Origin of the sequence: Panacagrimonas perspica (genome assembly GCF_004364935.1) — a bacterium.
GTDB lineage: Bacteria > Pseudomonadota > Gammaproteobacteria > Nevskiales > Nevskiaceae > Panacagrimonas > Panacagrimonas perspica.
Genome location: NZ_SOBT01000008.1, coordinates 2,112,185 through 2,169,855 on the forward strand (window position 1 = coordinate 2,112,185; position 57,671 = coordinate 2,169,855).

Consider the following 57,671-nt stretch of genomic DNA (forward strand, 5'->3'; position numbering starts at 1 on the left):
ATCGATCCCACCGGCCTGCTGCTGTTCGCATTCGATGGAACCGGCAACAACGATCCGCCTCTGAGCAAGCGTGATATCTCGAATGTCGTGAAGTTTCGCGATGCGTATCTCGGCGATCCTGGGGAGTTGAGCGTAAGGAGCGTCGATGGCGCGGAGAGCGAGCAGCACTATTTCTACATCAGCGGCGCGGGCACCACCGACGCCCGAACCGGGATCAGCGGCGACGCCTACTACGACGCCCTGACCGGCAGTTCGATGATCGATCGCGTCGCCGCGCTCGCAGACGACTTCTTCGATCACATGGCCTGGCTGTATCTCAACCATCAGAAATCGGTGCAGCTGAATGTCGACACCATCGGTTTCAGCCGCGGAGCCGCCCAGGCGCGCGTGTTCACCAATCTTCTGACCGCTTTCCTCAACGGTGAAGACGAGTTCGTTCTCGACCACAGCAGCGGACGCCGTTACGACTTCAGCTTCGGAGATCCCGATTTTGCCCGCAAGTACATGCAGGACAGCTGTATCGATGTGAATCTGCGTTTCATGGCCCTGTTCGACACCGTCCCCCACTACAGCGCCAACCAGTTCCATCTCGAAGCCGCCGGGATCAGCCAGGACGACGATCTACGCCAGCTTGATCTTGGCGTCGGAGCGGCGGACGATCCCAACGCGATGCAATACGTCGCTCACGCCGTCGCAGCGAACGAAGACCGCCAGGGATTTCACGCGATCTCGATCCACCCTCACCCGTTGAAGGGAAATACGGAGTCTCGAATGGAGATGGGTTTCATCGGGGCGCATGCGGATATCGGAGGCGGGTATTCCGAAGGCGATCTGCCGGATGTGGCATTGATGTGGATGGTTAAGAGGGCGGAGGTGGCGGGAGTTTCTATTGATTCGGGCACTACTGGCGTTCTCCACAACAATCGCTGGGATCGGGTTACGGTCCCCGTGCTGCACGACAGCAAAGACGCGCGACTATTTTTTCGCGACGGACGAAATTTCAAATACATGAATGACGTCGACGAGATCCCCCAGCGACGCTGGTACGATAATTTCGAAGATCTCGACGCCTATGGGATGGACTACGAGACGTCGCTAAGAGGATTCTGGGGAGAACAGTACAAATCGGGGCCGTATCCGACTCGCGGAACCGAAGACCATGAAGGTAACAATACCTTGGTCGGCCTAGTAAACGGCCCCGCATATCGGCAATGGCTCATCGAAAATTACGGCATCGACGTGGTCATTAATGAGACCGGTCTAAACAGGGATCGACGTCCTCCGCAGGCACGACGATGATCAGATCATCCGGATTATTGGCAATGATGATTGGATCTTTCTTCCTTTCCAGTTGCGGCCGCTTCGTTTACGGCGTCGATATTTTGAATTACGGAGACAGCGGAATTCTTCTACTCAAAATCGGAGACATGGAAGCCACCGGGCTTCATCAGGCGTTTTCCGAGTTGGGCGTGTCAGTTCCGATAATCGCTGGTCGCTTTCCGAGCATCCCCTCGAAGTACCGTGATCCAGCATCCTATTTCGGGCGCTTCAACGAACGCCACGCAACGCTCCCCGACGATGTTGTTATCGGCTGGCAGTTGGCAGACCTAAAGAACTGTAAAGCGGAACGTCGGGTGAGTGCGGACTCCCTGGCTCAGCGGAGCATCAAGAGCGCGAGCGTGTACGCGGCGAAAGAGTATGTATTCAAGGACGATTGCTCGTGGCACCCACGTCCAGACAAGGTTTATCAACAGAAGCTCGACCTCCGTCCCATCAAGAACAGCGACGCCTACAAACGAACCGGCGACCGCTACAAGGACGTCGCCGGGAGCCGCTACACCCTCAACATCACACTGATCTTCATCGAGGACCAGGTGAAAGTGGAAGTTGATAACGGGGCTACGAATCCCTGGCTTTAGGGATCGCTTCGCCCACGTTTAGGCGCTCGAGGTGAGCGCATTGGGGGATATCTGCGCAGGACGTCGCGGGCCGCCGATCGTCCCCGGACGTTGAACTCCCGAAACCCGGCCCCATCGACTTACAGACCTGCTCAGACACCGACGCGCCCCCGCGTCCCCACACCGATGACCGATCCCACCCGCGTCAGCTGCCCCCAATGCGCCGCCGTGAATCGCGTGCCTTCCGCACGGCTGGCCGATGCGCCGATCTGTGGCCGCTGCAAGGTTCCGCTGTTCGGCGCAGCTCCCATCGAACTCGACCAGGCGGCGTTCGGCCGCTTTCTCGCCGACAACGACCTGCCGGTGCTGGTGGATTTCTGGGCGCCCTGGTGCGGGCCCTGCATGCAGATGGCGCCGACGTTCCACGCGGCGGCGGGCAAGCTCGAACCGAACATGCGGCTGGTCAAGCTCAACACGGAAGCAAACCCGCAGCTCGCCGCGCAGCTCAACATCCGCAGCATCCCGACGCTGGCCGTGTTCGCGAACGGTCGCGAGGTCAGCCGGCAGTCGGGCGCGTTGCCGGGGGCGCAGCTGCTGCAGTTCGCGGCGCAGTCCGTCGCGAAGGCGAATACCGGCTACGCCTGAAGCCGTAGCCGTCTGCTTTTTTGTTGTTCGACGCCTTGCTGATTGACGATCAGGCGGGCGGCATCGGCGGCGGCGCACTGCCGGCGAACAGGCGCTTGATGCCGTCTTCGCCCAACTGCAGCACGAGCGTGGACGTGACCACGCAGCGCGTCTTCTCGATCTTCCACGTTCCGGTCTGCCCGCGAACATACTCGTCGTCGTAGTACGCGCCGAGCTGCGTCAGCGTGTGGTCCTTGGTGTTGATCAACTGGTAGTGCAGGCCCCAGTGGCCCTTGGCGCGGTCGTGCGACAGATGCTCGATCTGCGGATTCACGCCGTGGTGCATCTCCACCATGTGCGGATGGCAGCCAATGGCCGTGAAGATCTCGACCAGCGCATCGGCGCGATCGAACGTGCCGATGACGCCGAAGTCGATGTGCACCGGCCCGTCGACGAAACAGGCGCGCATGCCCTTGGGGTCCTTGGCATCGCAGGCGGCCAGGTAGCGCGACTTCAGTTCGCGGATCGCCTCGCGGTCCTCGACGAACTGCAGGCGGTCGGCGACAGAAAGCGGCGTGGTCATGCTCGTCTCCCCTCTTCTTCTCTTGATCGGTCGTGTTGCGCAGGCCTGCATGCTGGCTCCGCGCGCGGACTCCGGCCTACCTCAAACAGGGGACGCTCGCCGCAGGGGCCGCCCGTAGCGTCTGCCGGATAGCGGGAGGAGCCGCGTGCCGGCCGAAGAAGCCATGCCACCAGAACAAGAACCGAAGGGAATCGACGCCGTCGTTTCCGGCCGCACCTGGGACGAGTTCTGCGACTCGCTCAAGCGCGCCGGCCGCCAGGTGCTGCGCGACGAGGCCCCGGCCACCGAGCTGGATCGTGCGGAGGGCTGGCGCTACCTGACGCGCCTGCTGCGCATCGGCCTGGAGATGCATCTCGAGTTCGCCGATCCGGACTTTCCCGGCTTCTTCGCGCCCTCGCACGAGACCGGGAAGATCGGCGCGGACAACCCGGACAATCTCTACCTGATGGCCCGCATCGCGGGCCGCAACGCGTACGTGATTCGCGGCCGGCGCGGCACCGTGCCCTACCTGAGCTTCGGCACGCAGAAGGGCGGATACGAAACCGACGGGCGCATGGAGCAGACCGGCTTCCTGGACGCGCGCGACCTGCGCTGCGAACCCGACGGCAGCTTCGAGATCCACCTGTCGCAGCACCCGCAGCCCGGCAACTGGCTGCGGATCGAAGACGCGAGCAACGCGGTGATCGTGCGCCAGACCTTTCTCGACCGGCGCAGCGAGACCGCGGCGCAGATGAGCATCGCGCGTGCAGGCGACGCGCTGCTGCGTCCGCAGCCGCTGGACGCCGAACGCCTCGCGCGCGGCCTCACGCGGGCCGCGGGCTTCGTCGAAGGCACGGCGACGCTGTTCGCCAACTGGGCGCAGAGCTACCTGCCGAATGTGAATGCCCTGCCCGCTGCCGACCAGGCGCTGTGCCAGCGCGTCGGTGGTGACCCGAACATCCACTACTACCACTCGGCCTGGGACGTGCAGCCGGATCAGATGCTGGTGATCCGCCTGCCGCGCATTCCCGATTGCCGCTTCTGGAATCTGCAGATCAACAACTGGTGGATGGAGTCGCTGGACTACCGCCATCACCGCATCCACCACAACCAGCACAGCGCCACGCCCGATGGCGACGGTGGCGTGACCTTGGTGCTCGCGCATCGCGACCCGGGCCACGGCAACTGGCTGGAAACCGCCGGCCACACGCGCGGGACGATGTGCCTGCGCTGGGTCGGCGCCCAGGAGCACGTGGACCCGGTGCTCGACCTGCGCGCATTCACGACGGAGCCGCTTCGATGAGCACGCCCCACTTTGTTCCCGACGAGTTGATGGCCGAGGCGCGCACTGCGTCGGGTGGTCTGTACGACTTCGGCGACGCCAGCTTCCTGCCGGCGCTTGAGGTGTTGTGCAAGGCGCTCGACGACGAGGCGCAGCTGTCGGAGACCGGCCGCTACGTGTTCCGGCTCAAGCTGGTCGGTCAGCTGACGACGCGCCTGCGCGTGGAAGAGGACCTGCGCCTGCATCCCGAGATCGCAGACGAGGCCGTCGCGCCGCCGCTGGTCATCGTCGGCCTGCCGCGCACCGGCACCACCAAGCTGCACCGCCTGCTGTCGCGCGACCCGCGCTTCTGGTGGATGGCGTTCTGGGAATCGCAGTTTCCGCTGCCCTTCCCCGGCGAGGCGCTGGCGAAGCCCGAGGCGCGCATCGCCGAAGGCCACAAGCTGGTGGACATGATGACCACCGCGATGCCCAAGCTGATGGCCATCCATCCGATGGCGGCCGAGGAAGCGGACGAGGAAGTGATGCTGATGGAGCACTCGATGCTCTCGGCCTTCGACGCCTACGCCAACATTCCCTCGTACAGCGAGTGGCTGTCGCGGCAGGACCAGGCGCCGGCCTATCGTTTCCTGAAGCGCATGCTGCAGCACCTGCAGTGGCAGAAGCGGGCGCGCGGCATCGACGGCAAGCGCTGGGTGCTCAAGGCGCCGCATCACCTGCAGCGCATGGACGTGCTGCTCGACGTCTTTCCCGGCGCGCAGGTCATCCAGACCCATCGCGACCCGCTGCGCAGCATTCCTTCCATCGCGAGCTTCATCGACACGCTGTGGCGCATCTACAGCGACACGGCCGACCCGGTCGAGGCTGGCCTCACCTGGAGCGAGCGCATGCGCCGCGGCCTGGACCAGACGATGCGTGTGCGCGAGACCGCCGCCGCGCAGTTCCTCGACGTGCAGTTCCACGACACCGTGAAGCAGCCGCTGGACGTGGTGCGCCGCATCTACGCCTTCATCGGCTGGGAGCTGACGCCGGACGTCCTCGGCCGCATGCGCGCGTGGCTGGTCGAGGACGAGAAGAGCCACAGCGCTACGCACGAATACACGCCCGAGCAGTTCGGCTTGAGCGACGCCCAGATCGAACGCGACTTCGCGCGCTACCGCGCACGTCACATCACCGCCTAGGACCTCTCCCATGTTGCTCAAGAACAAGATCGTCATCGTCTCCGGCATCGGCCCGGGCCTGGGCGTGAAGCTCGCGATCGAAGCCGCGCGCGAGGGCGCGGCCGGTGTCGTGTGTGCCGCCCGCAGCGCCGAGAAGCTCGACGATGCGGAGCGCCGCATCGTCGAAATCACCGACCGCTGCGGCGTGCTCAAGTGCGTCACCGACATCACCGATCGCGCGGCCTGCGAGCGGCTGGTGGCGCAGACGATCGAGCGCTTCGGCCGCATCGATGCGCTGATCAACAGCGCGTTCGTACACGGCGAGATGGACTACGCGTCCACGGCCAACCTCGACGACTGGCACGGCCCGCTGAACACCAACCTGCTCGGCACGCTCAAGCTCACGCAGTCGGTGCTGCCACAGATGAAGGCGCAGAAGAGCGGCGCGATCGTGATGGTCAACACCATGGCCGTGCGCCAGGTGCCGCCGCTGGGCGAGGCCGGTTACGCCGCGTCCAAGGCCGCGCTGGCCGTCAGCACGAAGTACCTGGCCAAGGAACTCGGCCCGCATCGCATCCGCGTGAACACCGTGCACATGGGCTGGATGTGGGGCGCCCCGGTGCAGGGTTACGTCGCCTGGCAGGCGGGTCAGCTCGGCATTCCGGAAGCCGAGCTCAAGGCGCAGATCGCAACGGGCATTCCGCTGGGCGATATTCCGACCGACGACGAGTGCGCGCGTGCGGCGCTGTTCATGGCGTCGGACTACGCCAGTGCCGTGACCGGTGCTGCGCTGGATGTGAATGGCGGAGCGTGGATGCCCTGATCCGGCACCCATTCGTACCCCGGACGAAGTCCGGGATGCCGCTCGAAGCAGGAAGGGTCATGCGTCGACGGAGAATCCCGGACTTCGTCCGGGCTACGGTTTTCGCCGGGAGCGGCGCGTCTTCCTATTCGCTCCAGAGCGCCTCGACCTTCGGGTCGAGCACGTGGATCAAACGGTTGAGCAGTGACTTCAGCGCAGCCGCCTCGCCCGCTCCCAACTGATCGATGATCTGCGACTCCACCGCCTTGGCCGCGGAGATGAGGCGCAGTGCACAGGCGCTGCCGGTCGGCGTGAGCTGGCAGGCACCAGTGGCGTCGACCTGCACCAGTCCGCGTGAATGCAGCGCATCGAGCGCCGCGCCACGGCTCTCGTCCGAAATGCCCTGGAGACCTTTCTCGATCTCGTCGTTCTCGAGGCGCTGCTTGAGCGTCAACGTCGACAGCAGGTAGAACTCCTCGTCGCTGAGCTTCTCCTCGGCCAGCAGCGGACGCACGCGCGCGAAGAACTGCAGGTGCCCACGGCCGAGCAGGTAGCCGAGAAAGCCTTCGTTGAAGCTGCCTTCCAGCCAGGCATTGCGCGGTGCGCTGTCGCTGGCCTCGCGACGCGTGGCGTGCGCATAGCGGCCCGCATGGAACACCAGCGGCGCCGTCTCCGCGCGATCGAAGGCCAGCACTTCGCCGACAAAGATCACGTGGTCGCCGCCCTGGTACTGGAACGCGGTGCGGCACTGGAAGCGCGCGCTGCATCCGCGCAGCAGCGGCACGTCACCGACACCCGCCTCCACCTCGACACCCGCGAACTTGTCTTCGCCACGGCGCGCGAAACGTCCCGACAGCGCTTCCTGGTCGGTAGCGAGCACGTGCACGGCCCAGTGCGTCGCGGCGCGGAAGATCGACAGGCTGTTGGAGGTCTCGGCCAGGCTCCACAGCACCAGCGGCGGGCTCAGCGAAACCGAGTTGAAACTGTTGACCGTGAGCCCGACGGGCGCACCCGCGCCGTCGCGCGAGGTGATGATCGTGACGCCGGTGGCGAAGCTGCCGAGCGCCTTGCGGAACCCGGCTGCGTCGAACTGCGGCGCCGCTTCGCTCACAAGTTGTACTTGACGGTGAAGGTCACGTAGTCGCGGTCGGACACCGGGTTCTGCTTGACGATGCTGCCGCGGATGCCCTTGTGCGGATTGCCGAAGAAGAAGTTGTAGCCCAGCGAGAACTCCAGGTTCTGCAGGTACTGCAGGCCGCCGGTCAGCGTCAGCCGCCGGTCGCCTTCACCGAACAGGGGACCGAAGTCGCCGTTGGTCGACGGGTTGCCGTTCACGGCATGCGCCCAGGCCACGGAGTTCTTCAGATCCCAGCCCGCCATGATGTTGCGGCCGGTCAGCAGTGCGAGCGACTGGTAGCCCCAGGCCTTGCGATCGTTGAAGAGCTGGTCGCCGCCGCGGACCGGCGTGACGCCATTCTGCTGCGACATGCGCTCGACTTCGCCGACGTAGAGGTACTTCACCTCGTTGACGAACGCGAGTTCGTCGTACCAGAGGAAGCGCGGGTTGGAGACGTACAGCGCGGAGAGCTGGCCCGAGTAGACCTTGGCCGGAACGAAGATCGGGCTGAGCACGCCGGAGATGATCGACTGCACCGACACGTCGATGCCGTCGCGATAGATGAATTCGCCACCGATGTTGAACGGCTCGAGCACCGTCGAGAAGCTGCCGGCGATCATCTCGATGTCGTCGAAGTACTTCACGTTGTACGTCACCGGCACGTACTGGTTGATCACCGAGGTGGTGATCGGCAGGCCGGCCACGCTGCCGATGTAGGCGAAGCCGGTGTTGAGCTGCACCGTCGGGTTGTGGCTGTGATAGCGCAGGTAGTACGCGCCGACGCTGGTCACCGAGGTCACCTGGTAGCGCAGGCCGCCGCCGAACTGGCCGTCGTCGTCGGGCCGGATGTCGGCCTCGCGCTGCACGTTGATCGTGGCCGGTGCGTTGAGCAATGGCGTACCGATGCCGCCGAGATTGCACAGCGGCGACAGCGGGCCGAGCAGGCCCGGGCAGCCGTCGAGCGCGGCCGGGTTGATCGAGCCGTAGGCGAACGTGGCGCCGGGTCCGACGAGATCGGCGGGCGAGAACAGGTCGCCGACCGGGAAGACTTCCGTCGGCTTCCAGTCGAGCTGGTAGAAGCCGAAGAAGCTCAGATCCAGACCCACCGAGAGATTCACCGCCGCCTGGTAGACCGGGAGCAGGATGTCCTTGATCTCGGCGCCGGGGACGAAGGCCTTGGTCGCATCGTTGGGCGCCATTGCGCCGGAGACACCGGGAAAGAACAGGCTCTCGCCGTAGGCGACCAGCTGCTTGCCGAAACGCATGCTGAGCACGGAGTCCTCGAGCAGCGCGAAGTCCGCGTACGCGTAGGCCTCGAGCATGCGCGAGCGCTTGCCGTCGTAATACTCGGTGCCCTTGGTGAACGCGTCGTGGTCGCCCAGCTTGTTGACCGTGTCGGGCGAGTTGTTGTCGTTCTTCTTGTCGTAGACCGCATCGTAGAACGCGCTGCCGCTGAACACGGCGCCGAACTCGTTCCAGCGGAACTTCAGCTCGCCCAGCGCGCTGCCGCGGTTGTTGATCAGGCTGCCGCGGCGGAAATTGCGGTTGCCGTCGTCGGAATTGATCGTCGTCGGCAGGCCCGGATGCGTGAACCCGGCGATCTGTCCCGGCGGCAGCACGACCGGCTGCAAGGGATCGATCGGGCCGTCGATCAGCGCACCGTGCGGATTGCGCGTGCGCATGGCCAGCGCATACGACGCGGTCAGCTTGTATTCCATCTCGGCGCCGCCGCCGAACTCGTAGGTGCCGGCCTGCAATCCGGTGCTGAGCGCGCCGAGCAACACCGCGGCCGCCAAGGGCATCGCGATTCGCGCACGCAGGGATCCGTCGGCCAGGCCATCGAGTTTCATCTCAGCTCCTCCTGCTGCGGCCGCTGGAGCGGCCTTGTCGTTTCAAACATCGTCGACCTGCATCCATCGCGTGCCGCCCCTGATACGGGCGACGTTGGTGCGGATACTGATGAAGCTACGTTAGGCGCTGCCCTCCAGGCGAGCCTCACCCGAAGTGAGTAGCGGAGAATCGCTCATCGGAGCGGACGAAGCGCCAGCGCGCGCAATGGCCTGCAATGACGATCGAGGCCGCGGGAGGCAAGGTGCACGCGACGGCGGTGCGCCCAGATCGTCACTCGGTTTCAATTCCGAAGACCGGATCGGTGAAGGAAATCTCCAACGCGAAGGCGCAAAGGGCGCAAAGCGGGAACCATTTCGCTGCCTAAGTTCTTTGCGCCCTTTGCGTCTTCGCGGTGAAAGCTTTTCAAACTGATGCACTACCCCGTTCCGACACGCAACCTCGCCGCGCATGCAGGAGTCCACATGAATCGTCTCGGTCCGATCGACGCTGCTTTCATCACGCTGGAGACGCCGCGCACACCGATGAACATCGGAGCACTGCTCACGTTCCGGCTGCCCGACAAGGCGCCGCGTGACTACCTGCGCCAGCTGTTCCAGGCGCTGCGAGAACAGGCCGTCATCACGCCACCGTTCAACTACAAGCTGGTGCAGAAGCGGTTCGCACGCGTGGCGCCCGCGTGGGAGACGGTGGCGAATCTCGACATCGATTACCACCTGCGGCATTCGTCGCTGCCGTGGCCCGGCGGAGAGCGCGAACTCGGCGTGCTGGTCGCGCGCCTTCATTCGAACGCGATCGATCTCGCCCGCCCGCCCTGGGAGATGCACCTGATCGAGGGGCTCGAACGTCGACGCTTCGCGATCTACTTCAAGGCGCACCACGCGGCCTGGGACGGCATCGGCGCGCTGGGAATGGTGAAGACCTGGCTGTCGCCGAGTCCGTCGATGCGCAACGCGATTGCGCCGTGGGCGCTGCCGCCGGGCGTCGAAGGACGCGGCAAGGAAGTCGCGCAGATGGGCAACGTGCTGCGTCGTACGCTCGAACTCGCCGGTGATCAGTTGCGCTCGGCCGGAGAACTGGCGCGCACGCTGCGCAAGATGACCAATCGCGCGGAGAATCCCGAAGGCGGCGCGTATTCCGCGCTGGAGACGCCGCGCACGCCATTCAACGTGCCGATCACCCCGCAGCGCCGCCTCGCCACGCAGCTCTACGAGCTGTCGCGTTTCAAGGCCATCGGCGACGCCACCGGCGCCCCCATCAACGACATCTGCCTGGTGATCTGCGCCGCCGCCGCACGGCGCTACCTGCGCGAGCTGAACGCGCTGCCGGACAAGCCGCTGATCGCCTCGATGCCGGTGGGCCTGGCTCGCGCCGATGGCAAGGCAGGCAACGCCGTGGCCGGACTGGTCTGCCCGTTGCCGACGATGCACGACGATCTGCTGCGCGGCCTGGGCGACGTGGGCGCGGTGACGCGACGGGGCAAGGAGCAGCTGCGCGCCATGTCGCCGTCGGCGCTGCAGCAGTTCACGCTGCTCGGCATGTCGCCGCTGATCCTCGGCCAGATGACCGGCCTGGCGGCCAAGGCGCCGCCGATCTTCAATTTCGTCGTGTCCAACGTGGTCGCGTCGAAGCAGCGGCTGTACCTCAACGGCGCCGAGCTCGAGGCGATGTATCCGATCTCCGTGCTGTTCGACGGCTACGCGCTCAACGTCACCGTCGTGGGCTACGCGGATCGCCTGAGCATCGGCTTCACCGGGTGCCGGGACGCCCTGCCCAGCCTGCAGCGGCTGGCGGTGTACACGGGGGATGCGCTGGTGGCGCTGGAGCAGAGCGTCGGCATCAAGACGGCGGTGCGTCGGCGCGCGGCTCAGGGACACCGCAAAGGGGCCTGAGCCGGGGCGGCGTTCCGCCCGTCACCGGCGCCGGCCACGACGGCCACCACCGGATCGCAGGCAAGAAAAAGGGGCTCCGGAGAGCCCCTTTTCCATTACAGCTTTAGCGCTTCCTGCTTACTGATCGCCTACCGTCGGCTCGACGGCGGCGGCGCAAGACTCGTACACCAGGAAGTTGCTCAGAGCCGTGGCCAGGCCCGCATTGAACGTCACGCGGATACCGTCGTACGGCTGCGTGGCGCGGATGCCGGCGAGCACCAGCTCGTTCTCGTCGACCAGTCCCAGGCCGAGCAGACCCAGCCGCAGCGGGCTCTGGGGGCCGCTTGTGACGGTTTCCACCACGACCGGACCCGCCGGCGTACGGCGCAGCGTGCTCACCTGGATGCTGTCGAGCAGTTCCGCCTGCAGCAACGGATTCAGCGGTCGGCCGATCACGAAGCCGGTGAACTGGCCACCCGCCGGAGGCTGGATCGTCGTACCCACCGGGCCGAGCACCGACAGCGAAGCGCCGGACGGGATGATCGGAGAGAGCAGAGCCACCGGGACGCTGACCGTGGCGCCCGAGAGCAGCTGCCCGTCGATCGCGTTGGTCGGGTTGGCCACGTTGCAGAACAGGCAGATACCGAACGGGGCCCCGCTGGCAGTGGAACCAGGAACCGTCAGGGGAGTCGGCGACACCAGGAACGGCGTGGTGCAGACCCCGCTGATGACCGTCACGTTGGACACCGCGCTACGCGCCCCGGTCGCCGTCACCGTCGACTTCAGCGTGGCGGTGACGGTAGCCAGACCCGGCGCAACCGCCGTGACCAGACCATTCGCATCGACCGTGGCTGCCGAGACGTTGTTGCTCGTCCAGTTCAGGTCCGCATCCGCGATCTCGACTTCGGTGCCGTTGGACAGCGTGCCGTAGGCGACCAGGTTGCGTGCCTGGCCCGCAACGATCGTCGGGGCGATGGGCTCGATCCTGGACAGGGCCACCAGCGCCGGCTGCACCGCAGGGGTGACCGTGCCGCAAGCCTGGAACACCTGCACATCGGACAGGACCTGGGCCACGCCGGAGACCGACGTGATCATGATGCCGTCGTACGGCAGGCTGGTCCGGATCGAGACGAGGTAATTCTCGCTGGGGACGCCACCCGGCAGGATCAGCTGGCCGAGCGCTTCCACGCGCAGCGGAATGAGGTCACCCGACGTTTCACGGACGGCGCCATTGAACAGCGTGGCGACCTGGACGCGCTGTGCAACCGAGGCCCCCAGGACGCCCACCGGCGCACCGATCAGGAAGCCCGCGTTATTGCCGCCCGCGAAGTCCGGCGTGTTGGCACCGTTGGTGACCAGGGCGGAAATCGTGGCCTGGTTGGACACCCCGACCGGCGCGAACAGCGTTCCGAACGTCGTGTCGGACGCGTCGATGATGCCCGCGCTGTTGAGCACCGAGCAGCCCAGGCACAGGCCGCTGGCCAGCGGGGTTACCTGCACGCCGTTGGTGGCGAGCAAGGGCGTGGTGCACTGCGAATTGGTCACCGTAAGCGTTGCCGTCGCCGTGCCGGGGGTGATGGCCGTCGTCGTGGCAGTGATGACCGTCTGGCCTTCGGACACACCGGTGGCGATGCCATCGGCATCGATGGTGGCGACGGCGGGCGTTCCGCTGGTCCAGGTCACCGTGCTGTCGTCGATATCGCGGACGACGTTATCGGAGAAGCGACCCTGGAGATGGAACTCGATCGAACGGCCCGGGTTCACGCTGGCCAGCGGCGGATTGATACCGACGATGGCCTGCAGGACCGCGTTGGTGACGGTGACGCCCGTGGTGCCGGTGATCGAAGGATCGCTGACGGCGGTGGCCAGGATCGTGCCCGTACCCACGACTGCAGCCGTGACTTGAGTGACGGGGGCCGGGTTCGGGTCGAACGTGACGATGCCCGGAACCGACGAGGACTGCAGCGACCAGGTGACGGACACCTGCTGGAGGCGGCCGTCGGTGAACACACCGTTGGCCGTCAGCGGAGCCGTTGCACCCAGCGCCAGCGAAGGATTGGCCGGCGTGATGGAGATGCGGTCGAGCACGGCGGGCGTCACGACGAAAGCGGCCGTATCGGTTGCCGTGTCCACTGCGGCGGTGACCACGGCGTTTCCGACGCGAAGGCCGGTGGCGATGCCGAGGGTCGAATCGATGTTGGCGACCTGCGCGGGGTTGGTGTCGCCCACCGCGTTGGCGATCGACCATACGACGCCGCTCAGGCTGCCGTCAGTCGTGTTGCCGGTGCTGTTGGTGGTCGGACCGGTCTTGATGGTGCCCGTGGCGCTGTACTGGAACGGGCGACCCGCCGGCGAGGTGCCGGTATCGGGGACGATCGTGATGCTGACGACGCGTGCGCGAACCGCGACCGTTGCGGTGGCCGTCAGGCCGCCGTCGGCAGTGGCGGTGATGGTCGCCGTCCCCACCGAAACGCCCGTGGCGCTCGTCGTGGTGGCGGGGCCTGCCGTGACCGTCACGAAGGTGGTGTTGCCCGAGCTCCAGGTGGCGCTCACCGGCTGCGTGCTGCCGTCGGAGAACGCACCGGTGGCCGTGAGCTGCGTGGAGCTGTCCACCGCAACCGTCGAGGTGGCAGGCGTGATCGTCAGCGACTGGAGCTGCGGGGCTCCGACCGTCAGCAAAGCGGTTCCTTCCACACCATCGGCAGACGCCGTGATGGTGACGGGACCTGCACTGATCGCCGTGACCAGACCGTCGGCGTCGATGGTCGCGCGGCTGGTGTCGCTGCTGCTCCATTCGACGTTTTCGATGGGGCGGGGATCCGAATCGGCGTCAGAGCCAGGGGGGACCGAGTACACACCCACCACCGTGAACTGCTGCGTCAGACCCGCGGCAACCGTGGCCGTGGCTGGCGTGACGGTCAGGTTCTGCAGGACCGGCGTGAAGTCGGGGCTTTGAACACCGCCCTTACCGCAGCCTGTCGCGATCAGCGCAAGCAGGCCAATCAGGATCGCTCTGAAAAAATGCATCGCCCCTACTCCCATGCAATTTGAATTCTGAGACAGAAGTTCGCGAAACCGGCTTCGTTTCGCCCCTATCTGCGAATAATAAACATACTTGCGCGCCGAAAGCTGCACGTAGGGCCCGTTATTGCGTGGCGCCCGCGATTTCCCAGTGCCGAATTGCGAGGCAAGACCATCGCCAGATGTCCCGGCACCGGTAAATCGCGCATCGACTGACTCCGTGGGCGGCTTCCCGGCCCCATACAAATGAGAAGGGCCCCTTGCGGGGCCCTTCTCGATTTCAGCGATCGCAGATCCTTATTCTGGCGGCGATCCGTTGACCGAATTTCCGCAGGCCTGGAACACGTTCACGGTCGGCAGAACCGACGCCACGCCCGTATTGAAGGTCACGGACACGCCATCGAACGGCTGCGTGGTGACGAAGCTCAGCAGCGCTGCGTCCTGGCCCCCGATCACGCCGAGCAGCGTGATGCCCAGCGGCGTCGTCTGGTTCGCGCCGGCGGCCTCGACAAGTGCGCCATTCGCACGCGTGCTGACGGAGAGCGTCGACAGCAGTTCGGCCGTCAGCAGGCCCGGCGGCTTGGCGACGATGAAGCCCGCACGCGACCCGGCCGCGATATCCGCAGCTGCCGGAGCGGAATCGACGTTCAGCGAAGCCGTACCCAGCAGCAGGCCGACCGGCGTGGAAATCGTCGCGAACGTGGTGGCGTCACCGTCGATCGAAGCGTCGCGGTTGGCGACCGCGCAGCCCACGCAGAGCCCGGTGATCGTCTCGCTGGCCACGGCTCCCTGTGCGAGCAGAAGCGGCGCAACGCACTGGGCATCGGTGACGGTCAGCGTGGTGTTCGCGGTGGTCTGGCCGCCGGCCGGGACGCTGCCCGGGTTCACCAGCGCAGCCGTGATCGTCGTCTGGGCGCCGCCCGGCGGAACACCGGTAGCGACACCGGTCGTCGGAACAATGGTCGCAACCCCGGTATCGGCGCTGGCCCAGGTGACCTGCCCAGCGGGGATGGCGCCTTCACGCGGCGCGGTGCCGCCGGTGTACTGCCCGATGGCGGTGAACGCCACCGTTGCGCCAGGCGCCACGACGGGATTGGCCGGCTCGACGCGCAGCAGCGAGGCGAGCACTTCATTACTGACGGTAAAGGTGGACGAATCGGTCGCCTCGACCGTGCCGCCATTGCCATTGTCCGACGAGATCGAGCCGGTGATGACGATGGTCTGGCCCTGGCTGCCGGGCTGCGGCGTGACCGGGGTGGTGTTGCTCGGACCTGCATCGAAGACGACGGTGCCGGCAGGCAATGCAGCGCCGCCAGCGCCCGTGGCGGTCCAGGTGGCCTGGATCGGGGTGGTCGTGCCGTCCGAGAACACGGCCGTGGCGGTGAAGGTGATGGTTTCGTTGACCGAGACCGCCGGCGGGTTCTCGGGGGTGACCTGAAGCTCGGTGACGATGGCGCTGCCGATGCGGAAAGTCAGGGAATTGCTCTCGGCATCGTCTTCCGTCGCGGTCACGGTGACCGTTCCGATCGCGTCGCCGATGATGCGGCCGTTGGTGACGTGGGCAGCGCCGCCATTGGCGCCGACGATGCGGTAGGAAGCGTCGCGCGGGCCGCAATTAACAAGGAGGTCGCCATCGGGGCTGATGGCATCGGCGTCGTCTTCGTCGGTGCCCGGGGGGGTGTTGCACAGGCCGACGGCGGTGATCTCGTTGGCCTCGGAATCCAGGCCCAGAGCGAGGAAGTACTGGTTCGGGTCAGAGGTGCTGGCGTCGTCCGCTGCCGTCGTGCTCAGCGTCAGTGCGCGCAATTCGGTCGTGAAGTCCGGGCTTTGGACCCCTCCATCACCGCATCCCGTCAGCCCGGCGGCGCCTAGCACGAGCAGCGCCATCGTTCGCAGAATCTTCATTTGCCTTCACTCTCCCTTGATCCCTGATCAACTATTCGGCATCGCCTTACGACGCATTCCATGTTTACGTCTAACTTCCCTCCAATCATAATCGAACCACTGAGCTTGTCGCCGAGAGGTTATCCTCACGCCTGCATGCTTCGGGAAGTCCGCTGAGCTTGGGGAGTTTTGTAAGTAGCGAGTCAGCGGCATCAGCGCAGTCGCGCCAATATTCGTCATCGCACGATCTAGGTTGGGGAGCTAAGAATGTTGAAGTCCTGGAAATGGGTTGCCGGACTCTTGCTGTTGGGGGCGACCGGTGTCGTAACTGCGGCGGGAGAAGATGAAGACACCCGCTGGTACATCTCTCCTTCGATCGGCGCCGTCTTCTCCGATGGGGACTTCGGTCCGGCCGGAGTTCTCGGCATCGGAAGGTCGATCAACAACAATTTCGGCTTCGAGCTTGAAGCCGGCTACAGCGAGCTGGACGTGGGCGATCTGCCCTCTTCCACCGGCAAGTACGAGCGCATCACGGTCGGTATGAACCTGATCGGCACGATGGGCAATCCGAGCTGGGGGGTTCGCCCGTTCCTGCTCGCCAACCTTAACGCGCACACGATCGACTTCCTCGACGAGACGCTCGACGGCGGCGGTGTGGCGCTGGGCGGCGGCTTGTTCATCCCGATGACCAAGCGTTGGGATCTGCGAGTCGAGAGCCGGTACAACCTCGACTTCATCAGCAAGGAAGGCATCGTTCCCGAGGACACCTTCTACGTCTGGACCGCCACCGTTGGTGCGCGTGCCAAGTTCGGCGCCGATCCTGGCGACGACGACGGCGACGGCGTTCCCAACGGCAAGGACAAGTGCCCCGACACCCCCAAGGGTGTGCAGGTGTACTCGGACGGCTGCCCGATCGATCTCGATCAGGACGGCGTGCCCGACTACCTCGACAAGTGCCCGAACACGCCGCCCGGCTCGCCCGTCGACGCCAGCGGTTGCCCGTTCGACTCCGACGGCGACGGCGTGCCTGATCACCTCGACCAGTGCCCGGGTACCCCGGCTGGCGTGAGGGTCGATGGCCGTGGTTGCCCGATCGACAGCGATGGCGACGGCATCCCCGACTACCTCGATCGTTGCCCGGATACCAAGCCTGGCTCGGCGGTGAACGCTCAGGGTTGCGACATCAGCGACAAGGATGGCGACGGCATCCCTGATCACCTCGACAAGTGCCCGAATTCGGATCCGAAGATCAAGGTGGGCCCGGATGGCTGCCCGCTCGACAGCGATGGCGACGGCATTCCCGACTACCTCGACGAGTGCCCGAACACGCCGCCTGGCCTGAAGGTGCTGCCCAACGGTTGCGCCCTGGTGGGCGACTGCCGCAAGCCGCGCGCTGGTGAGGCTGTCGACGCCAACGGTTGCGCACTGGATCAGCGCTTCATCCTGCGCGGGGTCAAGTTCGAGTTCGACTCGGACAAGCTGACCAAGCCGGCGGAACTGATCCTCAATGACGTGGCCGATACCCTCGCCGCGTACCCGGATGTCGTCGTCGAAGTCCAGGGCCACACGGATAGCCTGGGCACCGATGCGTACAACCTGGGCCTGTCCGAGCGTCGTGCGATCTCGGTCAAGCGCTACCTCGACGGCCGCGGCGTCAGCGGCAACCGCCTGCGCCCGGTGGGCTACGGCGAGACCGCTCCGATTGCTGACAACAGCACCGCGGAAGGCCAGGAAGAAAATCGTCGCGTCGAGTTCCGCGTCATCGGGAACTAACACCGCGACCTAGCAGTACCTAGGGCCCGGCAGGTTTTCCTGCCGGGCCCTTTTTCTTGGGTCATCCGCCGGCAACTCGCCGGCCCTGCGATGCGGGATCCCTCCACTCGAGAGGGTCCCCAAGGTAATCCGGTTATCCGTCACCGTCAGGGAGGTTGGCTGCGCGGACAGGACATCTGCTCGTTCTGATATCGCCAGTTGAAGATTGAAATCCTATTTTTAATCACAAAATAAAAAAGCTCGAAAAAACCTCGCAAAGTTCATGGGGAAGCTTGTTTCCATTGGCCATTGATCGGCCCTCCGAGGGTGGCGCCGAAGCGCTCCACATCTGCCGTCTGTCGGACATAAAGGCGACCCCGCCGACCGCCCGAAAACTGGAGCAGATCGCAAACCCTTCGGGATGCCCGTGACTTAGCCCAACAATCCACAGGCAGAACACAAGCTACTCAGTCCGCTCCCACAAGCTTGACCACAGAATGTAGGGGTTGACCCACCCGAAAACCACTAGATATTGTTGCGAGACGGTGACGCGGTGGGCTTGAGAAGGCGACAGAAAGCCACTCGATCAGGCCTGGGGCGTACCGGAACTCACACCGCGATTTCGAAGGACTCCGGAGGACTCGTCGCTGCCGTTCCCTGCTCGCAGGGTCGCAGCGATCCTCGAGGCCCTTGGAACTCGCGACGGCATTCGGGACCGCGAGAACCATCTCGCCGCCACGGGTGGCCACTTATCGAACTTGGAGGGGTCAAAAAAACATGAGTCTGCAACCCATCGAAACCGGCACCGGCAGCATCGAAACCCGGCGCGCCGCGTCCGCCTCCTCGTCAGCGTCCACCGCCGAACTCGCCGCCACGGCGCCGGGCGGCATCAAGGTGATCCGCCGCAACGGCAAGCTCACCAGCTTCGACGGCTCGAAGATCTCCATCGCGCTGACCAAGGCCTTCCTTGCTGTCGAAGGCGGCCAGGCTGCCGCCTCGTCGCGCGTGCGCCAGCTCGTCGCCGAACTCACCACGCAGGTCACCCAGGCGCTGACGCGCCACCTCAATGGCGGCGGCACGCTGCACATCGAGGACATCCAGGATCAGGTCGAGCTCGCGCTGATGCGCGCCGGCGAGCACAAGGTCGCCCGCGATTACGTTCTGTACCGCAACGAGCGCGCCAAGGAGCGCGCCGCCGAAGCCGCCAAGCAGACCCCCGCCCAGCGCGCCAAGGCTGCCCTCAACGTCAAGCTCGACGACGGCTCGGTCGTACCGCTCGACGAACCCCGCATGCACCGTCTCACCGCCGAGGCCTGCGCGGGCCTGACCGGTGTCGATGGCGAGGAAGTGGTGACCGCCGCCGTGCGTGACTTGTACGACGGCATTCCCGAGGCCGAGCTGAGCCAGGCGCTGACCCTCGCCGCCCGCGCCCGCATCGAGAAGGAGCCCAACTACACCTACGTGTCGGCGCGCCTGCTGCTCGACGCGATGCGCCACGAGGCGCTGAAGTTCCTCGGTGAGCCGCAGACGCGACCCACGTTCGAGGAAATGAAGGGCCTGTACGCCGACTACTTCCGCGACTTCATCCACAAGGCCGCCGAACTCGAGCTGGTCGACCCCAAGCTGTGCCTGTTCGACCTGCACACGCTGGGCGAAGCCCTGCTGCCGGACCGCGACGCCAAGTTCGACTACCTCGGCCTGCAGACGCTGTACGACCGCTACTTCATCCATTCGAACAAGGTCCGCTTCGAACTGCCGCAGGCCTTCTTCATGCGCGTGGCGATGGGCCTGGCCATGAACGAAGTGGAGCGCGAGGCGCGCGCCATCGAGTTCTACACGCTGCTCTCCTCGTTCGACTTCATGTCGAGCACGCCGACGCTGTTCAACAGCGGCACGCTGCGCCCGCAGCTGTCGAGCTGCTACCTCACGCAGGTGCCGGACGATCTGCACGGCATCTTCGGCGCCATCCACGACAACGCGATGCTGTCCAAGTTTGCCGGTGGCCTGGGCAACGACTGGACGCCGGTGCGCGGCATGGGTGCCTACATCAAGGGCACCAACGGCAAGTCCAACGGCGTCGTGCCGTTCCTGAAGGTGGCCAACGACACGGCCGTGGCCGTGAACCAGGGTGGCAAGCGCAAGGGCGCCCTGTGCGCGTACCTGGAGACCTGGCACCGCGACGTCGAGGAATTCCTCGACCTGCGCAAGAACACCGGTGACGACCGTCGCCGCACGCATGACATCGACACCGCCAACTGGGTGCCGGACCTGTTCATGAAGCGCGTCATGGAAGACGGCCCGTGGACGCTGTTCTCGCCCGAGGACACGGTCGACCTGCATGACCTGATGGGCGAAGCGTTCGAGAAGCGCTACAACGAATACGAGAAGCTGGCCGACGAAGGCCGCATCAAGAACTACAAGCGCGTCCAGGCGCTGGGCCTCTGGCGCAAGATGCTGTCGATGCTGTTCGAGACGGGCCATCCCTGGGTCACGTTCAAGGATCCGTGCAACGTTCGCAGCCCGCAGCAGCACGTCGGCGTGGTGCACAGCTCCAATCTCTGCACCGAGATCACGCTGAACACCAAGGCCGGCTCCGAAATCGCCGTGTGCAACCTGGGTTCGGTGAACCTGCCGGCGCACATCGTCGACGGCAAGCTCGACGAAGCGAAGCTCGAGAAGACCATCAACACCGCGCTGCGCATGCTCGACAACGTCATCGAGTACAACTACTACTCGGTGGCGACCGCGCGCAATTCCAACCTGCGCCACCGCCCGGTGGGCCTGGGTGTCATGGGCTTCCAGGATGCGCTGTACAAGCTGCGCCTGCCGTACGAGAGCGACGCCGCGATCAAGTTCGCCGACGAGTCGATGGAAGCGATCAGCTACTTCACGATCAAGGCCAGCTCCAACCTCTCCGAAGAGCGCGGCAGCTACACCACGTTCAAGGGCTCGCTGTGGGATCGCGGCATCCTGCCGATCGACTCCATCAAGCTGCTCTCCGACGCACGTGGCGCCCAGTACCTCAAGCAGGACGGCTCGCAGTCCGGTCGTTTCGACTGGAACACGCTGCGTGCCCGCGTGCAGACCGTGGGCATGCGCAACTCCAACTGCATGGCGATCGCGCCCACCGCGACCATCGCCAACATCACCGGCGTGTCGCAGTCGATCGAGCCGCAGTTCAGCAACCTGTACGTGAAGTCCAACCTGTCGGGCGAGTTCACGGTCATCAACGAGTACCTCGCCAACGACCTGAAGGCCCTGAACCTGTGGGACGAGGTGATGGCGCACGACCTCAAGTACTACGACGGCAGCGTGCAGAAGATCGACCGCGTGCCGCACGAGCTCAAGGAAATCTACAAGTGCGCGTTCGAGGTGGATTCCAAGCGCCTGATCGACGCGGGCTCGCGCCGTCAGAAGTGGATCGACCAGGCGCAGTCGCTGAACCTGTACATGGCGGCGCCGAGCGGTAAGAAGCTCGACGAGCTGTATCGCCACGCCTGGACCAGCGGCCTGAAGACCACGTACTACCTGCGCACGCTGGGCGCCTCGCACGCCGAGAAGACCACCATCACCGATGGCCGTCTGAACAAGGTGGGCAACGGCGACAGCGCGGGATCGTCCGCGGCAGCGGCGTCGGGCCCCATCACGATGCCGCGTGCGGCCACCGATGTGTCCGGCGCCAACGTCTGCTCGATCCTGGATCCGGGCTGCGAGGCCTGCCAATAGTTTCAGGGAGACCTTCGGCAGCCTGACTCATTCAAGAACCGAAGACTCAACCCAAACATCCGGACCGCGGCAACGCGGTCCAAGCTGAAAAGAAACGGAGTACCGACATGCTTTCCTGGGACGACGAACCCGCAACCCCTGCCCCGACCAAGGCCTCGCCGGCTGCCGCGCCTCGCGCGTCTGCCGCTGCGCCGCATCCTGCCGTCGTGATGGCCGCTTCACCCAGCGCCGCCCCGCAGCGCGCCCAAGCCGAGTCCACCAAGGTCGAAGCCGGCTTCACCGGCCTCGAGAACCTGGACATGGGCGCCCGCCGCATCCAGGTCGACGACAAGAAGATCATCAACTGCCGCGCCGACCTCAACCAGCTGGTGCCGTTCAAGTACCACTGGGCCTGGGAGAAGTACTTGGCTGCCTGCAACAACCACTGGATGCCGCAGGAAGTGGGCATGAGCGCGGACATCGCGCTGTGGAACGATCCGAACGGTCTGACGGAAGACGAGCGCACGATCATCAAGCGCTCCCTGGGCTTCTTCAGCACCGCCGATTCGCTGGTGGCCAACAACCTCGTGCTCGCGGTCTACAAGCACATCACGAATCCCGAATGCCGCCAGTACATCCTGCGCCAGGCGTTCGAGGAAGCGATCCACACGCACGCCTACCAGTACATCATCCAGAGCCTCGGCCTCGACGAAGCCGAAGTCTTCAACATGTACCGCGAAGTGCCGAGCATCCACGACAAGGCCGCGTGGAGCCTGCCGTACACGCAGAGCCTCGCCGACGAGAGCTTCCACACCGGCACGCCGGAAGCCGATCAGCGCCTGCTGCGCGACATGATCGCCTTCTACGTCGTGTTCGAAGGCATCTTCTTCTACGTGGGCTTCGTGCAGCTGCTCAGCTTCGGCCGTCGCAACAAGATGGTCGGCGCCTCCGAGCAGATCCAGTACATCATGCGTGACGAAGCCATGCACATGAACTTCGGCATCGACGTGATCAACCAGATCAAGATCGAAAACCCGCATCTGTGGACCGCCGAGTTCCAGAAGCAGGCCGCCGACATGATCCACGAGGCCACCCAGCTCGAGATCCGCTACGCCCACGACACGATGCCGCGCGGCGTGTTGGGCCTGAATGCCGCGATGTTCACCGAGTACATGCAGTTCATCGCCAACCGCCGCTGCCAGCAGATCGGCATCAAGGCGATCTACCCCGGCGCCGACACCAACCCGTTCCCGTGGATGAGCGAGGTCATGGATCTGAAGAAGGAGAAGAACTTCTTCGAGACGCGCGTGACGGAGTATCAGACGGGTGGGGCGTTGAGCTGGGATTGACACCCGATATGTCGGAGCACCCAACAGCCGCCAAATTTGGCCCCAACAGGTGCCAAAAATATTCAGGTATTGCCAAAGCCCCCTCACGGGGGCTTTTTTACTGCGGGAGTCCGGCCTAACGAGCCGGAAATAGCCGATTTCCGCTGATGAAGCGACGGATGCACGCCCAGTTTTCGGCCCTTGTATTTCGCCAGCAAACCCCCATATGTGGTGGCTTCGGGGATAACCCATCGCAACTGCTGGGATTTCTTTTGGGGCCCAGCGGTCAGGGAGTTTCGGAAGATGGTCGCTGAAATCGCGTTCTTTCCGGTGGACAACGGAGACATGACGCTGCTGACGCTGGAAAACGGCAAACGCGTCCTGATCGACTGCAACATCCGCGACATCTCAGGCGACGATCCCCCGCCGGATGTACTGAAACAATTGAAGGCACGGCTAAAGACCGACGACCAAGGGCGCCACTACGTCGACGCCTTCCTGCTCAGTCATCCTGATCAAGACCATTGCCGCGGGTTCAAGGCGCACTTTTACACCGGATCGGCTGCGGGCTATCCCGCCAAGAGCGCGAAGATCCTGATCAAGGAGCTGTGGTCCTCGCCGATGATTTTTCGTCGTAAGTCGCGGCACCACGTCCTATGCGAGGACGCGCAGGCGTTCAACGCCGAGGCGCGACGTCGCGTGCAGCGCTACCGTCAAGCTGGTATCTCCTGGGGCGATGGGGACCGCATTCAGATCCTCGGCGAGGACGAATCCCCCGAGAAGCAGGCAGACCTCGCCGCGATCGTTGTGAAGGCAGACACGCGCTTCTCTGAGATCGGCGGGCAGCTGCAGACCAACTTCTCAGCCTACCTATTGGCCCCGCAGCCCAAGGGTTCCGAGGAGGACGAGGAGCGCCGCTCCAAAAATAACTCCAGCGTCATCGTGCAGGTCACGATCGGTGCAGGCTGGAACACTCAGGCGTGCCGATTCCTGTGCGGAGGCGATGCCGAAGTTGCGATCTGGGAAGACCTTTGGAAGCGCAACCGCCATGCGCCTGACGCGCTGCAGTACGACGTGCTGCTGAGCCCGCACCACTGCTCGTGGCACTGCCTGTCATACGACAGCATTTCGGACTGCGGTGACAACGCGCAGGTGTCGCCGGACGCAAAGTCGGCGCTCTCGCAGATTCGCGACTTCGGCCGCATCGTGGCCAGTGCCAAGCAGATCCTCGACGACGACGACGACCCGCCCAGCTATCGCGCCAAGCAAGAGTACGACGCAATCCGAAAATCCAAGAGCGGTCACTTCTATCAGACGGCCGATTTCAAGGGCGAGCCGTTCGAGCTCGAGATCACGCAGGAAGGCCCTTCGCCAAAGGAGGTGGCGGGACGGACCTCGACCGCGGGCAGCAGCGCCGTCGGTAGCGTGCCCTTGGTGCACGGCCGCCGGTAGCGGCTCTCATGCGCGTCAGCGCCCTTCTGCGAGCGCTGGAGACAATCGAACGCCACGCCGAGTTCGTGCGTTGGCGCGCGCCCCTCGCAACGAGTGTCGACGAACCCGAGGTGGTCTTCGACCTCGGCGTTGACTTGCGGCCACAGTGGGCGGCCGACGGTACCAGTCCGACCGGAGTTCGCCCGGTCGAGGCGATCACGGTGCAATTCCCGGTCGATTACCCCAACTCGCCGCCGGTTTTCCGGCTGCGCGCCGACTTTCCGCGTCACCTTCCTCACATTCAGCCGGACCCACTATCGTTGGCGCCGAGACCGTGTCTGGTTCACGGTTCCGAAACCAATCTGTTCCGACGGGGAGGCATCGAAGCGATGCTCGCGCAGCTTGTGTACTGGCTGCATGCTGCTGCACACGACCGACTTAATGACGACCCCACGGTTTGGCAACCGGCCCGCCGTGACCTCGTGCACGACCAGGTTGTGCTCGACCTGGACCAAGCCCGTGAGCTGCCGAAGGGCCGACATACCTTCGCCTATCAATCAGCGACCTATACCTCGCTGAATAAAAAGGGATTACCGCGTCTTCATCGCGTGTTGCTGGGGCCGGAGTCAGTGCAACTGACACCCAAGTTCTGGAATGGACTGAAGCACGCTGAGCTCGGACCGGCGATGCACCAGGGGTCATCGTTGGCCGTCATTCTCCGACCCGCTCCTCTTCCGGCCAACGCCGCGTTCGTTGCGGATCGCTACCAACCCGACGCCGTTCACGACATCGCCTCGTTGCGTGTATCGCTCACCGATTGGCGCTGCAACGAAGCCTTCGACAGTTTCCTGGCTGCGCTGAACAAGGAACTGCCTCAGCTCGAAATCAACGCCTCCTACCCCATTCCGATCGCGTTGCTAGTCCATGTGCCACGTCCCCGGACCGTAGCAGGCACGACGGCCACAACCGAGACGATGGCCTATGTAATCGAACTCCCGAAGGGAAAAGGCCACGTGCTGGCGCCGAACACGCCCGTGCGCTTGGCTGCTGTGCTCGAGCAGACGGGGCCGAAACTGCTGCAACGGTTCAATCAGCAGGATCCGGCACGCGCCACGCGAGGTTGGGTTGCGGTGGGTAGCGGGAGCCTGGGCTCGAAGATCGCGATCCTTGCGGCGCACCAAGGTCGCGCCCCCCGGTTTGTCGTGGATCCTGAGCTTCAGGATCCGCACAACTACGCGCGGCATGCACTGCGGCCCATGAGTCCCGAGGCACCGAACTCATTGATGGTGGCCAAAGTGACGGCGGTGTCCCATGAGATCGCGTGCCTCCAGCAACCCTGCGAACCGTGGATGTCGAGTGTCGAACTCGCCTTTAGCGATCCGGCGCGTCTGGCGAAGGTCCACACGCTCGCGAACTGGCTGCTGTTGAATACGACGGCATCGGTGATGGTGCGCAACTTCCTCACCCGCGAGGCTCACACGCTCCACCTGCCACGCTGCGCCGAAGGGGCGCTGTTCGGCGCCGGCCGTGTGGGCTACCTCGCACTAGCCGGCCCGGACCACAACCCAAACCCGACTGAACTTTTCGCGCTCGCGCTCCAACGTTTCGGTGAACGCCCATCGATCGCCGAAGCTGCGCTCTCGCCATCAGCGCAACTCGACACGATTCACACCGGGTTGGGCTGCAGTTCAGAAACCATGTTGGTGAGCGATGCGGCTATCACACAGCACGCGGCGTCGATGACCACCGCGTTGATGCGGCTGCACGAAGGCGACCTTCCGCCCACCGGCACCCTTTGGATCGGCGAGCAGTCGGACGACAGCATGAGCCTGACTTGGACCAACGAACCTGTCGCACCCTTTATCCGGGTGCCAGTCGAAGTCCCGCCGGGCGGCGATAGTTGGATGCTGCACATTTCATCGGAAGTGCACGCTCGGATTGAGTCAGACGTTCGTGCCCACCCCACCACCGAAACCGGCGGAATCTTGTGGGGCTGCGTCAATGAAGCCCTGGGCGCCATCCTTGTGGTCGACGTGCTGGACGCGCCGCCAGATAGCGAGCGCAGCGTCGCCTCGTTCGTGCTCCGTACTGAGGGCGCCAAGCAAGCACAACAGGAGAGATTCAAGCGTACCCACGGTGCGCTGTACTGCGTAGGGACTTGGCACAGTCATCTCGTCCCTTCGGGCCCGTCCGAACAGGATCGCGAGGTCGCTCGAAAAATAGCCGAGGGCGGCCTCCATGCCAATGCATTGTTGATCTGGACACCGGCTGGCTACCGCGCGCTTATCGCTGATGCGATGGCAGACCCTTCCCTGCTTCCAACCTAATCGGAGCTACACGCGATGGACGCCGCTCTGAAGCTAATCAATCCCTACGAGATTCGCGCGCGGACTCTACCGGGCATGCTGCTTGTCGCGCCGCTGATTCTGCTCGCTGTGGGGCTCGTTCCCACACCACACTCATTTTCGGCGTTACCGGTCGTAGCCGTCTGCTGGCTCGTTGTGGGCTATGGCGTCGGACAATGGATGCGGGATCGCGCAGAGCCGAAGCAGGCGGGCCTGTTCGCCGCTTGGGGCGGTGCGCCTACCACGCAATTTCTGCGCTGGTCTCATCCTCGCTTTTTGGAGAAGGAAAAGCTGCACGCCCGAAACAGCGTGCTACGACTCGGCGACTATCAGTGGCTCGATGTCCAACAGACCGCTGCAGACCCGATCGCTGCCGACGAGCACCTTCAAGTGCTGGTGAGCGCAATTCTTGCGGACGCCCGGCACCATCCGGAACGATACGAGCGCATGGATCGAGCAAACGCCCACTACGGATTCCAGCGCAACTGCTTTTATACCCGTGATACAGCGTCACTGATCGCGGTGCTGGTGGCAGTCGCCAGCGGTGTCGGGGCTACGCTGCGCGACCTTGGGTTGTCCTGGCCGACATTGATGTGCGTCTCTGGAGCGTCATTAACGCTCCTTTTGTATTGGCGCTTTGCGGTGACAATGGAGGCCCTACGGACGAGCGCCGATTCGTTCGCCGTCGAGCTTTTCCGCCACATTCCTGCATTCGTCGACTACAGAAAAGTCACGATCGCATCCTGAGCACAAAGGACAGGAACGACTTGTTGGTTCAGCAATGAAATGCTCTCCCGTGCTTACCGGTCTCTGAGTCGTACGGGCGGAGATGACCGCCGACGGCTTCTGCGACGACAGCCCGTCGACTTAATATTCATTCAGTATCATCTTTGGTCATCCAACGCCGCTCATACACGCTGCCACGATGTCAGTAACCCTCTTTTCTCGTAACGCCAGTTCCGGCGGCCAGATCTGTGGATCGATTCGAGAGGCCGCACGTCAAGCCCTGCTGGCACTTACCGAAGGCTGGGACGATCCAAGCCGAATCGTTGACGATCAGGGTGTCACCGTGTGGTCGTCAGATGATCCCAGAGCCGATCTGAAGCTCGAAGCGCTGGCGGAAGAGAGCACGTGATGTGGTCTGCGGCCGGCATCGGATCCGCAGCGCACTAAAGCTGACCTCTATCGCAATTCCGAATGACCGCCCCGAAGTCCTCTTCTCCCAAGGAACATCACTTCGTCCCCAAGTTCTATCTCCGTCGCTTTTCGAAGAACGGCAAGCAGATTCACGCATTCAACTTCGACCGTGGCCGGGTCATCCCGAATGCCAGCATCAAGGGGCAATGTTCTCGCCGAAATTTCCATGGATTCGCGCCCGGAATCGAGGAAGAACTTAGCAAGCTCGAAGAGACCACCTCGCGCATCATTCGGAAGGTTTGCGAGGACGTCGCCTTGCCGCCGCAAGGAAGCGATGATCGGTTGACCCTGCTCACGTTCCTGGTGTTCCAGAAGCTACGGACCGGCAGATCGGCGTCCGTTAGTCGAATGCTCAGTGATTACTACGACACCTTGGTCCATGGCAGTAACCCGCCGGATCCAGAGACCGCGGCCGAACTCGCGATAATGCGTCAATACCCCGTCGCAATACCGCTTTCGGTCGCGCCGGACATGGTACCGGTGGCTGCCAGACTGCAGATGCAACTGCTACTGAACAAGACTCGACGCCCGTTCTTGAGCGAATTCTCTACGGCGGATGGAACGATTTGGATGACGGCTAAGAGCCGCAAACATGGCTGAGACCGATTATTGCTGCCGAACGATCTCGAGCTTCTCCTCTATCTAGTCGATGGAGGCGCCACTGATGGACCACGATGACGGGTCCACAAGGGTGTTCGGACATTCTCCCGCATCGGCTGGCTGTCTGTCGTCGCCGATTACGTTCGAGGACTGGATACCATGAGCGAAGTGATCGTGAACCTGTGGGCCATTTATGACGCCGGGTCAAGAGTCGTTTACGCATTGGCGGGGCGGTGCTACGAGATGGAGGGGACTGAGCCGCAGAAGCTCGCCCTGCTCAAAGCCCTTTCTAGGCATGATCATCGGAATGCGAAGCGATACCCAGTCCCGAAGAGATTCGCTATCCACTACGGCGATGGAGTGCGAAAGGAAGGGGTGACGTATCTCAATGCGATCAGCGATCCGAACGTCAATTTGTTTGAGGAGGTAACAGGCTTAGGAGAAAAGCGGATCAGGGAGCAACTAGCGCCGAAGCTATTGCTCGAGTGAGCCAGCCCGTAGGCTGGGATGAAGTAGAGCAAATCCCAACGGACTCTTGTCGAATATGTGCCGGATTTCGCTTCGCTCCAACCCAGCTTACCGAGCTACCGAGTTCGATGTCGTGTGAGGTGACGAAGATCACCGGATGTTGCGCATATCATTCCGCGCCGCTTCCTCTTCCCCGTCGCCAAGGAAACCCATGATTCGCCGTCTGATCGCCATGATGCTCCTGCTCCCCTTCTTCACCGTGCACGCGGCCAAGCTGGATGCCAAGCCCGGCCTTTGGAAGATGACCCAGGACGATGAGGACGAAGACTTCCAATGCATCACGGCGAAGGAACTGGCCGATAGCTCGAGCTGGGTCCAGAAAGCCCGGAAGGACATGAGCGCCGGCTGCACGATGAGCAATCTGAAGGAGAGCACTCGTCAGATCAGCTTCAGCACGTCGTGCAACTCACCGACGAACAAGGGCAGCGGGTCCATGCAGATCGCTTTCGAAAGCCCGACGAAATCCGAGTTCCGCTACAACTTCAAGGGATCGACCGTTGCGGGCGCTCAGACGATCCCGGTCGTCTTCGATATCGTTCAGCGCGGCGAATGGGTATCGGCGGATTGTGGCGAGCATGTTGGCGACGAGGCCGAGAACGAATAGCCCGTAGCCCGTAGGCTGGGATGAAGCGGAGCGAATCCCGGCGGGCTTTGCCGAACGAATACATGCTGGGTTTCGCTTCGCTCCAACCCAGCCTACCGAGCTTCGCGCCACAGTCGCCTACGCGATCCGGATGATCCGCCGCACCGGGATTCCACCTAGCCTGCTCCGAACCCCTGACCGGAGCCGCCATGCCCACCCTCGCCGAATCCCGCGCCGCCGCGCTGCAATCCGCGTTCGTCGAGGCCGCGCGCCGCAACGAATGGAGCTGGATCGCCGACGCGTTCTACGCCGACGACTGCCAGTACCTGTGCGAGTACGGCGGCACGATGCGCGTCATGGCGACGAGCCGCGATCAGATCAAGGCGACGCATTACGGCAGCGAGATGCGGGTCGGCTGGGAGGGCTGGTCGTTTCCGATCGAGCGCTACTGCACCGCCGGTGACCGCATCATCACGCACTGGTGGAACCGCGGGCCGGGCCGGCGCGCCGACGGCAGCTACTTCCAGACACCGGGCGTGTCGTTCATCACGATCCGTGAAGACGGAAAGTTCGTCGATCAGCTCGACCTGTTCGACATGGCACACCAGATACACCTGTGCGATGAACTCGAAGACGCCGGCTTGTTGTCCGCCCAACTCAAGGAGAACTGGGTGCAGCCGATGAAGGCCAAGCTGATCGCCATGCTGAGCCGTCGGCCTGCGTAGCCCGTAGGCTGGGATGAAGCAAAGCGAATCCCAGCGGGCTCTCTGCCAAAAACAGGCTGGGTTTCGCTTCGCTCCAATCCCGCCTACCGAGTTTCTCGACACACCCGCGCATCCCACGCGCCTACCAGCTTTCCCGAAACGGCCTGATCTCGACGTTGAACGACCACGCCGATCGATCCTGATGGGCGACGTGCCACAGCTCGTCAGCGATCGCCACGGGCTTGATGAAGAAATCGTCCGACTCCTTTGCGAAGAACCGGCGCGTCCACGGAACATCGATCACGGCGTCGATGACCACGTAGCTCACATGAACGCCCTTGGGACCCAGGTGCCGCGCCATCGATTCAGACAGGACCCGCTGCGCGGCCTTGGTCGGCGCGAAGGCAGAGAAGCCCGCCTTGCCGCGCAGCGCGGAGGTGTTGCCGGTGACCAGGATCGCCCCTCGCCCTGCCTCGATCATCGCGGGTGCGAGTCGTCGCGACAGGTGAAGCAGCGCCATCGTGTTCACCTTGAAGTTGTACTCCAGGGAAGCCGGCTCGATCTCGAGGAAATTCCCCATCACGCCGTCGATGGATTCACTGCCCGACACGCCACCGACCGCGTTGTGGATCAGCACTTCGGGGGCGCCCATCTCCTCCGTCACCTGGGTCACGGCAGCATCCACGGCGGCGGCGTCGCCGACGTCGCAGACGAACGCCCGGGATCCTGGCAGCTCCGCTTCCAGCTCCTTCAAGCGCGCAGCACCTCGCGCGAACATCGCGACGCGATAGCCGCCCGCGGTGAACCGACGCGCGGCGGCGGCGCCGGTTCCAGGTCCCACGCCGGTGATCAGGACGACCGGTTGGACGGCCATGGCAATTCTCCTTGTCGTGGATGATCTGTGCAGGCGATCGGCGCGTTATCCCAGGGCGTAGACGTCGTAGGTCACGACGTTCTCGCGCAACTTCCCTTCGCCGATTCCGACGAACTGGGTGCGGTTGACCCACTCGTACTTCGGGTGCGCGGTGCGCATGCGCGGAGCGGTCCTGATCGTGGCACGTTCGGGGAGCTCGCCGCGCAGGACGGCTGCATGTCCGTCTGGCCCAAGATCGAGGACGCCGTTGTAGACGACATCGATCAGGGCGCCGTCTCCGGTTTCGATCGTGGCGCGAACGTCCAGAACGGCGACACCGTCCGCACGCACGGTGAGCCAGTCACCGCCGACGGGACGCAACTTCCCCTGGATCCTGGAACCGCGAACCTCTCCACCAGTGATGTAGTAGTTGACGCGGATGTCGCTCGGAAGCGGCCCGATGATCTCCAGCGTCAGCGCCGCGTCGTACGTTCCCACGTACTCCATCGAATAATCGAACACTCTGGATCTTCTCCTGGGTTGTGCTGCGCTCGGATGCGCAGAATTTGTTTTCTTGCTTGGATGCTGGGCTACGCCGCGGGCTCGAGCGCACGAAGGTAGGGACCGAAGTCCGGCGCGAACGCCTCATGCCCCACCAAGCTGTCGACATGGGCGAAGACTTCGGGAAAGACCTCGCGGGCACTGCGTCCCGCGATCGCTTCCAGGCCGTGCTGTTCGAGCAGGGCCAGGTGCCGGGCTTCGGTGAACAGCAGCCCCATCTCTCCCATGAACGAAATGTCGGCGAGCGTCAGCTCCGGGCCGGCCAGGTAGGCCTTCGTGCCCGTGAGCGCGCTTTGCAGCGCGGTGAAGAACGCATGGAAGGCGCTGGACATCGCCCGGTGGCTCTCCGCGCTGACCTGTCCGGCTCTCAGCCCCAGGATGTAGACCTGCACGTCGCGCCCGAACAGCAGCGTCGCATCCAGGAAGCCGTCGACGCGCGATTCCAGGTACGCGTCCGCTCCGTACAGGTCGCGACGACGCCGGCCGAGGCGTGCCACGGCGCGCATGATGCTGTTCGACTCACTGATGCCGACCGCGCCATCGGGACTGAACGCCGCGGGGACAGTTCCAAACGGATGGGCGGCCAGGAAGGCATCGGTCTTGAACAGCGGCGTGGTGAATCCGGTGCGGGACGCGCGGATCGCATGCGCGTACTGCGCCCGCCCTGATGCGTCTAGCGGCTTCGCGTCGAAGTCCCACAGCCAGGCGGGGAGTTCGGTGCCCGCGGCGCCCCGTATTTCCAGCTCCACGCTGGTAAGACGCGCGGCGACGGTGGCCTTGAAGATCCGGGGATTCGGCAGGTACGAAAAAATGCGGAGCGCGGCGGTCATTGAGCGGTTTCTCACAGTGATGCATCGGCTGCGGTTCGCGGACCGACGCGAGTCGGACCGCGCGGGAATTCAACGCGAGCGAACAGGCTCTCTTCGAGCGCTTCGCCGCGATGGACGGGGCACGAGACGCCGGGCATTGCAGGGGCGGCCATCGCACGCCGCCGGAAGACACGGGCTCAGGCGAAAATGCCGGAGCGCTGCGCTCGTTCCACGACGAAATCCAGGCGGTCGTTGCCGAAGAACATGTCGTCCCCGACGAAGAAGGTCGGGACGCCGAATACCCCTCGCGCGGCGGCTCGCTGGTTGCAGGCCTCCAACTGTCCCGCAATGGCGTGATGCGCGGCCTGCTCCCAGATCTCGCGACCGCGCAGTCCCGCGTCATCCAATAGCGCGATGCGTCCGGCTGGCGTGACCACGTCACGCGGGCGTCCCCAGATCGCCTCCCAGACGGCCTGGTGATAGGCCTCGAAGCCGCCGTCACGCTGCGCAACCAGTGCGCCTGCAGCGAACAACTTCATGTCCAGCTTGCCGCTCATGATGGCGTCCCACCACTCCGCGTTGAGCGCGAACGGGACGTCGTATCGCTTCGCCCAGCGCCTGGTGTCCTCGAGCGCATACCCCATCTTCGGCGGACATTTCGGGCTGGGCTGATTGCCCACGATCGCCATGACCTCGAGGATCGAGATGGTCCGGTACTCGATCGGCAGCCCGCTTCGGCTGAGCTGCGTGTTGACCAGGTATCCGTACGGGCTGATGTAGTCGTAGTAGAACTCGACGCTCTCCATCTTCTCTCTCCTCGAGGTGATTCGGTCCGTCGTGCGGACTTCGATGCGGCACTCTTGTACCGTTTGGTACAAGCGGAGCGAAACGTATACCGCTCGGTACACGAGGTCAAGCCGATGTGCCACACTGCGTCGTGTCCACCGCTTCCTGAACCCGATGGCCCGAAAGATTTCGCGAGAGAGTTCGCTGGATCACGCGTTGACCCTGTTCTGGGATAACGGATTCCGTGGAACGTCGATGGACATGCTCACCGCGGCACTGGGCGTCGAGAAGCCGAGCATCTATTCCAACTTCGGCAGCAAGAAGGGCCTCTATCTCGAGGCGCTCGAGAGTTATCACGTGATGCTGAGATCGCGCATCGCCTCGGGACTTCAGAGCGACGTGAGCGCTCGCGACGGACTGGACCGGGTGATGAACGAGCTGATGGCGCCGAGCAACGCGGCGATCCGTCGCGGATGCCTGGCGACCAACTCGGCATTGGAGATCGCGGACCTCGATCCCGAGATCCGGTCCCGCATCAAGGAAACCTTCGACGACTTGCTGGGACTCTTCACACAGGCCATTCGTCGAGGCCAGCAGGACGGAAGCATTCGCGACGACCGGCCCGCCGGCGCGCTCGCACAGTTCCTGTTGTCCTGCTTCGGCGGAGTCCGGGTGCTGGAGAAGACCGGTGTCGACGCGCCGCATTGGTCGGAGGCAGCACGCCTCGCGCTGTCCGTGCTGGACGCACCGGCGGCACCGCGAAGCGGAAAGTCAGGACCCGCCTCGAAGGCCAAGGCGGCTCCCCGTCGCAAGCCCAAAGCGCTCCGCGCTTAGCTGAACTCGCGGTGATGCGCGCTAGACCGACGGCTGCTGCAGCGAGGCACCGTGCGACAGACGGGCGCTGTCAGCGACCTCCGCGTCGTGGCTCGTCGCAGCGGCCGGACGGATCCCGTACCAAATCGCGTAGAGCGCGGGCAGGAAGATCAGCGTGAGGATCGTGCCGCCAATCGTGCCGCCGATCAGCGTGAATGCCAGCGAGCCCCAGAACGTCGACAAGGTCAGCGGCACGAAGGCGAGGACCGCCGCCACCGCCGTGAGAATCACCGGCCGGGCACGCCGGACCGTTGCTTCGACGACCGCATCGAACGTGGTCTGCCCGGCCTTTTCGTTCGCCTGGATCTGCCCGATCAGGATCAGCGTGTTGCGCATGATGATGCCCGCGAGCCCGATGATTCCCAGGATCGAATTGAATCCGAACGGCTGATCGAACAGCAACAAGGTCGGCGCTACGCCCACGACCGCCAGAGGCGCAGTGAGCAGGACGATCGTCATGGCCGACAGCGAACGCACCTGGAAGATGATCACGAGCATCATCAGGATGAACATCACCGGGAAGATCGCGGCGAGCGCGGCGTTGGCCTTGCCTGCCTCTTCCAGCGCCGCCGCCGTCTCGATCCGGTAACCAGAAGGCAGACTCGCCACGATCGGCTTAATGGCCGCGATGATCTGCAGCGAGATCTGCGGCGGCTGGAATTCCTCGCCGATGTCGCCGCGAACCGTGATCGTCGTCGTCCGGTCGCGGCGCCGCAGGATCGGATCCTCCATCCGGATCTCGACCTTGCCGATCTGCTCGAGCGGAACCCGCTGCCCACTCGCCGTGATCAGGCTGAAATCTCCGATGCGAGCCGGATCGAGGCGGTCGGTTCCCGAACTACGAGCGATGACTTCGACCGATCGAATGTCTTCGCGTACCTGCGTCACCGGCACACCCGTCAGCAGGAATTGAAGCTGCTCGGAGGCGTCGGATGAACTCAGTCCGATGGCACGCAGCCGATCCTGGTCCAGGACGAAATGCATCGTCGGCACGCGTTCCGACCAGTCCGTGTTGACCTGTCGCATCGCCGCGTTCTGCAACATGACCTGCCGCACCTGCGCTGCGATGTCGCGGACCTTCGAGGCGTCGGGCCCCATCACACGGAACGCCACGGGAAACGGCGAGTACGGTCCGAAGACGATCTGCGTCGCCCGGATGCGGGCTTCCGGAACCAGTCCGTCGGCAGCCGCGCGGCGAACCTTGCGCTTCAGACTCTCGCGCGCCGCCTGATCCGGCGTCAGCACGACGATCTTGGCGAAGGATGGATCCGGGAGTTCGGGCGAAATCGCGAGGTAGAAGCGTGGCGCGCCCTGACCGATATAGCTGGTCACGATCTCCGCTTCGGATTGTTGTCTCAACCAGGCTTCCACTTTGCCTGCCGCAAGACTGGTCGCCTCGATGCTCGTGCCTTCGGGCATCTGCACTTCCACGAACACTTCGGGGCGATCGGAAATCGGAAAGAACTGCGGCTTGACGAAACCCAGCAGGAAGATCGCGACGAACAACGACGCGACCACCGCACCCGCGACGATGTACTTGTGGCGGATCGTCGCCACGACCCACTTGCGTACGCGGCGATACGCCGGCGTTCCATAGATCGCGTCGTGTCCGCCCGCGATCGGCTTGATCACCGGCAGCAGCTTCACGCCGAGGTAGGGCGTGAACACCGCGCCGACGAGCCACGATGTCAGCAACGCGAAGCCGACCACCCAGAAGATGTTGCCGGCGTATTCACCAGCGCCCGACTTGGCGAAGCCCACCGGCATGAGGCCGATCGTCGTCACCAGCGCACCGGCAAGCGTCGGTGCCGCCGTGGTGACCCAGGCCTGCCCCGACGCCGCGATCCGGTCGTAGCCCTCTTCCATCCGCACCACCATCGTCTCGATGACGATGATGGCGTCGTCCACGAGCAGGCCGAGCGCCAGGATCAACGCTCCCAGCGAGATGCGATCGAAGTCACGTCCGGTCAGCAGCATGATCAGGAACACACCGCCGAGCGTCAGCGGCACGGCAGCAGCCACGACGATACCGACGCGCCATCCCATGCTGACGAGGCAGACCGCGACGACGACGACCAGGGCGACGAAGAACTTGAGCATGAACTCGTCGTAGGACTCGCGGATGTTGACCGACTGATCCGAGACCTTCGTCAACGACAATCCCAATGGCATCTCGTGCGCGAGCGTCGCCATTTCCTGTTCCAGCGCGGCGCCCAGATGCAGTCCGTTGTAGCGCTCCTTCATCACCACGCCGAGCAGCACGGCCGGCTCGCCCTGGTTGCGGATCAGGAAGGTCGCCGGATCCTCGTAGCCCCGGCTGACCTGCGCGACATCCGAGAGCAGCAAGGTGCGCCCCTTCGAGACGATCGGCGTATCGAGGATCTTCTGCAGATCGCTGAACGCGCCATCGAGCCGGATCTGCACACTGGGACCATGCGTGTCGATGGATCCCGCCGGGCTCACGAGGTTCTGGCTGTTGAGCGCAGCGAAGATGTCGCGAGGCGACACGCCGAGCGTCGCGAGTCGCGCGTCGTCGAACTCGACGAAGATCCGCTCCGGCCGTTCGCCGATGATGTTGACCTTCTTGACCCCCGGCACGTGCAGCAGGCGCTGGCGCAGCGTCTCCGCCTGGCGAACCAGCGCGCGGTGCGGTTCATCCTTGGCCTTGAGCGCGTAGAGCGCGAACGTGACGTCTGCGTACTCGTCGTTGATCAACGGCCCGACGACGCCGCGCGGCAGTTTCAACGCCTCGTCACCCAGCTTCTTGCGCGCCTGATAGAACTCTTCCTGCACGGCGGAAGGCGGCGTCGAGTCCTTCAGCGTGACGGACGTGAACGCGAGCCCCGGTCGCGTGAAAGTCTCGACGCGGTCGTACCACTTGAGCTCCTGCATCCGCTTCTCGAGCGGCTCGGCGACCTGATCCTGCATCTCGGCCGCGGTGGCACCGGGCCATGCCGACACCACGGTGAGGGTCTTGATCGTGAAGCTGGGATCTTCCGCGCGACCCAGGTTCACGAAGGCGAACAGTCCCGCGACGGTGATCGCGGCGATGAGAAAGACCGTGACCGCCCGTTCGCGAACGGCCAGGGCCGACAGGTTGAAGCCGTTCACTGGGCAACCGCCACGGCTTCCGCGTCGAGGCGGACCCGGTCGTTCGGATGCAGCAGGTGCGCGCCCAGGGTCACGAAGCGATCGCCCGGTGACAGTCCGGAAGAAAGCAGTGCTGTCTCCTGTCCCAGGCTGGCGATCTTCACGGCGCGCCACGTCACCGACGGCTCGGCGCCCGTCACGACCCAGACACCCGGTCCGTCTCCGCCGTCGTGGATCGCACTCAGCGGGACCCGTGCCGCGGCCACCGGATGCACATCGGGAATGCTGATCCGCACCGTCGTGCCGAGGGGTGCTTTCGCCGCCCCGCCCTCCAGCACGTACCGGGCTTCAAACGTCCGGGTCGCCGGATCGGCCGACTCCGACAACTGCCTGAGGCGCGCGGACGCGCTCGACGCCGCGTCTCCGTACAGCGTGGCCTTCGCGCCGGATCCGATCGCAGGCCTCAGCGTCTCGGGAAGATTGACGACGGCCTCGCGCGGGCCCGAGTGAGCGAGCCGCACCACCGTCTGCCCTGCGGCGACGACTTGCCCGGGCTCTGCCAGTGTCTCGACGACGACGCCATCGGCATCAGCCAGCAGCACCGAATAGTTGGCCTCGTTCTTCGCAACATCGATCTCGGCCTGCGCCGCGGCGAGTTGCGCGGCCGCCGCCAGCGCCGTGGCCTTGATCTGGTCGTAGGTCGATGCCGCTACCGCGCCTTCCTGCACGAGGCCTCGGTAACGCTGCTCCTCTGCCGCGGATTGCTCGGCCCGGGCGCGAGCGGCGTCGCGTTGCGCACCTTGCGCGGCGGTCGCCAGCGCGTAATCCGTGCGGTCGATCCGCAGCAGCGGCTGGCCCTTCTTCACCGACACGCCGGTATCGATCAGGCGCTCGACGATCTTGCCCGGAACGCGGAATCCCAGGTCGCTCTGAACGCGCGCCGACACCACGCCGGTGAAGGCCCGCTCCGCGAATGGCGCAGCTCCGACCTGGGCCGTGCGAACCAGCGGCACGGACAGCCGGGCGTCGACATCCTCGTCCTTGCAGGCCACGAGCAGGGACGCTGAGACCAGGGCCATCAACACGAAGGAAAAGCGGCGCACGTCGAAGTCCGGCAGGAAGTGTCCGCGGACTATTGAATACGAATGACCAATTTGTCAATTGGTCACTACTGTGCGTGTTACGGAGCCAGACTCCGCAGGATCAGCCGGATCACCTCGTTGGATTGCGTCGGAACGAGATCGAGGTTGTGCTGGAGATGCAGCGGATTGATGAAGGGCTGCATCGCCTGGACGATCGAGCGGCTGGTCTCGTCGAGTGCGGTCTTGCGCTCGAATTCTCCCTTCTTGCGGCCTTCGCTGACGATGTCGCTGACTCTTTGCAGCACGCGGTCCCAGTGATCGTTGGACGAGCGCCATTTCTCGAGGCAGGAATGGGCCGCGATGTCGTAGAGCTTGCGCTCCGAAAAGAAGAGCTTGGTGGACGATTCCACCATCGTTTCCAGCCCTTTTCGAAGTTTTTCGGTCGGCGTCCTGGCGCTCGCCACGACCTCAGCGAAACCCTGGTCGATCGCGCCCAGCGCCCCTCCGCAGATGACCTCGCCGATGGCCTGCTTCGACTCGAAGAACTTGTAGATGTAGGCCTTGGAGATGCCGATCGCCTCCGCGAGGTCCGAGACGGTCGTCTTCGCGTACCCGTACCGGATGAAGTGGGCTTTCGCGGCCGTGACGACCTGCTCGCGGATGGCGTGATCGGCCGGGCCGCGCTGGCCTGCTTCTGTTTCTGCGTTGGAGGAAATCATTCCGTCTATATACCGGGATCCGACGGCAATTGACAACGAGTGACTTATATTTACACTGGTCACTCTTGAGTAGCGGGGACCTCGAATGCGTCGCGCCCTTGTCCGGACCTCCGGTGTCGCCATCGGGACCTTGTGGCTCGCCGCGTGTGCGGTGGGACCGGATTACGTACGCCCGACCTCGGACGTCTCCGACCCGTATGTCTCGCAGCGCCTCCTCGATGACCGCGAGTCCGCCCCCCCCGTCGCCCTCACGGCGTGGTGGGACGGCTTCGGGGATCCGCTGCTGACGCAGCTGGTCGCGCAGGCGCTCGAGCAGAACCTCACGCTCGCGCAAGCGATCGCGCGCATTTCGCAGTCGCAAGCGAAGCTCGGCGCGGCAACGTCCGCGATGCTGCCGTCCGCAACCGTCTCGGGCGAGGCGTCACGTGCGCGCGCATCGGAAGAGACGCCGACGGGCCGGCTCTTCGCGGGCACGCCGGGCGCCAGTCGATATGGCAGCGAGTACGAAGCCAACCTCCTCGCGAGCTGGGAGATCGATCTGTTCGGTGGGCTGCGACGGGATCGCGAGGCGGCACTCGCCGAACTGGAGGCGACGCAAGCCGCCGCGGTGGCGGTACGCCTGGAGATCGCAGCGCGCGCGGCCGACCTCTACGTCATGGCGCGAGGCCTGCAAGCCCGGTTGGCCATCGCGCGCGAACAGGTCGACACCCAGCGGCACCTCCTTCATGTCGTACAACTCCAGTTCGATGCGGGCATCGCGGCGGAGCTGCAATTGCGCCAGGCGCAGGGCGTCCTCGCCCAGGTCGAGTCCGCGATTCCCGAACTCGAGCATGGCTACGACGCGGCCACGAACGCGCTCGATGTGCTCCTCGCGCAGCAGCCCGGAACCGTGAGGGACCAACTCTCGACCACGCATCCGATCCCGGCGGCACCGCAGGTGGCGAACATCGGCGGCCCCGCCGATCTGATCCGCCGGCGGCCCGATCTGATCGCCGCCGAACGTCGTCTCTCGGCCTCCAATGCACGGATCGGCGCCGCAATCGCGGAGTACTACCCCAGCTTCTCGCTCGGAGGATTGCTGGGGACCGCCAGCACGGTATCCGGTCATTTGTTCGACGACAGCGCCACTCAGGCCCGCGCCTTCGTCGGCTTGCGCTGGCGCCTCTTCGATTTCGGGCGCATCGACGCCGAAATTCTGTCGGCACGAGGAAGCAACGCCGAACTGCTGGCGGCCTATCGCCTGTCGGTGCTGCAGGCGTCCGCCGAAGTCGAGGACGCCCTTTCGGCATTGGCCCGACGAGAACAGCAGGAGCGGATCCTGGCCGATGGAGAACGCGCCTTCGTGAGGGCTCGCGATACATCGCTGTCGGCCTACAAGGCCGGCGCCGTCAGCCTCGTGGAAGTCCTCGACGCAGACAGCCGGCTGCTGGCGACGCGCGACGCGCGTGCCCGGGCCCAGACCGAAGCGACCCGCGCCGCCATCGCGTCGTTCCGGGCGCTCGGCGGCGGATGGGACCCGGAAACCTGAGCCCGCTGGCAATCCAGCATTCAGACGAGCAAGGACACGATGAACATCGGTGAACACTTCGAGGGCCTGTCCGGCCTGCAACAGCTTCGCTCCATGATGGGAGCGGGGATGAGTCCGCCGATATGCGAGACGCTGAAATTCCGGCTCGTCGAAGTGGCAGAGGGTCGCGCCGTGTTCCTGGGTCAGCCAGGACCGCACGTCTACAACCCCATCGGCTCCGTGCACGGCGGATACGCCGCGACGCTGCTCGATTCAGCGCTGGGATGTGCGGTGCATTCGAGCCTGTCCTCGAACCAGATCCACACGACGCTCGAACTCAAGATCGCCTATCACCGCGGCATGACGGCCGACACCGGCGAGATCCGCGCCGAAGGCATCGTCCTGTCGCTGGGTCGCCGCGTCGCCTTCGCGGAAGGAAAGATCACCGATGCCCAGGGCCGCCTGCTCGCCTCTGCGACGTCGACCTTGCTGGTGATGGAGCGGCCACCCACCCGCTGATCGGTCCGACGCAACCGGCCTCACTCTGCTTTCCCGTTGCCAACCCCAACAAGGACTCACCATGCCTGCCGAGCCAGATCGCAAGAACGCTCCCGTCTTCGTCCTCGTCAACCTGATCGTCAAGGACGCTTCCGTCTACCGCCAGTACGAGAAGGGCTTCTTTCCGAAGCTCAAGGAATTCGGCGGATCGTTCGTGACCTATGACGATGCGCCCGAGCATCTCGAAGGAACGTCGCCGCGCGCGGGACGCATCATCATCTTCACGTTCCCGACCGAAGAGCACTTCCGTCGCTGGTGGGCGGACCCCGAGTACCAGGCGCTTTCGGACCACCGCCGCAACGGATGCGAGCAGGTGTTCATCACGCTCGTGCACGGGCTGCCGCCCCGCCCGACGGCCTGAGTTGTTTCTCCGCAAGATCCAGCTTCTCTGAAGCACAGGCCGTGGAAATAGCGTGAAAGCGGGCCGGGACGAATGTCGCCCGGCCCGATCATCACGCGGCGTGAAGCAGTCCGTACACCGGCGCCAGCGCCTCCTGCGTCACCTTCAAGGCCGATCGTGACGAAATGCGTTCCCACCACGCGTTCAGCGCAGACTCGCGCGCCACGATCGTCCTGAAGTCCGCAAGCTCGAACAGGTTCTCGAACAGCGACCCAATGGCGATGTCAGCCAGCGAGAAGTCGACTCCGGCGAAGAACGGGCCCTCCGCGAGGAGACGCTCGAACTCGGCAACCGTGTTCTGCGCCTGCACGAGCGACCTCTCCGAAAGATCGGGCGCGTACTCGCCGGACAGGAACGCAACCAGGTAGCGATACGCCACCTGCCGCCCCATCGTGTGCACGGCCTCCCTGAAGTAGAGCTCCATCACGCGGTTCATTCGGGCTCGTCCAAGAGGATCCGCCGGCTGCAGCCGAGGCCCGGCGAAGGCTTCGTCGACGAAGCGCAGAACCGTGTCGGCGCCGGAGACGATCGTCCCGCGGTATTCGAGCGCGGGTTCGCCGAGATTGCAGTGCAGCGGGATGCGCTGCTCCCCGCCCTGGGTCAGCAAGGGCGCCTGCTCGCGGGGGACGAGCGTGTAGGTGATGTCTTTCTCCGCCAGCGCGAACGTGATGCTTCTGACGTGAGGATGCGAGGCGTCGCCGAATATCACGGGACGTGCCATGAGAAGACTCCAGGTCTGTGTGAGGGAGTGGTGGAGGCATGCGCCTCTGTCTGCTTCACGTTGCGCGCTATTCGCGAGTGCGGCCATCCCCCTGCGGCGCAAGCAGATGTTGCGCAAACGCAAGCGGCCGATCAGGTCGATGCACGATCGTGTCCGCGGCTTTTTCCTACCGCTCATCACCCACGGCGAGGCCTCGTCCAGGACTTGCTTGACGCTTCGCCGATGCAGGGATTTCCGTCGCCACCCTGGGCATCGCGGACATCGCAGGGAGGCTTCACTGAACGTACACGTCACGGAAGGAGCGCCGACTCGCGTCGGCACCTGGCCTGTCCTGACGAGCAGCATCGGACTCTTCCTGCTCAGCACGTTCGTGCTCGGCGGAATCCTCGAATGGCTGCCCAATCCGAACGCGGGGCATCGAACCGTCCTGGCGATTTCGGGTGCCGTGGCGATCGCCGGCTGGTCGCTTCTCGCGTTCAGGCTGATCCGCGGATGGGCGCTGAGCGAGCAGCGCTCGCGCGGCGCCTTCGAGCAGGCGATGGCGGGAATCGGCTTGATCGACGACGCGGCACAGTGGATCGACGTCAACGAGCGCATGGCCGCGCTCACCGGCTACTCCGTAGCGGAGCTGCGCGGCATGGCACTGTGCGAACTATTGCTCGCGGAAGAGCGGGACACGCACCGTACCCGCTTGCACGATTTCCTGGGCGACACGCGCGGGCCCGCGGAGTACTCCGTCGAGTCCCGGTGGCAGCGCAAGGACGGATCGGAGATCTGGTTGTCCCGGCATATCCGCCGCGTGCCGGGGGTCAAGGGCACGCGCGCACGCGCAATGATGATGGTGCTCGACATCAGCGACCGGAAGCTCGCCGAACAGAAGGCGCTGGAACAGCAGTCGCTGGAGAGCTTCCAGTTCGTGCACTCGCCGATGGCCCTCATCGAGTGGGGACCGGAGATGAAGGTGCGCCGCTGGTCACGGCAGGCGGAAGCGATCTTCGGCTGGACCGCGGACGAGGTCGTCGGACGCACGCTGCGCGAGGCCGGCGTCCTGCCGGAAAACGAATCCGATCACCATGAAAACATCATGCGCGAGTTCGCCGCAGGCGCTCGCGACACCATCGAGAGTCTTCGCCAGGTCCGCTGCAAGAACGGAAAGTTCGCCTGGTGTCGCTGGTTCAGCCGCGCCATGCGCGATGCCGACGGACAGTTGCAGTACTTCTTCTCCGCGGGCATCGACGTCACCGAGCTGCGCGAGGCGCTGGAAACCGTGCAGGAGAAGGAAGGCCAGCTTCGCGCCGTCTTCGAGCAGGCGACGGTCGGTGTCGCGCTGCTTGACGAACAGGGCCGCTGGCTGAGCGTGAACCAGCGCGTCTGCGAGATCACCGGCTACTCGAACGATGAACTGATGAAGCTGGATTTCCAGACCATCACGCACCCGGACGATCTGCAGGTCGACATCGAACTCGCGCGACAGGTCGCCGCAGGCGAGCGACGCAGCTACATCCTGGAGAAGCGCTACTTCCACAAGAAGGGCCACATCGTCTGGATCCGCCTTCACGTCGGACGGATCGATCGCACCGCGCAGACGCCGATGCGCTACGTCTCCGTGATCGAGGACATCAGCGAAAGGCGCCGGATGGAGGAAGAGGCCGCGGAGCATCGCCGGATCCGCGAATTCCATCTCGAAAACTCGCCGCTGGGCGTCATCGAATGGACGCCCGATCTGCGCGTCGCCTACTGGTCGCAACGCGCCGAGCAGATGTTCGGATGGAAGGCCGCCGAGGTCATAGGGCGGCATCCCGACGACTTCGGATTCGTCGACCCGGCGGATCACTCGGTCATGGATCGCTGGAACCACCAGGTGCAGATCGAGCGCCAAGACTTCTCGACCAGCACCCATCGCAACGTGCACAGGGATGGGCGGACGGTCTGGTGCCACTGGTACAACTCCATCCTCTACGCTCCGGACGGATCGATCCGGTCGGTCTACTGCCTGGTGGACGACGTCACCGACGAGCAGTCGGCCATCGCCCAGCTCAAGGACGGCCAGGCGCAGCTCGAAGGCAAGGTCGAAGAGCGCACGCGGCAGCTCCAGGAAACCACGCGCCGCTGGGCGGACCGCACGCGGGATCTCAGCGTGCTGGCGGAGATGATGAGTTCGCTGCCGGCCGCAAAGGATGTGGGCGAAGCCAACCGGATCGTCGCCGGCTTCCTGCCGCGCCTGTTCCGACAGTTCTCCGGTGAAGTCTGGATCGAGGACGGCGGCAAGGGCCGGTTCGTCCATCTCGCCGACTGGAATCTCGCGCACACCGGTCCGTCGTCCATCGGGGCCGACGATTGCTGGGCGATGCGACGCGGACAGACCCTGCAGGTCGAGGATCCGCGCGACCCGCTGCTGTGCCCGCACACGCCCGACATGCACGGTCACCAGGCGCCGCACGTGTGCACGCCGATCATCGCGCTCGGCGAAGTCATCGGCCTGATCCATCTGCGCTGGGATCGCACGGCGGACCTCACGCCGGATCGCACCTTGCTGCAATCCACTTCCGAACAGATTGGCCTCGCCATCGGCAACGTGCGGCTTCGCGAAGAACTGCATCGGCAAGCCTTGCGTGATCCGCTGACGGGCCTGTTCAACCGCCGGCACTTCGACGACGTGTTGCAGCGCCGCTTCCGGGCCCATCAGCGCGGCGGTGAGGGCTTCAGCCTGCTGATGATCGACCTCGATCACTTCAAGAGCATCAACGACCGCCTCGGCCACGATGCCGGGGACGAGGTGCTGCGCGCCGTCGGCGCGGCCCTGTTGCAGGCGTCCCGGTCCGGAGAAAGCGTCTTCAGGCTGGGTGGCGAGGAGTTCACCGTGCTGCTCGACGACCCCGCGGGGATGTATCTGCGCGGCACGTCCGAGCGCATCCGCGCCCTGATCGAGAAGCTGCCCATCTTCTTCCGCGGATCTCCGCTGCCCGGCGTCACCGTATCGGTGGGCGGCGCCCACTGCCCTTCCGATGCAACGGACGTGGGCAGCCTGATCAGGCGCGCGGACCAAGCGATGTACGACGCCAAGCGCACGGGGCGCAACCGGGTCTGCTTTGCCGGGACGCTGTCCGAGCAGGGGCGTCGGCTCGCCGTGGTCGAGAATCGCTAGACCCTGGAGGCAGCGACGCATTGCCACGACGCGAAAGCTGCAGAATGCCGCCTCGCCATCCAGCAGAACATCTCGATGAGACTGGCTTCGACGCTCCGCCTCGCCCCATGAGCGACGCACAACCCCGGAATCCGCTGCACGGCCTCACGCTCGAAAACATCGTCACGAAACTCGTGGAGCACTACGGCTGGGCCGAGCTGGCCCGTCAGGTCGACATCAACTGCTTCAAGACCGACCCGTCGGTGAAGTCGAGCCTGAAGTTCCTGCGCAAGATGCCGTGGGCGCGCAAGCAGGTGGAGGAGCTGTACCTCGCCACGTTCTGACCAGGCGCACGCCGCCTCTACAGATCCAGCTCCAGGACCTCGGACTTCGCCCGCGACACGCAGATCATCATCTCCCGGTTGCCCGCTTTCTCGGCCACCGTCAGCACCGTGTCGCGATGATCCACTTCGCCGGCGAGCACCGTCGTGCGGCAGGTGGCGCACAGGCCTTCGCGACACGAGTACGGAACACCCGCGCCGTGGTCTTCCAGGACTTCGAGAATGCTGCGGCCGGGCGGCACCTCGAAACGTGCGCCGGAATTTCTCAGCACGACGGTGAACGCGGTGTCGGCGCGCGTGTCCGTCGCGGCGGCGGAGAACCATTCGAAGTGCACCCGATCGGCAGGCCGGTCCATCGTGGCCGACTCCACGGCTTTCATCAGCGGCGCCGGACCGCAGGTGTAGATGTGGGCCCCGTCGCCCGCCAGCCGCAGCGCGGACGCGGCATCGAAGAGCCGTCCCTGCTGCTCGTCGTCGAAATGGAAGTACACGCGATCCGGCGCCAGCGCGCTCAGATCCTCGTAGAAGGCCGCGCGCTGGCGATTGCGGGCGCAATAGAACAGCCGCCACGGGCGATTCGCAGCCACGCTGCTGCGGATCATCGACAGGATCGGCGTGATTCCGATGCCGCCCGCGATGAAGACGAATTCCTCGGCTGCGAGTTCCAGCGGAAAATTGTTTCGCGGAACGCTGGTCGACAGCTTCGTGCCGACGCGCAGATTCTGGTGCATGAAACGCGAGCCGCCGCGGCTGTCGCGCGCCAGGCTCACGCCCAGACAATAGCGATCGGTTTCCGCAGCGTCGTTGCACAGCGAGTAGTGACGGATCAGCCCGTTCGGCAGATACAGCTCGAGATGGGCACCCGGCGTGAAGCGCGGCAACGCGCCGCGCCCGGGATCGCGCAGCTCCAGCACGATGACGTCGCGAGCCTCGCTGCGAACGTCCGTGACGACGAGCTCCAGGCGGGCTGCCGCTTGCATGGAAGAGAGATCGGGAAGCAGCGATGTCGAAGCGCCGGGCCACGCTCCTGGGAGCGCGGCCCGGCGCTGCGCAATTTCGCTAGGCCGGCAGCGCCCCCGAAGCCTTGGCCACGTGCGTGGCGATGGCGTCCATCAGCGGCGGCGACAGGCAGTCGTACGGCTCCAGGCCCAGGCTCTTGAGCTTGCCGCGCACGGCGTCCATCGAAGCGGGCGACGTCCCCGACTCGATGATGGAAGACACGAACGCAGCGAACGTCGGCGCGGACCATCCCTTCTCCGGCGACAGTTCGGTGTGGACGAAGTCCAGCCCGAAGAAAGGATGCGTGGTGTTCTCGATCCGGCCGAACAGGTGCACGCCGCAGCTCTTGCAGGCGTGACGCTGGATCGTGGCCTTCGGGTCCACGACGGCGAGCTTGTCGCCGTTGTCGATCACCGACACGTGCTCGCGGCCGACGACGGCCACCACCGAGAACAGCGCCCCGGCGGGCTTCCAGCACTTCGTGCAGCCGCAGGCGTGGTTGTGCGCCGTCTGCGATTTCACGGCGACCTGCACTTTCTGGCTCGGGCACTTGCACAGCAGCGTTCCGCCGGCGTGATGCGCGGCGCCGGGCTGCACGCCGTTGTCGATCGAAGGATGTAGAGAAAGGGAAGCGGTCACGGTGACTCCAGGGTCGCGCGGATGGCGGAAATGAATCGGGAAGAAAAACTGAAAAAACTAACTCCCTCTCCCTTTGGGAGAGGCGTTTCGGGTTCAGGAGTGACATTGAGTCACTCCTGAACCCGAAACGGGGTGAGGGCGCGCGGAGCGCGCAGAGGGCGCTGCCCGACCGCGCTCCGCGCGGCCCTCACCCGGCGCTTTCGCGCCGACCTCTCCCAAAGGGAGAGGTATCCTCTTTAATCTTGTGTTTAGAAAACCTCGATAGTTCGTAGCCGGAAGCCGGCGCCGGCAGCCGATCCGGCGAAGGATCGAAGCTGCCGGCTCCGGTGCGCAGGCTCAGGCGGTCACGCCCTGCTGCGTCGGCATGCCACCCGCCTCTTCGCGGATCAGCTTGTCCAGGACCCAGAGCATCTTTCCGGGGCCGGCGTCGTGTCCGATGTTGATGAGCTTGCGGTTCGGCTCTTCCTTGCGACGGACGTGCTGTGCCTCGAGCATGATCTTGTCCTCGGTGAACGCTTCGTCCAGCGTTCCGCCGAGCAGGTTGCTCATGCCGGGGAATTCGGTGGAATCGCTGCAGCCCCACGAGTAGTAGTAGTCGACCGAGTCCTCGTCGCAGGGCGTCACGGTCTGGCAGGTCCAGGTGTCGACGACGAGCTTGCCGTTGGATTCTCCTTCGGTCGCCGTACCGGCCGTGAAGGCGCGGAAGCGCATGATCCAGTTGCAGGGCACGGTGTGCTGGATGTCGAAGCAGATATCCAGCTTGGTTCCCGGCGGGAACAGATGCGACACGGCGCCGGTCGGATCGACCGATCGCACCCAGAAGATCGTGTTCAGGCCACGCGGCGTGATCTGGTACTTCGGCCGGATCTGCCCGTACGCAGGGTCGCCGCCCACGGTCTTCTCGTGCACCCAGGTCAGGTGACTCAGGTCGGCGAGATTCTCGATCTCCCAACGGTAGTTGGTCTCGACGTGCATCTGCGAGGTCTTGAGGTTCCAGCCTTTCTCGCCGGGCCCGACCGAGAAACAGATGAGGTTCGGATCGGCCTTCGCCGGGTCGCCCATCCAGACCCAGATCCAGTTGTCCTTCTCGACCACCGGGAACGCCCTGACGCAGGCCTTCTCGGGAATCGTGTCCTGCCCCGGGATCTCCTCGCAGACGCCGTCGCTGCGGAACTTCATGCCGTGGTACATGCAGCGCAGCGAATCGCCTTCCTTGCGGCCCAGCGAGAGCGCCGCCTGGCGGTGCGGGCAGCGGTCTTCCAGCGCCACCATGCCGCCGTCGGGCTTGCGGTAGAGAACGACGCGCACGCCGGCGATCTTGCGGGCGACGATGGACTTGCGGCCCTGATGGACCATGTGGTCCCAACCGGCGCAGTACCAAGCGTTCTTGAGGAAGATTTCAGCCATGGAACGGTTCTCCTGAATTTTTTTGATCTGGCGAAGGAAGCCTTGCTTGACGCGCCGGCGCGGGTTCTTCGATCGCTGCTGCTGGGCGCCACCAAATGCTAGGAGCCGCGGCGGGTGGGTTCTCTAACCAAAAGGGTTGGACTTTTTCCGAGGCCATCGCACGACGAAATCCGGGCCGCAGCGGCCCACCGCAGCCCGGGCGAAGCCCGGGGTTGCGCTCCGTATTCGAGGAGAATCCCGGGATGGTTAGGCGCACAGCGCGAGCCGGTGCCGGGAGCGGAAATCGCTCGGCGTGACACCGAAATGCGCCTTGAACAGGCGGCTGAACGTCGCGTAGTCCGCGAACCCCGCGTCGAGCGCGATGTGCGTCATCTTCTGGTGCGCCTGCGCCGGATCCTCCAGCGCACGCCTGACCTGGTTCAGCCGGATGTCGTGGATCATCTTCGACGGCGTCAGCCGGTGCGCCTTGAACAGCAGGTACAGCGAACGGCGGGACATGCACAGCGCCGACGCCACGTCGTCGGGACTCAGCCCGGGATCGGCGACGTGCTCGACGATGTGTTGCCGCGCCTTGGCAATGAGCGCCCCGCAGGGAGCCTCGTCTTCGCCCATCGCCGCTTCGCGCTGCAGCAGGGCGTTGCCCAGCATCCATTTGACCGCCGAGAGCACCGGCCCGCCCTGCCCCGCGACCACGTCGGCCGGCAGGCTGTTCAGCGACATCAATGCGGCCAGCGCGGCCCGCGTGGCGATGCTCTGGCGGATGCTGCGACCGCACACGCAGGACCCGAGCTGCTGCCATCCGGGGAACGCGTCATGAGGGAGCAGCAGCACCGCGAGACTCGCGCGACCGGCCAGACTCACGCGATACGGCCTCGACGTGTCGCAGACGGCGAGTTCTCCGTCCTCCAGGCCGAACGAGCGGCCGTCCTGCTCGACTTCGGTTCGGCCCGCCAGCGGCCATATCACCTGGATGCAGCCGGGATGCGCCGCATCGGCGGGATGCGGCGAACGCGTGGCGTCGCAGGCATCGGCCCGCACCGTCAGGAAAAGGCTGGAGCCGACGCGATAGTGCGTGGCCCTGGCTTCGAAGGCCTCGCCATGGCGATTGGACACGTTCAGCCAGGGAAGGCTGCCCTTGACCCAGCGCTTGAGTGCCTCGAACGAACCCAGGTACGCCAGCGACGCTTGAGACGGCCCGGTCACGAAATCGAGCCCGCGCCTCGGGAAGCCGCCGTCGAGTCGTTCTTCGGCGACAAAACCCGATCGCGACGGGACCGCGAGGCCCGACGGCGACACAGGCGGCTGACATCCCGCCGCCGTCAACCAGTCCACGCCCGACTCGAGGACGCCCCGACGCCGGATGGCCTCCCGGCCGACGGGGGCCACGACTGCTGACGAAGCGCCATCTGCGAACGGAGTCGAATGTCTCACGCGCCTTCCTCTTGGTGGGCGGACGCGTGGCCGGCCTGCCCTTTATGGCCTGGGCCGCAGATGCGGACCTTGGCTTTGATCGAGGCCCAGTTTTTCGCCGTTACCGCGAGGAGGCACCAACCAGAACAGTCAGACTCCAGCCGGCAGGTGGACGCGACCCTCGGGTCGCCGTTGCGCAATGCCATCGTTTTGATGGGCGGGCCGCAGAAAGATCCGCCGCACGAACATTTTCAGACGATCCACTGCATCTGCCGCGCACGCTTGATCGCATCCGGACGACGCCGCGTGTCGAGCTTGTCGAAGATGCGCTGCCAGTACCATTTCACGGTGCTCTCGGACAGGAACAGCGCGCTCGCGATATCCGGGTTCTGAAGTCCCCTCGCCCCCAGTTCGAGAATCTGGATTTCGCGCTGGCTCAGGGTTTCCTGGTTCATCGCACGACACGGAACCGGATTCTCCTCTGCCGCTCCCGCAGGCACCGTGTGACCCATCGCGACCAGCAGCGATTCGAGGTACCGGTGGGTCTTGGCCGACCCTTGCAGAGGACTCGAGCGGTCGAGTTCGATCAGCAGCTCGCGACACTCGGCGCCTTCGTCGACGAACGAGCGCACGAACCCACCCGCCTCGCCCAGCGCCAGGCATTCCGCCATGACGCGCTGCGCGACGCGCCGGTCGCCCCAGCGCGCGGTCGCCTTGGCCAGCAGGATGCCGGCGTGAATCGCCATGCGGTGGCAGTGACGGCCTCTTGCGAACGCGTACCAGGATCGAAGCAGCGCCATCGAGCCGCGCTCCTCGCCCGCTTCGATGCCCAGGCGCGCCGACATCAGCGCCAGCACCGCATCCGTCGTCGTCGCGCCATCGGCGGGCGGCGTCTGCCCGGCCGTCGCCGTCAGAGGACTGTCGCGGAACAGCGCATGCGCCTCTTTGCCGCGCCCCGCCGCCAGCAGCAGCTGGATGCGTTCGTGCAGCAGGATGACGCGCATGCGCGCGAAGCCGTATTGCTCGGCCAGCCAGCTTCCTTCCGCCAGCAAGGTCTCGGCGTCGGCCACGCGGCCCCGCAACCGCAGCAGGCGTCCGCGGGTGACGAAGCCCGCGATCAGGTTGTCGACGAAACCGAGCTGGGACGTGATGTCGCGCTGGGCCAGCAGCTCCTCGGCCTGGTTGATCTGGTTTCGTTCGTAGTACAGCTCCGCGAACATCAGCGCCGGCATGTTGTACAGCGCCGAATGCTCGCCATGGAGTTCCACCGCCATCTGCAGCGCACGCTCGTAGGCTTCCTGCGCATGCTGGATGTCGCCGCGCGCCAGGAACGTCGCGCCGACGATGCATTGATGAAACACCACGCCGTAGAACGCGCCGCCCTCGATGAACCGGTCGTGGAGCATGCGCGCCGAGGTCATGACGCCCTCGCAAGAGAACTGCTCGCGCCGTGAGGCCATGACGGCGGATCCCGCCGACGCGCACATGAATGGATCGGTCGTGCGCGCCGCCTGCAGCCAGCCCACCGAGAGCTTCTCGGCCTGCTGCATGTCGTCGCTCAGCAGCGCCAGCATCATGCGTCGATGCGACAGCTTGGTCTCCACGAACGCGCGTTCCTGCGACGACTTCGCAGGCGAATCGGCCGGCCACTCGTCGAGTACGGCCTGAACGCGATCGATCGCGATCGTGGCGTCGGCGAATTTCCACGACAGTTCGCTCGACCAGGCGAGCTCGAGCTGCAACCGCGGCAAGCGTTCGCGCAAGGACTCGGGCAGGCGCGACGACATCGACACGAGCGTCGTCGTCTGCCCCGCTGCAAAAAGATCACTGCAGGACGAATCGAGCAGTTCACCGGCGCGATCGAGATCGTTAGCCTGGAACGAATGGTCGATGGCGTCGGTCACGAAGCGATGATCGGCCAGCCACCGCGACGCGCGGCGGTGATAGCCGACGACCAGATGCGGGAAGCGTTCGTTCAAGCGTCGGCGCAGGAAATCCGAGAACAGGTGGTGATAGCGATACCAGTGGTGCTCGGTGTCCAGCGAGAACAGGAACAGATTCAGCCGTTCGACCTCGTCGATCATCGCGCGGCTGCCGTGCGTCTCCATCACCGCGTCGCACAGGCCCGAGTTGAACTTCCTCAGGATCGACGTCGCGATCAGGAATTCCTGCAGCTCGGGCGACTGGCGCCGCAGCACCTCGTCGCTGAGAAAATCGCCGATGCTCTTGTGCGCGCCGGTGAAGCCGTTTAGGAAGGTGTCGACATCCCCGATACCACGCAGCGCGATGCCCGCCATCTGCAGGCTGGCCGCCCAGCCTTCGGTCTCGTCGCGCAGGCGCGTGACCTGCGTCTTGCTCAACGGCGTCCCGCGAACGGTGCCGACGAATTCGCTGACCTCGCTCTCGGTGAACATCAGGTCCGCGATCTCCACCTCGTGGATCTGGCCCAGTGCGCGCAGCCGGCTGACCGGCAGCTCGTTGGGCGTGCGGCTGGCGATCAGGAAATGCAGCGTGCGCATCGGCGAGAGCATGAGCGCCGCGATGACCTCGCGGATGTCCGGGCCCAGCACCAGGTGATAGTCGTCCAGGAAGATGTGGACTTCCTGGTCCAGACCCGCCAGCTCGTTGAGCAGCAGCGTCTTCAGCGTGTCGCCCGGCACCGACACGCCGGACCCGAGCAAGGTCGACAGGCCCTGCCCGAACCGCACGCCGGTCTGCCGGATCGCATCCACGAGGTAGAGGATAAAACGGCTCAAGTCCTGGTCGCCTTCGTCCAGGCTCACCCAGCACACCTTGTGACCGTCTTCGGCCAGGCGTGCGAAGGCCTGGGCGAGCACGCTGGTCTTGCCGTAGCCGGCCGGCGCGCACACGAGCTGCAGGCGCAGGTCGCGCGCGCTCAGGAAGCGGGCCATCAGCTCGGGCCGCTGCACCAACGCGTTTCGCTTGGTCGGCGGGACGAATTTCGTCGACAGCGTCGTCCCCGCACCTGGCTTCATCCACATAGATCCTCCTTCGCATCACCGGGCGCGTACGTTGCGCGCCCGTGTGAGATCCACTTGCCGCTAGGGTGTCATTCTGACCGCTCCGATCGTGGAGATCCGGCCGGGCTACCGGCCCAGGTCCTTCGCGGATTTCCCACCGATGCCCCAGCTGTCCTTCGGGACATCGACGATCAGCACGCGAACCGCTTCCCGCGGCGCACCCACCGCCTCGCTCAGCGCATCGGTGACTTTCTCGATGACGGCCCGCCGCTGATCCTCGTTGCGGCCATCGATCAGGTAAATCTGCGCAAGGGGCATCGTGCTTCTCCGGCTCAGGCAACCTGTGCGGTGGAATAGCGGCCGCTGCGGGCCATCGTGATCGCCGTGTCCTCGATCATGTCCTCCTGCCCGCCGACCATCTTCTGGCGGCCGAGCTCGAGCAGGATCTCGCGCGCCGGGACGCCGTACTTGGCCTGTGCGCGCTTGGCGAACAGCAGGAACGACGAGTACACGCCGGCGTAGCCCAATGTCAGCGAGTTGCGGTCGATGCGCACCGGGAAGTCGAGGATCGGCGTGACGAGGTCCTCGGCCACGTCGCTGACCTTGAACAGGTCCACGCCGGTTTCGATCCCCATGCGGTTGCACACCGCGATGAACACTTCGAGCGGCGTGTTGCCCGCACCGGCGCCCATGCCGCCGCAGGCGCAGTCGATGCGACGTGCACCCGCCTCGATCGCGGCGATCGAGTTCGACACGCCCATCGACAGATTGTGGTGGCCATGGAAGCCGAGCTCGGTCTCCGGCTTCAGGTGCTGGCGCAGGTGGGCGACCCGCTCGGCCACATCGCCGGGCAGCATGTAGCCGGCCGAGTCGGTGACGTAGATGCACTGCGCACCGTAACCCTCCATCAGCAGCGCCTGCTCCAGCAGTTTTTCCGGCGACGCCATGTGGGCCATCATCAGGAAGCCGACCGTGTCGAGACCCAGCTTTCGTCCCGCGACGATGTGCTGCTCGGAGACGTCGGCCTCGGTGCAGTGCGTCGCCACGCGGATCGTATGGATGCCGCAGTCGGCGGCCATCTTCAGGTGCTCGACGGTGCCGATGCCGGGCAGCAGCAGCGCCGAGACCTTGGCCTGCTTCAGCGTCGGGATCACCGCGCGCAGGTACTCCTCGTCGCTGGCCGCGGCGAAGCCGTAGTTCACCGAGGCGCCGCCCAGGCCGTCACCGTGCGTGACCTCGATCAGCGGCACGCCCGCCTGGTCGAGACCGGCGGCGATGGTCTTCATCTGCTCGATGGAGATCTGGTGACGCTTCGGGTGCATGCCGTCGCGCAGCGACATGTCGTGCGTCTTGACGGCGATACCGCTCAGTTTGTTCGTCATGGAACGTCTCTCTCAGGCGGCGAGCGTCAGGCGCCCACCGAGGATTTCCTCGGCGAACATCTCGGCAGTGCGCGTGGCCGCGGCGGTCATGATGTCGAGGTTGCCGGCGTACTTGGGCAGGAAGTCGCCGAGCCCTTCGACCTGCAGGAACGTGGTCACGCGGTTGCCGTCGAACACCGGGCCGTTGACCAGCCGGTAGCCGGGGACGTACTGCTGGACCTCTGCGAGCATGGCCTTCACGGAGTCCTCGATCTCGCGCACGCGCGGCGGCTCGACCGTCAGGCAGTGCACCGTGTCGCGCATGATCAGCGGCGGCTCCGCGGGATTGATGATGATGATGGCCTTGCCTTCATCGGCGCCGCCGACCTTGGCCACCGCGCCGGACGTCGTGCGCGTGAACTCGTCGATGTTCTTGCGCGTGCCCGGCCCCACCGACTTGCTCGAGACGGTGGCGATGATCTCGGCGTACTTCACCTTCTGCACGCGCGACACCGCGTAGACCATCGGGATCGTCGCCTGCCCGCCGCAGGTGACCATGTTGACGTTCATCTCGCGCCGGCCGGCATGCGCCTTGAGATTGATCGGCGGCACGCAGTACGGCCCGATGGCCGCCGGCGTGAGATCGATCATCATCACGCCCAGCGCGTTGAGCTTGTCGGAGTTGGCCTTGTGCACGTAAGCCGACGTCGCGTCGAACGCGATCTGCACGCCGTCGTCCTTCACGTGCGCCAGCATGCCGTCGACGCCCTGGTCGGTGGTCTTGAGTCCCAGCTCACGGGCGCGCGCCAAGCCTTCGGACGTCGGATCCACACCGACCATCCAGACCGGGTCGAGCACGCTCGAACGGCGCAGCTTGTAGAGCAGGTCGGTGCCGATGTTGCCGGGACCGATGATGGCGCATCTGATTTTCTTCATGGGTACGAGCCTCGAATTCGAGCGGAGCGCTTCAGACGAACCGCATGGACACGCTTCCGAGATCCTGGAAGCGCACATGAATGGCGTCGCCCTTGGCGACGGGAATGGCTTCGGTGGCACCGCCGCTCATGATGAAAGTGCCGGCGGGAATCTCTTCGCCGCGTGCCGCGAGGTGGTTGGCGAGCTGCGCCACCGCCGCAGCCGGATGACCCAGCACCGCCGCACCAGCCGCCATCGCGACGATCTCGCCGTTCTTCTCCATCACCAGGCCGAGCGTGCGCAGGTCCAGCCCTTCGACACTTCGCGCGACGCCACCGACGACGAAGCGCGACGACGAGGTGTTGTCGGCGATCACGCTGGTGAGGTCGAAGCGGAAGTTCTCGTAGCGCGAGTCGATGATCTCGACGGCCGGCACGACGAAGTCGGTGGCCGCCAGCACGGCGCCGATGTGGCAGCCCGGTCCGCGCAACGGGCGCTTGAGCACGAACGCGATCTCGGCCTCGACCTTGGGATGGATCAGCTTCGAGGCGTCGATCTCGCCGCCGTCAGCGACGCTCATGTAGTCGAAGATCAGGCCGAACACCGGCACTTCGACGCCCATCTGCTTCATCTTGGCGCGCGAAGTCAGCCCGGCCTTGAGGCCGGCGATCTTGTGGCCGCGCGATTCCTTGCGCCGGCGGATCTCGGCCTGGATCGCGTAGGCGTCGTCGTGATCGATCCTGGGATGCGCGTCGGTGATCTTGGTGACGGCACGCGCTTCGAGCTCGGCGTTTTCGAGGTACTCGGCGAGCTGGCGGACAACGTTGGGTTCGAGCGTCATGGGAGTTCAGGAGAAGCGAACGGAGCAGCTACCGAGGCCGCCGACGTTGCAGGTGAAGGAGTCGCCGGCGACCGCCGGCATCAGCGGCGACTGTGATCCCGACAGGATCACTTCGCCCGCCTTGAGCGGAATGCCGAGCGCGCCCAGCGTGTTCGCGAGCCAGGCCACGGCGTTGACCGGCGACCCCTGCACGGCCGCGCCCGCGGCGGTGCTGACGATGTCGCCGTTCTTCTCCACGACCATGCCGGCCACGGAGAGATCGAAGCCGCGCAGGCTGCGCGGCGTGCCGCCGAGCACGAACACGCCGCAGGAGGCGTTGTCGGCGACGGTGTCCTGGATCCTGATTTTCCAGTCCGCGATGCGGGAATCGACGATCTCGAAACAGGGCAACACGAAATCCGTGGCGCGCAACACGTCGGCCGCCGTCACCCCCGGACCGTTCAGATCGTGCTTGAGGATGAAGGCGACTTCCGCCTCGGCCTTGGGCGCGATCAGCGTGCTCACCGGAATCGGCTCGCCCTCGCTGAACACCATGCCCGACAGCAACTGGCCGAAGTCGGGCTGGTAGACCTTGAGCATGTTCTGCACGGCCTTGGAGGTGACACCGATCTTCTTGCCGATGATCGTCTCGCCCTGCTGCAGGCGGCGATCGATCATGCGCAGCTGGATGCGGTACGCGTCCTCGATCGTGATGTCGGGTTCGCGGTCGGTCAGCGGCGCGATCGGCTTGCGGTCCTGCAGGGCCTGATACAGCGCATCACCGTACTGAGTGATCTTTTCCGGGTTCATGGTGAATGGGGTTTGTTGTCGGCTTCCGCGAGGAAGTCACCGACCAGGCGCGCAAAACGCGCGGAATGTTCGATCTGGGTCCAGTGACCGCACTTGCCGAAGATGTGCAGCTGCGCGTTCGGTATCAGCGAGGCAAGCTTCAGCGAGTTGCTCATCGGGATGACCTGGTCTTCGCGGCCATGGATCACCAGCGTCTCGTGCGGCAGCGCGCGGATCTGCTCCTCCGGACTGCACAGCGCCTCGATGCCGCGCTGGCGCGGAGCGGGAAACATCGCGGAGAACGATTCCTGGAATCCGGGACGGATGCTGGCGCGGTAGCGCAGCTCGGCCAGCTCGTCGTTGACCAGGCCGCGGTCGTAGGCGAACAGGTCCATCAGGCGGCGCATGTTCTCGAACGAAGGCGTGTAGCCCCAGACGGCGTCGAGTGCCGGCGTGAGTTCGAAGTCCACGCCCGCCGCGCCCATCAGCACCAGCCGGCGTACGCGCTGCGGATGACGCACGGCCAGCGCGAGCGACAGCGCGCCGCCGAAGGAATTTCCGACCAGGTCGACCCGCGTCAGCTTCAGTGCATCGAGCACGCCCAGCGCATGCGCCACCCAGCGATCGAGCGAGTACGCGTGGTCCGCCGGCCGGTCGGTGAAACCGAAGCCGACCATGTCCGGT

Annotated in this window: 48 protein-coding genes (2 of these 48 running past the window's edge); 24 read left to right on the forward strand and 24 right to left on the reverse strand. The window is 64.9% G+C overall.

Features of this window, described 5'->3' with window-relative positions:
* The 3 genes from DFR24_RS09570 to trxC all read left to right on the forward strand — a co-directional run.
* Nucleotides 1–1,299, forward strand: partial view of an RHS repeat-associated core domain-containing protein gene (locus DFR24_RS09570; protein WP_281280164.1) — the 3' portion only. Its footprint begins 3,315 nt before the window's first position; 1,299 of the gene's 4,614 nt are visible here — the last part of the coding sequence; the start codon falls outside the window, past its left edge; its stop codon occupies nucleotides 1,297–1,299.
* Nucleotides 1,296–1,919, forward strand: a complete 624-nt coding sequence (locus DFR24_RS09575; RefSeq protein WP_133881036.1) for a hypothetical protein — start codon at nucleotides 1,296–1,298, stop codon at nucleotides 1,917–1,919. The genes DFR24_RS09570 and DFR24_RS09575 overlap by 4 nt, the downstream gene beginning before the upstream one ends.
* Nucleotides 1,920–2,084: 165 nt before the next feature.
* The gene (gene trxC, locus DFR24_RS09580; RefSeq protein ID WP_133881037.1) at nucleotides 2,085–2,543 is read left to right on the forward strand and encodes a thioredoxin TrxC; all 459 of its coding nucleotides are present in this window, start codon (nucleotides 2,085–2,087) and stop codon (nucleotides 2,541–2,543) included.
* Nucleotides 2,544–2,592: 49 nt separating this feature from the next.
* Here trxC and DFR24_RS09585 read toward each other — a convergent pair whose 3' ends face one another.
* Nucleotides 2,593–3,105: a nuclear transport factor 2 family protein gene (locus DFR24_RS09585; protein WP_133881038.1), complete on the reverse strand. Its 513-nt coding sequence runs from the start codon at nucleotides 3,103–3,105 to the stop codon at nucleotides 2,593–2,595.
* Nucleotides 3,106–3,268: 163 nt separating this feature from the next.
* On the opposite strand from DFR24_RS09585, the gene DFR24_RS09590 reads away from it, so the two are divergent.
* The 3 genes from DFR24_RS09590 to DFR24_RS09600 are packed head-to-tail and all read left to right on the forward strand — an operon-like array spanning nucleotide 3,269 to nucleotide 6,349.
* Nucleotides 3,269–4,387 carry a DUF1214 domain-containing protein gene (locus DFR24_RS09590; protein ID WP_133881039.1) on the forward strand — a complete coding sequence of 373 codons (1,119 nt, stop codon included), beginning with the start codon at nucleotides 3,269–3,271 and terminating at the stop codon, nucleotides 4,385–4,387.
* Nucleotides 4,384–5,547, forward strand: coding sequence for a sulfotransferase family protein (locus DFR24_RS09595; RefSeq protein WP_133881040.1), 1,164 nt, complete (start codon nucleotides 4,384–4,386; stop codon nucleotides 5,545–5,547). Before DFR24_RS09590 ends, DFR24_RS09595 begins: the two co-directional genes overlap by 4 nt.
* 10 nt (nucleotides 5,548–5,557) lie before the next feature.
* Nucleotides 5,558–6,349 carry an SDR family oxidoreductase gene (locus tag DFR24_RS09600; RefSeq protein ID WP_133881041.1) on the forward strand — a complete coding sequence of 264 codons (792 nt, stop codon included), beginning with the start codon at nucleotides 5,558–5,560 and terminating at the stop codon, nucleotides 6,347–6,349.
* A 124-nt stretch (nucleotides 6,350–6,473) separates the two neighbouring features.
* Here DFR24_RS09600 and DFR24_RS09605 read toward each other — a convergent pair whose 3' ends face one another.
* Nucleotides 6,474–7,439 carry a flavin reductase family protein gene (locus DFR24_RS09605; RefSeq protein ID WP_133881042.1) on the reverse strand — a complete coding sequence of 322 codons (966 nt, stop codon included), beginning with the start codon at nucleotides 7,437–7,439 and terminating at the stop codon, nucleotides 6,474–6,476.
* Nucleotides 7,436–9,295: a DUF1302 domain-containing protein gene (locus tag DFR24_RS09610; protein WP_133881043.1), complete on the reverse strand. Its 1,860-nt coding sequence runs from the start codon at nucleotides 9,293–9,295 to the stop codon at nucleotides 7,436–7,438. Before DFR24_RS09610 ends, DFR24_RS09605 begins: the two co-directional genes overlap by 4 nt.
* 462 nt (nucleotides 9,296–9,757) lie before the next feature.
* Here DFR24_RS09610 and DFR24_RS09615 point away from each other — a divergent pair, with 462 nt between their 5' ends.
* The gene (locus DFR24_RS09615; RefSeq protein WP_133881044.1) at nucleotides 9,758–11,185 is read left to right on the forward strand and encodes a WS/DGAT/MGAT family O-acyltransferase; all 1,428 of its coding nucleotides are present in this window, start codon (nucleotides 9,758–9,760) and stop codon (nucleotides 11,183–11,185) included.
* A 117-nt stretch (nucleotides 11,186–11,302) separates the two neighbouring features.
* On the opposite strand, the gene DFR24_RS09620 is transcribed toward DFR24_RS09615, so the two are convergent.
* Complete coding sequence (locus DFR24_RS09620) at nucleotides 11,303–14,191, reverse strand: Ig-like domain-containing protein (RefSeq protein WP_162851125.1); 2,889 nt, start codon at nucleotides 14,189–14,191, stop codon at nucleotides 11,303–11,305.
* Between the two features lie 291 nt (nucleotides 14,192–14,482).
* Entirely contained in the window at nucleotides 14,483–16,090 is a 1,608-nt protein-coding gene (locus tag DFR24_RS09625) for an Ig-like domain-containing protein (RefSeq protein ID WP_133881046.1), read from the reverse strand.
* Nucleotides 16,091–16,336: 246 nt separating this feature from the next.
* Between DFR24_RS09625 and DFR24_RS09630 the strand changes: the two genes are divergently transcribed.
* From DFR24_RS09630 to DFR24_RS09680, 11 genes are all read left to right on the forward strand, one after another.
* Nucleotides 16,337–17,842, forward strand: a complete 1,506-nt coding sequence (locus DFR24_RS09630; protein ID WP_133881047.1) for an OmpA family protein — start codon at nucleotides 16,337–16,339, stop codon at nucleotides 17,840–17,842.
* Between the two features lie 756 nt (nucleotides 17,843–18,598).
* On the forward strand, nucleotides 18,599–21,547 hold the full coding sequence (locus DFR24_RS09635; RefSeq protein ID WP_133881048.1) for a ribonucleoside-diphosphate reductase subunit alpha: 2,949 nt from the start codon (nucleotides 18,599–18,601) through the stop codon (nucleotides 21,545–21,547).
* A 29-nt stretch (nucleotides 21,548–21,576) separates the two neighbouring features.
* Complete coding sequence (locus tag DFR24_RS09640) at nucleotides 21,577–22,875, forward strand: ribonucleotide-diphosphate reductase subunit beta (RefSeq protein ID WP_407075118.1); 1,299 nt, start codon at nucleotides 21,577–21,579, stop codon at nucleotides 22,873–22,875.
* A 282-nt stretch (nucleotides 22,876–23,157) separates the two neighbouring features.
* A complete protein-coding gene (locus DFR24_RS09645; protein ID WP_133881050.1) occupies nucleotides 23,158–24,306 on the forward strand; it encodes a ComEC/Rec2 family competence protein in 1,149 nt (382 codons plus the stop codon).
* Nucleotides 24,307–24,314: 8 nt separating this feature from the next.
* Nucleotides 24,315–26,612 (forward strand): Mov34/MPN/PAD-1 family protein, encoded by a 2,298-nt coding sequence (locus DFR24_RS09650; RefSeq protein WP_133881051.1) that lies wholly within the window; start codon nucleotides 24,315–24,317, stop codon nucleotides 26,610–26,612.
* A 15-nt stretch (nucleotides 26,613–26,627) separates the two neighbouring features.
* On the forward strand, nucleotides 26,628–27,377 hold the full coding sequence (locus DFR24_RS09655; RefSeq protein ID WP_133881052.1) for a hypothetical protein: 750 nt from the start codon (nucleotides 26,628–26,630) through the stop codon (nucleotides 27,375–27,377).
* A 178-nt stretch (nucleotides 27,378–27,555) separates the two neighbouring features.
* Nucleotides 27,556–27,765, forward strand: a complete 210-nt coding sequence (locus DFR24_RS09660; protein ID WP_133881053.1) for a hypothetical protein — start codon at nucleotides 27,556–27,558, stop codon at nucleotides 27,763–27,765.
* Between the two features lie 62 nt (nucleotides 27,766–27,827).
* Nucleotides 27,828–28,427 (forward strand): DUF4238 domain-containing protein, encoded by a 600-nt coding sequence (locus DFR24_RS09665; RefSeq protein ID WP_133881054.1) that lies wholly within the window; start codon nucleotides 27,828–27,830, stop codon nucleotides 28,425–28,427.
* A gap of 159 nt (nucleotides 28,428–28,586) precedes the next feature.
* Complete coding sequence (locus tag DFR24_RS09670) at nucleotides 28,587–28,916, forward strand: hypothetical protein (protein WP_133881055.1); 330 nt, start codon at nucleotides 28,587–28,589, stop codon at nucleotides 28,914–28,916.
* Between the two features lie 190 nt (nucleotides 28,917–29,106).
* Nucleotides 29,107–29,559 (forward strand): DUF3617 domain-containing protein, encoded by a 453-nt coding sequence (locus DFR24_RS09675; RefSeq protein WP_162851126.1) that lies wholly within the window; start codon nucleotides 29,107–29,109, stop codon nucleotides 29,557–29,559.
* Between the two features lie 188 nt (nucleotides 29,560–29,747).
* Nucleotides 29,748–30,263, forward strand: coding sequence for a nuclear transport factor 2 family protein (locus tag DFR24_RS09680; protein ID WP_133881057.1), 516 nt, complete (start codon nucleotides 29,748–29,750; stop codon nucleotides 30,261–30,263).
* 121 nt (nucleotides 30,264–30,384) lie between these two features.
* On the opposite strand, the gene DFR24_RS09685 is transcribed toward DFR24_RS09680, so the two are convergent.
* From DFR24_RS09685 to DFR24_RS09700, 4 genes are all read right to left on the reverse strand, one after another.
* Entirely contained in the window at nucleotides 30,385–31,116 is a 732-nt protein-coding gene (locus DFR24_RS09685) for an SDR family NAD(P)-dependent oxidoreductase (RefSeq protein ID WP_133881058.1), read from the reverse strand.
* A gap of 45 nt (nucleotides 31,117–31,161) precedes the next feature.
* Nucleotides 31,162–31,617: a DUF3237 domain-containing protein gene (locus DFR24_RS09690; protein ID WP_133881059.1), complete on the reverse strand. Its 456-nt coding sequence runs from the start codon at nucleotides 31,615–31,617 to the stop codon at nucleotides 31,162–31,164.
* A gap of 68 nt (nucleotides 31,618–31,685) precedes the next feature.
* Complete coding sequence (locus tag DFR24_RS09695; RefSeq protein WP_133881060.1) at nucleotides 31,686–32,486, reverse strand: glutathione S-transferase family protein; 801 nt, start codon at nucleotides 32,484–32,486, stop codon at nucleotides 31,686–31,688.
* A gap of 176 nt (nucleotides 32,487–32,662) precedes the next feature.
* Nucleotides 32,663–33,271, reverse strand: a complete 609-nt coding sequence (locus tag DFR24_RS09700) for a 2-hydroxychromene-2-carboxylate isomerase (RefSeq protein WP_133881061.1) — start codon at nucleotides 33,269–33,271, stop codon at nucleotides 32,663–32,665.
* Between the two features lie 154 nt (nucleotides 33,272–33,425).
* On the opposite strand from DFR24_RS09700, the gene DFR24_RS09705 reads away from it, so the two are divergent.
* On the forward strand, nucleotides 33,426–34,085 hold the full coding sequence (locus DFR24_RS09705) for a TetR/AcrR family transcriptional regulator (RefSeq protein WP_168710384.1): 660 nt from the start codon (nucleotides 33,426–33,428) through the stop codon (nucleotides 34,083–34,085).
* A gap of 21 nt (nucleotides 34,086–34,106) precedes the next feature.
* On the opposite strand, the gene DFR24_RS09710 is transcribed toward DFR24_RS09705, so the two are convergent.
* From DFR24_RS09710 to DFR24_RS09720, 3 genes are all read right to left on the reverse strand, one after another.
* Entirely contained in the window at nucleotides 34,107–37,235 is a 3,129-nt protein-coding gene (locus DFR24_RS09710; RefSeq protein ID WP_133881063.1) for an efflux RND transporter permease subunit, read from the reverse strand.
* Nucleotides 37,232–38,293: an efflux RND transporter periplasmic adaptor subunit gene (locus DFR24_RS09715; RefSeq protein ID WP_133881549.1), complete on the reverse strand. Its 1,062-nt coding sequence runs from the start codon at nucleotides 38,291–38,293 to the stop codon at nucleotides 37,232–37,234. Before DFR24_RS09715 ends, DFR24_RS09710 begins: the two co-directional genes overlap by 4 nt.
* Nucleotides 38,294–38,394: 101 nt before the next feature.
* Nucleotides 38,395–39,015, reverse strand: a complete 621-nt coding sequence (locus tag DFR24_RS09720) for a TetR/AcrR family transcriptional regulator (RefSeq protein ID WP_133881064.1) — start codon at nucleotides 39,013–39,015, stop codon at nucleotides 38,395–38,397.
* An 85-nt stretch (nucleotides 39,016–39,100) separates the two neighbouring features.
* Here DFR24_RS09720 and DFR24_RS09725 point away from each other — a divergent pair, with 85 nt between their 5' ends.
* From DFR24_RS09725 to DFR24_RS09735, 3 genes are all read left to right on the forward strand, one after another.
* Nucleotides 39,101–40,543 carry an efflux transporter outer membrane subunit gene (locus tag DFR24_RS09725; protein WP_133881065.1) on the forward strand — a complete coding sequence of 481 codons (1,443 nt, stop codon included), beginning with the start codon at nucleotides 39,101–39,103 and terminating at the stop codon, nucleotides 40,541–40,543.
* 39 nt (nucleotides 40,544–40,582) lie between these two features.
* A complete protein-coding gene (locus DFR24_RS09730; protein ID WP_133881066.1) occupies nucleotides 40,583–41,041 on the forward strand; it encodes a PaaI family thioesterase in 459 nt (152 codons plus the stop codon).
* 61 nt (nucleotides 41,042–41,102) lie between these two features.
* Nucleotides 41,103–41,441 (forward strand): DUF1330 domain-containing protein, encoded by a 339-nt coding sequence (locus tag DFR24_RS09735; RefSeq protein WP_133881067.1) that lies wholly within the window; start codon nucleotides 41,103–41,105, stop codon nucleotides 41,439–41,441.
* Nucleotides 41,442–41,532: 91 nt separating this feature from the next.
* Here the strand turns inward: DFR24_RS09735 and DFR24_RS09740 are convergent, their stop codons facing one another.
* A complete protein-coding gene (locus DFR24_RS09740; protein ID WP_133881068.1) occupies nucleotides 41,533–42,201 on the reverse strand; it encodes a glutathione S-transferase family protein in 669 nt (222 codons plus the stop codon).
* Between the two features lie 370 nt (nucleotides 42,202–42,571).
* Here DFR24_RS09740 and DFR24_RS09745 point away from each other — a divergent pair, with 370 nt between their 5' ends.
* Together DFR24_RS09745 and DFR24_RS09750 are read left to right on the forward strand one after the other, a co-directional pair.
* On the forward strand, nucleotides 42,572–45,346 hold the full coding sequence (locus DFR24_RS09745; protein WP_162851128.1) for a sensor domain-containing diguanylate cyclase: 2,775 nt from the start codon (nucleotides 42,572–42,574) through the stop codon (nucleotides 45,344–45,346).
* A 107-nt stretch (nucleotides 45,347–45,453) separates the two neighbouring features.
* Nucleotides 45,454–45,669, forward strand: coding sequence for a VF530 family protein (locus DFR24_RS09750; RefSeq protein WP_133881070.1), 216 nt, complete (start codon nucleotides 45,454–45,456; stop codon nucleotides 45,667–45,669).
* Between the two features lie 17 nt (nucleotides 45,670–45,686).
* Here DFR24_RS09750 and DFR24_RS09755 read toward each other — a convergent pair whose 3' ends face one another.
* The 11 genes from DFR24_RS09755 to DFR24_RS09805 form a co-directional block, all read right to left on the reverse strand.
* On the reverse strand, nucleotides 45,687–46,646 hold the full coding sequence (locus DFR24_RS09755) for a PDR/VanB family oxidoreductase (protein WP_133881071.1): 960 nt from the start codon (nucleotides 46,644–46,646) through the stop codon (nucleotides 45,687–45,689).
* A gap of 79 nt (nucleotides 46,647–46,725) precedes the next feature.
* On the reverse strand, nucleotides 46,726–47,304 hold the full coding sequence (gfa, locus tag DFR24_RS09760) for an S-(hydroxymethyl)glutathione synthase (RefSeq protein ID WP_133881072.1): 579 nt from the start codon (nucleotides 47,302–47,304) through the stop codon (nucleotides 46,726–46,728).
* Nucleotides 47,305–47,640: 336 nt separating this feature from the next.
* Entirely contained in the window at nucleotides 47,641–48,711 is a 1,071-nt protein-coding gene (locus tag DFR24_RS09765; RefSeq protein ID WP_210772292.1) for a Rieske 2Fe-2S domain-containing protein, read from the reverse strand.
* A 246-nt stretch (nucleotides 48,712–48,957) separates the two neighbouring features.
* Nucleotides 48,958–49,914, reverse strand: coding sequence for a helix-turn-helix domain-containing protein (locus DFR24_RS09770; RefSeq protein ID WP_162851129.1), 957 nt, complete (start codon nucleotides 49,912–49,914; stop codon nucleotides 48,958–48,960).
* A 458-nt stretch (nucleotides 49,915–50,372) separates the two neighbouring features.
* Nucleotides 50,373–53,117: a LuxR C-terminal-related transcriptional regulator gene (locus tag DFR24_RS09775; protein WP_162851130.1), complete on the reverse strand. Its 2,745-nt coding sequence runs from the start codon at nucleotides 53,115–53,117 to the stop codon at nucleotides 50,373–50,375.
* 111 nt (nucleotides 53,118–53,228) lie between these two features.
* On the reverse strand, nucleotides 53,229–53,420 hold the full coding sequence (locus tag DFR24_RS09780; RefSeq protein ID WP_133881075.1) for a 2-hydroxymuconate tautomerase: 192 nt from the start codon (nucleotides 53,418–53,420) through the stop codon (nucleotides 53,229–53,231).
* A 14-nt stretch (nucleotides 53,421–53,434) separates the two neighbouring features.
* A complete protein-coding gene (dmpG, locus tag DFR24_RS09785; protein ID WP_133881076.1) occupies nucleotides 53,435–54,484 on the reverse strand; it encodes a 4-hydroxy-2-oxovalerate aldolase in 1,050 nt (349 codons plus the stop codon).
* A gap of 12 nt (nucleotides 54,485–54,496) precedes the next feature.
* On the reverse strand, nucleotides 54,497–55,399 hold the full coding sequence (locus DFR24_RS09790) for an acetaldehyde dehydrogenase (acetylating) (RefSeq protein ID WP_133881077.1): 903 nt from the start codon (nucleotides 55,397–55,399) through the stop codon (nucleotides 54,497–54,499).
* A 31-nt stretch (nucleotides 55,400–55,430) separates the two neighbouring features.
* On the reverse strand, nucleotides 55,431–56,219 hold the full coding sequence (dmpH, locus tag DFR24_RS09795; protein ID WP_133881078.1) for a 2-oxo-3-hexenedioate decarboxylase: 789 nt from the start codon (nucleotides 56,217–56,219) through the stop codon (nucleotides 55,431–55,433).
* A 6-nt stretch (nucleotides 56,220–56,225) separates the two neighbouring features.
* A complete protein-coding gene (gene dmpE, locus DFR24_RS09800) occupies nucleotides 56,226–57,008 on the reverse strand; it encodes a 2-oxopent-4-enoate hydratase (RefSeq protein WP_133881079.1) in 783 nt (260 codons plus the stop codon).
* Nucleotides 57,005–57,671, reverse strand: the 3' portion of a protein-coding gene (locus tag DFR24_RS09805) for an alpha/beta fold hydrolase (RefSeq protein ID WP_133881080.1). 197 nt of this gene lie beyond the right edge of the window; only the last 667 of its 864 coding nucleotides appear in the window; its start codon lies beyond the right edge, outside the window; it ends in the stop codon at nucleotides 57,005–57,007. The genes dmpE and DFR24_RS09805 overlap by 4 nt, the downstream gene beginning before the upstream one ends.

Excerpts from the sequence above, each read along its gene's own strand:
- DFR24_RS09595 (WP_133881040.1), top strand. The coding sequence starts at position 4,384 with ATGAGCACGCCCCACTTTGTTCCCGACGAGTTGATGGCCGAGGCGCGC.
- dmpE (WP_133881079.1), bottom strand. The coding sequence starts at position 57,008 with ATGAACCCGGAAAAGATCACTCAGTACGGTGATGCGCTGTATCAGGCC.
- DFR24_RS09755 (WP_133881071.1), bottom strand. The coding sequence starts at position 46,646 with ATGCAAGCGGCAGCCCGCCTGGAGCTCGTCGTCACGGACGTTCGCAGC.
- trxC (WP_133881037.1), top strand. The coding sequence starts at position 2,085 with ATGACCGATCCCACCCGCGTCAGCTGCCCCCAATGCGCCGCCGTGAAT.
- DFR24_RS09780 (WP_133881075.1), bottom strand. The coding sequence starts at position 53,420 with ATGCCCCTTGCGCAGATTTACCTGATCGATGGCCGCAACGAGGATCAG.
- DFR24_RS09725 (WP_133881065.1), top strand. The coding sequence starts at position 39,101 with ATGCGTCGCGCCCTTGTCCGGACCTCCGGTGTCGCCATCGGGACCTTG.
- DFR24_RS09620 (WP_162851125.1), bottom strand. The coding sequence starts at position 14,191 with ATGCATTTTTTCAGAGCGATCCTGATTGGCCTGCTTGCGCTGATCGCG.
- DFR24_RS09600 (WP_133881041.1), top strand. The coding sequence starts at position 5,558 with ATGTTGCTCAAGAACAAGATCGTCATCGTCTCCGGCATCGGCCCGGGC.
- DFR24_RS09585 (WP_133881038.1), bottom strand. The coding sequence starts at position 3,105 with ATGACCACGCCGCTTTCTGTCGCCGACCGCCTGCAGTTCGTCGAGGAC.
- DFR24_RS09750 (WP_133881070.1), top strand. The coding sequence starts at position 45,454 with ATGAGCGACGCACAACCCCGGAATCCGCTGCACGGCCTCACGCTCGAA.
- DFR24_RS09715 (WP_133881549.1), bottom strand. The coding sequence starts at position 38,293 with ATGGCCCTGGTCTCAGCGTCCCTGCTCGTGGCCTGCAAGGACGAGGAT.
- DFR24_RS09735 (WP_133881067.1), top strand. The coding sequence starts at position 41,103 with ATGCCTGCCGAGCCAGATCGCAAGAACGCTCCCGTCTTCGTCCTCGTC.
- DFR24_RS09740 (WP_133881068.1), bottom strand. The coding sequence starts at position 42,201 with ATGGCACGTCCCGTGATATTCGGCGACGCCTCGCATCCTCACGTCAGA.
- DFR24_RS09635 (WP_133881048.1), top strand. The coding sequence starts at position 18,599 with ATGAGTCTGCAACCCATCGAAACCGGCACCGGCAGCATCGAAACCCGG.
- DFR24_RS09695 (WP_133881060.1), bottom strand. The coding sequence starts at position 32,486 with ATGACCGCCGCGCTCCGCATTTTTTCGTACCTGCCGAATCCCCGGATC.
- DFR24_RS09775 (WP_162851130.1), bottom strand. The coding sequence starts at position 53,117 with ATGAAGCCAGGTGCGGGGACGACGCTGTCGACGAAATTCGTCCCGCCG.
- DFR24_RS09670 (WP_133881055.1), top strand. The coding sequence starts at position 28,587 with ATGAGCGAAGTGATCGTGAACCTGTGGGCCATTTATGACGCCGGGTCA.
- DFR24_RS09630 (WP_133881047.1), top strand. The coding sequence starts at position 16,337 with ATGTTGAAGTCCTGGAAATGGGTTGCCGGACTCTTGCTGTTGGGGGCG.
- DFR24_RS09665 (WP_133881054.1), top strand. The coding sequence starts at position 27,828 with ATGACCGCCCCGAAGTCCTCTTCTCCCAAGGAACATCACTTCGTCCCC.
- DFR24_RS09790 (WP_133881077.1), bottom strand. The coding sequence starts at position 55,399 with ATGAAGAAAATCAGATGCGCCATCATCGGTCCCGGCAACATCGGCACC.
- DFR24_RS09700 (WP_133881061.1), bottom strand. The coding sequence starts at position 33,271 with ATGGAGAGCGTCGAGTTCTACTACGACTACATCAGCCCGTACGGATAC.
- DFR24_RS09625 (WP_133881046.1), bottom strand. The coding sequence starts at position 16,090 with ATGAAGATTCTGCGAACGATGGCGCTGCTCGTGCTAGGCGCCGCCGGG.
- DFR24_RS09720 (WP_133881064.1), bottom strand. The coding sequence starts at position 39,015 with ATGATTTCCTCCAACGCAGAAACAGAAGCAGGCCAGCGCGGCCCGGCC.
- dmpG (WP_133881076.1), bottom strand. The coding sequence starts at position 54,484 with ATGACGAACAAACTGAGCGGTATCGCCGTCAAGACGCACGACATGTCG.
- DFR24_RS09650 (WP_133881051.1), top strand. The coding sequence starts at position 24,315 with ATGCGCGTCAGCGCCCTTCTGCGAGCGCTGGAGACAATCGAACGCCAC.
- DFR24_RS09575 (WP_133881036.1), top strand. The coding sequence starts at position 1,296 with ATGATCAGATCATCCGGATTATTGGCAATGATGATTGGATCTTTCTTC.
- DFR24_RS09645 (WP_133881050.1), top strand. The coding sequence starts at position 23,158 with ATGGTCGCTGAAATCGCGTTCTTTCCGGTGGACAACGGAGACATGACG.
- DFR24_RS09730 (WP_133881066.1), top strand. The coding sequence starts at position 40,583 with ATGAACATCGGTGAACACTTCGAGGGCCTGTCCGGCCTGCAACAGCTT.
- DFR24_RS09655 (WP_133881052.1), top strand. The coding sequence starts at position 26,628 with ATGGACGCCGCTCTGAAGCTAATCAATCCCTACGAGATTCGCGCGCGG.
- DFR24_RS09610 (WP_133881043.1), bottom strand. The coding sequence starts at position 9,295 with ATGAAACTCGATGGCCTGGCCGACGGATCCCTGCGTGCGCGAATCGCG.
- DFR24_RS09765 (WP_210772292.1), bottom strand. The coding sequence starts at position 48,711 with ATGGCTGAAATCTTCCTCAAGAACGCTTGGTACTGCGCCGGTTGGGAC.
- DFR24_RS09590 (WP_133881039.1), top strand. The coding sequence starts at position 3,269 with ATGCCACCAGAACAAGAACCGAAGGGAATCGACGCCGTCGTTTCCGGC.
- dmpH (WP_133881078.1), bottom strand. The coding sequence starts at position 56,219 with ATGACGCTCGAACCCAACGTTGTCCGCCAGCTCGCCGAGTACCTCGAA.
- DFR24_RS09680 (WP_133881057.1), top strand. The coding sequence starts at position 29,748 with ATGCCCACCCTCGCCGAATCCCGCGCCGCCGCGCTGCAATCCGCGTTC.
- DFR24_RS09660 (WP_133881053.1), top strand. The coding sequence starts at position 27,556 with ATGTCAGTAACCCTCTTTTCTCGTAACGCCAGTTCCGGCGGCCAGATC.
- DFR24_RS09705 (WP_168710384.1), top strand. The coding sequence starts at position 33,426 with ATGGCCCGAAAGATTTCGCGAGAGAGTTCGCTGGATCACGCGTTGACC.
- DFR24_RS09675 (WP_162851126.1), top strand. The coding sequence starts at position 29,107 with ATGATTCGCCGTCTGATCGCCATGATGCTCCTGCTCCCCTTCTTCACC.
- DFR24_RS09615 (WP_133881044.1), top strand. The coding sequence starts at position 9,758 with ATGAATCGTCTCGGTCCGATCGACGCTGCTTTCATCACGCTGGAGACG.
- DFR24_RS09685 (WP_133881058.1), bottom strand. The coding sequence starts at position 31,116 with ATGGCCGTCCAACCGGTCGTCCTGATCACCGGCGTGGGACCTGGAACC.